Annotated in this window: 52 protein-coding genes, 1 other RNA gene and 2 pseudogenes; 20 read left to right on the forward strand and 35 right to left on the reverse strand. The window is 35.6% G+C overall.

Features of this window, described 5'->3' with window-relative positions; translation table 11 throughout:
• Positions 1-302: pseudogene (locus Q0505_RS02540) on the reverse strand (flagellin); the annotation flags it as partial.
• Between the two features lie 104 nt (positions 303-406).
• Here Q0505_RS02540 and Q0505_RS02545 point away from each other — a divergent pair.
• Positions 407-526 (forward strand): annotated as a pseudogene (locus tag Q0505_RS02545) (bifunctional phosphoribosyl-AMP cyclohydrolase/phosphoribosyl-ATP diphosphatase); the annotation flags it as partial.
• A 180-nt stretch (positions 527-706) separates the two neighbouring features.
• Here Q0505_RS02545 and Q0505_RS02550 read toward each other — a convergent pair.
• The 14 genes from Q0505_RS02550 to Q0505_RS02615 all read right to left on the reverse strand — a co-directional run bounded on the left by Q0505_RS02550 (position 707) and on the right by Q0505_RS02615 (position 14154).
• Complete coding sequence (locus Q0505_RS02550; protein ID WP_299208449.1) at positions 707-886, reverse strand: hypothetical protein; 180 nt, start codon at positions 884-886, stop codon at positions 707-709.
• A 46-nt stretch (positions 887-932) separates the two neighbouring features.
• Positions 933-2213, reverse strand: coding sequence for a S41 family peptidase (locus Q0505_RS02555; RefSeq protein WP_299208451.1), 1281 nt, complete (start codon positions 2211-2213; stop codon positions 933-935).
• Positions 2214-2304: 91 nt separating this feature from the next.
• The gene (locus tag Q0505_RS02560; RefSeq protein WP_299208453.1) at positions 2305-3099 is read right to left on the reverse strand and encodes a LytTR family DNA-binding domain-containing protein; all 795 of its coding nucleotides are present in this window, start codon (positions 3097-3099) and stop codon (positions 2305-2307) included.
• Positions 3100-3195: 96 nt separating this feature from the next.
• Positions 3196-4635 carry a hypothetical protein gene (locus Q0505_RS02565; protein WP_299208455.1) on the reverse strand — a complete coding sequence of 480 codons (1440 nt, stop codon included), beginning with the start codon at positions 4633-4635 and terminating at the stop codon, positions 3196-3198.
• Positions 4636-4709: 74 nt separating this feature from the next.
• Entirely contained in the window at positions 4710-5555 is an 846-nt protein-coding gene (locus Q0505_RS02570) for a DUF1853 family protein (protein WP_299208457.1), read from the reverse strand.
• A 26-nt stretch (positions 5556-5581) separates the two neighbouring features.
• Positions 5582-5998, reverse strand: a complete 417-nt coding sequence (locus Q0505_RS02575; protein ID WP_299208459.1) for a lysozyme inhibitor LprI family protein — start codon at positions 5996-5998, stop codon at positions 5582-5584.
• A gap of 686 nt (positions 5999-6684) precedes the next feature.
• Entirely contained in the window at positions 6685-7272 is a 588-nt protein-coding gene (locus Q0505_RS02580; RefSeq protein ID WP_299208461.1) for a 2OG-Fe(II) oxygenase, read from the reverse strand.
• Positions 7273-7543: 271 nt separating this feature from the next.
• Positions 7544-8023, reverse strand: coding sequence for a hypothetical protein (locus Q0505_RS02585; RefSeq protein ID WP_299208463.1), 480 nt, complete (start codon positions 8021-8023; stop codon positions 7544-7546).
• Between the two features lie 33 nt (positions 8024-8056).
• Positions 8057-9682, reverse strand: coding sequence for a M1 family metallopeptidase (locus tag Q0505_RS02590; protein WP_299208465.1), 1626 nt, complete (start codon positions 9680-9682; stop codon positions 8057-8059).
• An 89-nt stretch (positions 9683-9771) separates the two neighbouring features.
• A complete protein-coding gene (locus tag Q0505_RS02595) occupies positions 9772-10125 on the reverse strand; it encodes a four helix bundle protein (RefSeq protein WP_299208467.1) in 354 nt (117 codons plus the stop codon).
• Between the two features lie 78 nt (positions 10126-10203).
• A complete protein-coding gene (locus tag Q0505_RS02600) occupies positions 10204-11571 on the reverse strand; it encodes a M28 family peptidase (protein ID WP_299208469.1) in 1368 nt (455 codons plus the stop codon).
• A gap of 32 nt (positions 11572-11603) precedes the next feature.
• Entirely contained in the window at positions 11604-12380 is a 777-nt protein-coding gene (locus Q0505_RS02605; protein ID WP_299208471.1) for a sugar-binding protein, read from the reverse strand.
• Positions 12381-12418: 38 nt separating this feature from the next.
• Positions 12419-13276, reverse strand: a complete 858-nt coding sequence (locus Q0505_RS02610) for a hypothetical protein (RefSeq protein WP_299208473.1) — start codon at positions 13274-13276, stop codon at positions 12419-12421.
• Positions 13277-13392: 116 nt separating this feature from the next.
• The gene (locus Q0505_RS02615; RefSeq protein ID WP_299208475.1) at positions 13393-14154 is read right to left on the reverse strand and encodes a CDP-alcohol phosphatidyltransferase family protein; all 762 of its coding nucleotides are present in this window, start codon (positions 14152-14154) and stop codon (positions 13393-13395) included.
• A 606-nt stretch (positions 14155-14760) separates the two neighbouring features.
• Here Q0505_RS02615 and Q0505_RS02620 point away from each other — a divergent pair.
• Entirely contained in the window at positions 14761-14937 is a 177-nt protein-coding gene (locus tag Q0505_RS02620; protein ID WP_299208477.1) for a hypothetical protein, read from the forward strand.
• A 62-nt stretch (positions 14938-14999) separates the two neighbouring features.
• On the opposite strand, the gene Q0505_RS02625 is transcribed toward Q0505_RS02620, so the two are convergent.
• Positions 15000-15737: a hypothetical protein gene (locus Q0505_RS02625; protein WP_299208479.1), complete on the reverse strand. Its 738-nt coding sequence runs from the start codon at positions 15735-15737 to the stop codon at positions 15000-15002.
• 6 nt (positions 15738-15743) lie between these two features.
• Positions 15744-18536, reverse strand: a complete 2793-nt coding sequence (gene uvrA, locus Q0505_RS02630; RefSeq protein ID WP_299208481.1) for an excinuclease ABC subunit UvrA — start codon at positions 18534-18536, stop codon at positions 15744-15746.
• Between the two features lie 239 nt (positions 18537-18775).
• On the opposite strand from uvrA, the gene Q0505_RS02635 reads away from it, so the two are divergent.
• A complete protein-coding gene (locus Q0505_RS02635) occupies positions 18776-19360 on the forward strand; it encodes a sigma-70 family RNA polymerase sigma factor (protein ID WP_299208483.1) in 585 nt (194 codons plus the stop codon).
• Positions 19361-19884: 524 nt separating this feature from the next.
• Here Q0505_RS02635 and Q0505_RS02640 read toward each other — a convergent pair.
• The gene (locus Q0505_RS02640; RefSeq protein ID WP_299208485.1) at positions 19885-20112 is read right to left on the reverse strand and encodes a hypothetical protein; all 228 of its coding nucleotides are present in this window, start codon (positions 20110-20112) and stop codon (positions 19885-19887) included.
• A 588-nt stretch (positions 20113-20700) separates the two neighbouring features.
• The gene (nth, locus tag Q0505_RS02645; RefSeq protein ID WP_299208487.1) at positions 20701-21375 is read right to left on the reverse strand and encodes an endonuclease III; all 675 of its coding nucleotides are present in this window, start codon (positions 21373-21375) and stop codon (positions 20701-20703) included.
• 98 nt (positions 21376-21473) lie between these two features.
• Between nth and bcp the strand changes: the two genes are divergently transcribed.
• Entirely contained in the window at positions 21474-21923 is a 450-nt protein-coding gene (gene bcp, locus Q0505_RS02650; protein WP_299208489.1) for a thioredoxin-dependent thiol peroxidase, read from the forward strand.
• Positions 21924-22058: 135 nt separating this feature from the next.
• Here the strand turns inward: bcp and Q0505_RS02655 are convergent, their stop codons facing one another.
• Entirely contained in the window at positions 22059-23513 is a 1455-nt protein-coding gene (locus Q0505_RS02655) for a TonB-dependent receptor (RefSeq protein ID WP_299208491.1), read from the reverse strand.
• A gap of 122 nt (positions 23514-23635) precedes the next feature.
• Between Q0505_RS02655 and Q0505_RS02660 the strand changes: the two genes are divergently transcribed.
• A complete protein-coding gene (locus tag Q0505_RS02660) occupies positions 23636-24439 on the forward strand; it encodes an MBL fold metallo-hydrolase (RefSeq protein ID WP_299208493.1) in 804 nt (267 codons plus the stop codon).
• Positions 24429-24920, forward strand: a complete 492-nt coding sequence (locus Q0505_RS02665; protein ID WP_299208495.1) for a hydrolase — start codon at positions 24429-24431, stop codon at positions 24918-24920. The genes Q0505_RS02660 and Q0505_RS02665 overlap by 11 nt, the downstream gene beginning before the upstream one ends.
• Before the next feature lie 487 nt (positions 24921-25407).
• Here the strand turns inward: Q0505_RS02665 and Q0505_RS02670 are convergent, their stop codons facing one another.
• Positions 25408-26544, reverse strand: coding sequence for a TlpA disulfide reductase family protein (locus Q0505_RS02670; protein WP_299208497.1), 1137 nt, complete (start codon positions 26542-26544; stop codon positions 25408-25410).
• A 110-nt stretch (positions 26545-26654) separates the two neighbouring features.
• Between Q0505_RS02670 and Q0505_RS02675 the strand changes: the two genes are divergently transcribed.
• Positions 26655-29036 carry a GAF domain-containing protein gene (locus tag Q0505_RS02675; protein WP_299208499.1) on the forward strand — a complete coding sequence of 794 codons (2382 nt, stop codon included), beginning with the start codon at positions 26655-26657 and terminating at the stop codon, positions 29034-29036.
• A 48-nt stretch (positions 29037-29084) separates the two neighbouring features.
• Here Q0505_RS02675 and Q0505_RS02680 read toward each other — a convergent pair whose 3' ends face one another.
• A complete protein-coding gene (locus Q0505_RS02680; protein ID WP_299208501.1) occupies positions 29085-30278 on the reverse strand; it encodes a Pycsar system effector family protein in 1194 nt (397 codons plus the stop codon).
• Between the two features lie 49 nt (positions 30279-30327).
• On the opposite strand from Q0505_RS02680, the gene Q0505_RS02685 reads away from it, so the two are divergent.
• Complete coding sequence (locus Q0505_RS02685) at positions 30328-34026, forward strand: metallophosphoesterase (protein WP_299208503.1); 3699 nt, start codon at positions 30328-30330, stop codon at positions 34024-34026.
• Here the strand turns inward: Q0505_RS02685 and Q0505_RS02690 are convergent.
• Both Q0505_RS02690 and Q0505_RS02695 read right to left on the reverse strand, forming a co-directional pair.
• Positions 33998-34558 (reverse strand): hypothetical protein, encoded by a 561-nt coding sequence (locus tag Q0505_RS02690; RefSeq protein WP_299208505.1) that lies wholly within the window; start codon positions 34556-34558, stop codon positions 33998-34000. The two genes, Q0505_RS02685 and Q0505_RS02690, sit on opposite strands and share 29 nt — an antisense overlap.
• A gap of 107 nt (positions 34559-34665) precedes the next feature.
• Positions 34666-35163, reverse strand: a complete 498-nt coding sequence (locus Q0505_RS02695) for a hypothetical protein (protein ID WP_299208507.1) — start codon at positions 35161-35163, stop codon at positions 34666-34668.
• 210 nt (positions 35164-35373) lie between these two features.
• Between Q0505_RS02695 and Q0505_RS02700 the strand changes: the two genes are divergently transcribed.
• Together Q0505_RS02700 and Q0505_RS02705 are read left to right on the forward strand one after the other, a co-directional pair.
• Complete coding sequence (locus Q0505_RS02700; protein WP_299208509.1) at positions 35374-35847, forward strand: hypothetical protein; 474 nt, start codon at positions 35374-35376, stop codon at positions 35845-35847.
• A 97-nt stretch (positions 35848-35944) separates the two neighbouring features.
• Positions 35945-36244 carry a hypothetical protein gene (locus Q0505_RS02705; protein WP_299208511.1) on the forward strand — a complete coding sequence of 100 codons (300 nt, stop codon included), beginning with the start codon at positions 35945-35947 and terminating at the stop codon, positions 36242-36244.
• Between the two features lie 84 nt (positions 36245-36328).
• On the opposite strand, the gene Q0505_RS02710 is transcribed toward Q0505_RS02705, so the two are convergent.
• From Q0505_RS02710 to Q0505_RS02735, 6 genes are all read right to left on the reverse strand, one after another.
• Entirely contained in the window at positions 36329-36958 is a 630-nt protein-coding gene (locus Q0505_RS02710; protein ID WP_299208513.1) for a class I SAM-dependent methyltransferase, read from the reverse strand.
• Positions 36958-38673 (reverse strand): glycoside hydrolase family 9 protein, encoded by a 1716-nt coding sequence (locus Q0505_RS02715; protein ID WP_299208515.1) that lies wholly within the window; start codon positions 38671-38673, stop codon positions 36958-36960. The genes Q0505_RS02710 and Q0505_RS02715 overlap by 1 nt, the downstream gene beginning before the upstream one ends.
• Positions 38674-38801: 128 nt before the next feature.
• The gene (locus Q0505_RS02720; RefSeq protein WP_299208517.1) at positions 38802-40769 is read right to left on the reverse strand and encodes an endonuclease; all 1968 of its coding nucleotides are present in this window, start codon (positions 40767-40769) and stop codon (positions 38802-38804) included.
• 69 nt (positions 40770-40838) lie between these two features.
• Positions 40839-41903, reverse strand: a complete 1065-nt coding sequence (locus tag Q0505_RS02725) for an NAD(P)/FAD-dependent oxidoreductase (RefSeq protein ID WP_299208519.1) — start codon at positions 41901-41903, stop codon at positions 40839-40841.
• 9 nt (positions 41904-41912) lie between these two features.
• Positions 41913-42359, reverse strand: a complete 447-nt coding sequence (locus Q0505_RS02730) for a GNAT family N-acetyltransferase (RefSeq protein WP_299208520.1) — start codon at positions 42357-42359, stop codon at positions 41913-41915.
• A gap of 8 nt (positions 42360-42367) precedes the next feature.
• Complete coding sequence (locus tag Q0505_RS02735; RefSeq protein ID WP_299208521.1) at positions 42368-42685, reverse strand: heavy metal-binding domain-containing protein; 318 nt, start codon at positions 42683-42685, stop codon at positions 42368-42370.
• Between the two features lie 466 nt (positions 42686-43151).
• Between Q0505_RS02735 and Q0505_RS02740 the strand changes: the two genes are divergently transcribed.
• The 4 genes from Q0505_RS02740 to Q0505_RS02755 are packed head-to-tail and all read left to right on the forward strand — an operon-like array spanning position 43152 to position 45180.
• The gene (locus Q0505_RS02740; protein WP_299208548.1) at positions 43152-43661 is read left to right on the forward strand and encodes a sigma-70 family RNA polymerase sigma factor; all 510 of its coding nucleotides are present in this window, start codon (positions 43152-43154) and stop codon (positions 43659-43661) included.
• A complete protein-coding gene (locus tag Q0505_RS02745; RefSeq protein WP_299208523.1) occupies positions 43648-44085 on the forward strand; it encodes a hypothetical protein in 438 nt (145 codons plus the stop codon). Before Q0505_RS02740 ends, Q0505_RS02745 begins: the two co-directional genes overlap by 14 nt.
• A gap of 11 nt (positions 44086-44096) precedes the next feature.
• Positions 44097-44633: a DUF4252 domain-containing protein gene (locus Q0505_RS02750; protein WP_299208525.1), complete on the forward strand. Its 537-nt coding sequence runs from the start codon at positions 44097-44099 to the stop codon at positions 44631-44633.
• A 4-nt stretch (positions 44634-44637) separates the two neighbouring features.
• Positions 44638-45180 carry a DUF4252 domain-containing protein gene (locus Q0505_RS02755; RefSeq protein WP_299208527.1) on the forward strand — a complete coding sequence of 181 codons (543 nt, stop codon included), beginning with the start codon at positions 44638-44640 and terminating at the stop codon, positions 45178-45180.
• Positions 45181-45649: 469 nt separating this feature from the next.
• On the opposite strand, the gene Q0505_RS02760 is transcribed toward Q0505_RS02755, so the two are convergent.
• Positions 45650-47350, reverse strand: coding sequence for a T9SS type A sorting domain-containing protein (locus Q0505_RS02760; protein ID WP_299208529.1), 1701 nt, complete (start codon positions 47348-47350; stop codon positions 45650-45652).
• A 443-nt stretch (positions 47351-47793) separates the two neighbouring features.
• Positions 47794-49443 carry a SulP family inorganic anion transporter gene (locus tag Q0505_RS02765; RefSeq protein WP_299208531.1) on the reverse strand — a complete coding sequence of 550 codons (1650 nt, stop codon included), beginning with the start codon at positions 49441-49443 and terminating at the stop codon, positions 47794-47796.
• A gap of 553 nt (positions 49444-49996) precedes the next feature.
• Between Q0505_RS02765 and Q0505_RS02770 the strand changes: the two genes are divergently transcribed.
• The 6 genes from Q0505_RS02770 to Q0505_RS02795 all read left to right on the forward strand — a co-directional run bounded on the left by Q0505_RS02770 (position 49997) and on the right by Q0505_RS02795 (position 53459).
• Positions 49997-50629 carry a hypothetical protein gene (locus Q0505_RS02770; RefSeq protein ID WP_299208533.1) on the forward strand — a complete coding sequence of 211 codons (633 nt, stop codon included), beginning with the start codon at positions 49997-49999 and terminating at the stop codon, positions 50627-50629.
• Positions 50630-50642: 13 nt separating this feature from the next.
• Positions 50643-51971, forward strand: a complete 1329-nt coding sequence (locus tag Q0505_RS02775) for a 2TM domain-containing protein (RefSeq protein WP_299208535.1) — start codon at positions 50643-50645, stop codon at positions 51969-51971.
• 24 nt (positions 51972-51995) lie between these two features.
• Positions 51996-52286, forward strand: coding sequence for a 2TM domain-containing protein (locus Q0505_RS02780; protein ID WP_299208537.1), 291 nt, complete (start codon positions 51996-51998; stop codon positions 52284-52286).
• Positions 52287-52291: 5 nt separating this feature from the next.
• Positions 52292-52594 (forward strand): 2TM domain-containing protein, encoded by a 303-nt coding sequence (locus Q0505_RS02785; protein ID WP_299208539.1) that lies wholly within the window; start codon positions 52292-52294, stop codon positions 52592-52594.
• Positions 52595-52668: 74 nt separating this feature from the next.
• An RNA gene (gene rnpB / locus Q0505_RS02790) (RNase P RNA component class A) lies at positions 52669-52979 on the forward strand.
• Between the two features lie 225 nt (positions 52980-53204).
• Positions 53205-53459, forward strand: a complete 255-nt coding sequence (locus tag Q0505_RS02795; protein WP_299208541.1) for a hypothetical protein — start codon at positions 53205-53207, stop codon at positions 53457-53459.
• A 172-nt stretch (positions 53460-53631) separates the two neighbouring features.
• On the opposite strand, the gene rsmD is transcribed toward Q0505_RS02795, so the two are convergent.
• Genes rsmD through Q0505_RS02810 form a run of 3 tightly spaced genes read right to left on the reverse strand, consistent with a single transcriptional unit; the run spans position 53632 to position 55629 of the window.
• On the reverse strand, positions 53632-54195 hold the full coding sequence (rsmD, locus tag Q0505_RS02800; RefSeq protein ID WP_299208543.1) for a 16S rRNA (guanine(966)-N(2))-methyltransferase RsmD: 564 nt from the start codon (positions 54193-54195) through the stop codon (positions 53632-53634).
• Positions 54192-54986, reverse strand: a complete 795-nt coding sequence (locus tag Q0505_RS02805; protein ID WP_299208544.1) for a DUF3822 family protein — start codon at positions 54984-54986, stop codon at positions 54192-54194. Before Q0505_RS02805 ends, rsmD begins: the two co-directional genes overlap by 4 nt.
• Positions 54976-55629, reverse strand: a complete 654-nt coding sequence (locus tag Q0505_RS02810) for a hypothetical protein (protein ID WP_299208546.1) — start codon at positions 55627-55629, stop codon at positions 54976-54978. The genes Q0505_RS02805 and Q0505_RS02810 overlap by 11 nt, the downstream gene beginning before the upstream one ends.
• Positions 55630-55868: the final 239 nt, after the last annotated feature.

Here is a 55868-nt window from a genome sequence, read left to right on the forward strand (position 1 = left end):
TGCGTCACCTCAGCTTGTAAGGTGGCTCGATCAGATGCTGAGTTTGTCGCGTTGGCTGACTGAACGGCCAATTCACGAATCCTTTGCAGGTTGTTGGTCACTTCACCCAATGCCCCTTCAGCGGTTTGTGACAGCGAAATCGCGTCATTGGCATTTCGAACACCCTGATCGAGCCCGCGGATTTGCGCTTCAAAGCGAGCAGAAATCGCAAGACCCGCAGCGTCGTCCTTTGCGCTGTTAATTCGAAGGCCTGATGACAAGCGTTCGAGTGATGTTGCGAGATCGCTCTGCGATCCGGTCAAGTTACGTTGCGCCGTCAGAGACGCGATATTTGTATTTACTGTTAAAGCTAACCCCCAAGCATATGCGTTTTTTTCATTTTGATAATGAAAGGATTCAGTAGTAACATGATTTATTGTTTTTAAATGAAAGTGCTGATTTACTATTTCATTTTATGGTGCTACTAAGAGCTAAGGGATTTGGTCTTCGCAGTGTAGAAAAAACATTAATAGAGAGACATAAGTAAACGTTTTTGAGGAAGCGTATATGAACTTGTAGTGATTGTAATACTTTTTTGGAAAGAATGAGTACGCTCTTGCCTTCCGGCAGACAGGTTTGCGAATGCTTTAACAGGTAGACATAAATACTATAAAATCCCTCAAATACTACTATATGAGGGATTTTATGGTGAATAGACGTTAATTTTCTAGAGGCATTTGTGTTTTACTTTTAATAAATGCTTTTCAGATTCTTCTAGTTTTGCCGCTAGTGCTGCTTTTATATTGACAATAATTTTGTCATTACTATCATTATTATAACGTATTACTAATTGATTATTAGATATATATGATTTTAAAAGAAAAACCATTGCGGTTCGAGAAGTCAAACTCGAGTGCAATGGTTTCTACAAAATAGATTCTTTTTTCCAACAATTACGGAAGTTGACCTTCTATGATTTCTTGTGTCTGCGCTATCCAATCTTTAGAGAAATCTAACGATACTTGGGGTTGGATACCTACCATTTCATAGGCTATAAATTTATGGAAATTCATATCTGTCGGGTAGAAGGTAAAGTTACCTGTGGGTGAATCATATCCAGTCCCATAATTAAGCCCATACGCTATAATCCCATTGGTACGTTGCCCTAGATGAACCGTATTTTTTAGATTTCTAAGTTTTAAGGTAAACTGCTCTCCATTACTTCCTGTAAAATAGTTGGTAAGTACATAGATTTTTGCACCAGATTTCTTAAGAATCTTTACAAAAGGATCACTATATTTTGAATTTCCACCTTCGTTATTACGAAGATCTACAATGATATTAGGTGCGTTTATTTGATCTTTATACGTAGCATAAAATGTTTTAAAAGCATCTACATTACTTTGTCTATTAGAAAACGAACCAAAGTATAAATACTGCGTGTCTTCTGTAAGTTGTTTAAATTCCCAATCCCCATTTTCTGCAGGAGCTTCTACATAGTTAGGACCATCTAATGGTTTTTGTAATCCCCATAGCTTTCCATTATAAAATAACATTGATTTTTGAAACCATAGTTTACGAGAGTATGGATGGTAACGTAGTACTTGGTATTCATTCCCTTCTATGTGATTAATATTATAAGCGATTTGCCCTACTCCCCAAAAATCGGATGAGGCGTTTAAAACAACAGCTACGTATTCTCCTTTTATAGCCGTTTCATACACTCCAATCTCACCTACATATTTATCTATATAGATTCCTTCTATCGCATCAAAGGGTGCTTGTGCTAATAGGTTTCTTAATGCCGTAAGATCTTTAGAAACTGTAGGATGATTTTTAAAAATAGCCGTTTGCTTAAAGTTAGATCGATAGATGGTATCTCGGTATTGTTCATCTGTTATAGGAGCTCCATTGGAAGAGATACTTGCGTGTTTATCTTTTACAACACTAAGAAGTGTATTTAATTTAAACATACAATCTACTTTAGTGATAGGTGATTGCATTTCGCTAGACATCTCTGCGTATACTTTTTGGAATTCAGCGACTTTATCTCCTTTAATTTGTTTTTTGTAAGAGATCATATCCTCCATTTTATTTGCTAAAAAATCGAGATCTTTTTTACAATCACATCCTTCAGAGGTTTGTGCCACTTCGACTTGGCTCAGTGCAGGTTTCGCGAAAGCGAATACAGGAATACATAAAACAGTTACAATAGTAGTTAATAGCGTTTTCATAATTAAGTTTTTTACGTTTGACTTCTGGTTCAAAAGTATATATGAAAAGTCGCCTAGACTACTATATATGATGCTTTGGGGCGAAATGCGCCTATTTTGTGGTAGAATTTAACGTCGATTTTACACCTGTGGCGTAGGTCTTTGATATTGGGATGAAAATATCTTGAGATACGACAATACCCAACTTCCCATTCTCGGTTTTCCAAGATTGAAAATGATAAGGGTTCATTAAAAAAGAACGATGTGTACGGAGCAATTCTGGAAAACTCGTTTCAACGACAGAGAGTTTATTTCGTATTAATTGTTTTTTAAGCGTGCTATTATCTAAAAAAGAAACCTCCACATAATTATCTGACGATTGCACACAAATTAAATCATTAAATGACAATCGCAAACTCTCATAGTTTCCTTCTCCTTGTATTTCGATTTTTGCATCTTCCAGACGTTTGTTTTTATATTTTCCTAACGCCCACCTTCCCGCAAGTACGATAGGGAGAATAGTGGCAATAGCGGGGATGAAAATACTAATAGTATAATATCTTAATGTATATGGATTACGATCGCCAGACATAATCACATACAGATAAAACGAACGTACGACAAGAAATGTAAATAAGATAAAAACAAGTGTAAACAGCATCTCGTTTTTTAGAGACCATTCCTTATTTGACTTTTTATATAAAAATTGTTGTATAGGGAGCATACATATATAACATAGTGCTCCTAAAACGCCATATCCAGGAAGGTACATGAGCTTTTGGGTATCATTAAACTCGTTTACATCAAGAGGTTCTGTAAAGTATAGAAATACAAAAATCCAGATAGCTAGCGCAAGTGCAACTAGCAAATGGTGTTTTATCAAAGCATCAAAAGGATAAGTTTTCAAAGATGTTGTTTATAGCATCTAAATATACTATTTCTTATGTAGTAGTGAAACTCAATTTTGAGAAGTCTACAGGATTTTCTCTGAGGATTGAAACCTTTATTTTAATATAAATACGTTACCATAGGTCACATATTTCTCAGCTTGTAAGGCATCCATTAATACTCCATAATCCTCTTGTTTAAGGCAATTGACAAGTATCACCGTACTTTGCGTCTGCTGATCGTAAAAACTTGTTAAGAAGGAGGTGTCTAGTTGTATATTTTTAGGAATGTCAGCAAACTGTTTTTGTAATATAGGTAAAATAGTACGCTGATCTTTATCTACAACAATGAGTTTTGTTCTATTGCTTTCGCGAAAGCGTATAAAAGATTTTTCACTATCAATGGGACTAGAGAAATAAGCAGATCGCATTCTAAAACGTTCTCTAACCCCAGCAAAATAGACATCTATTAAAGCTTCATCTTCTGTTTGTGAAAAGATGTTGAGGTTATTCATAAGAATATCAAGATCGGTAATTGCTTTTGGAAATGCTTCTCCAAAAAGAGCAATTGCTTTGTCTATAAACGCCTGATCAATAGTTCGGTTGGAGTCCATATAGGATTTTACAAGCGGATATAATTTTTTACCATAGCCATTTACATACTCAAAGCTATACCATTCTCTTGGATCTATTTTTCCATTCAGTTGCTCATACGCCCATCCATTACCGACCGCAGTTGCCAGTCCTTCGTCAAAAAAGTCGTACGCCACCGCAGCATACGGATTGCTAGAGGTGGTAAACCAAGTATCTATATCTTTTTGGAGTGCTAAAGGTTGTGCATCAAATAAGATATGATTCATCTCATGGATGGCAATTCCTATAATGTCTTGGGCTTCTTTTTCTCTTTTGGAAAGGTAGGAACAGATCAGGTTATTTCCTTTTGGGATTGCGGTAGTCCCACCACTTTCTAAGGGAATAGGATACAACATGATTTTAAAGGGTGTCGTTTTTGACCAGCCGCTTCCTAAGAATACATCTACTTTATTGAATAATGTTTCTATTTGTGGAGCATAGGGACGTAGTGCTTCTTCCATACGTCTTCTACTTATTTCTGTAGGTTTCCAAATATGACGAGTATAATAAGGGAGTACACCTCTTAAAATGGCAATAAGTTCGGTATGATCATTAGGCGGTAAAAAACCAATCGTACGTGTGGCAAAGTCATCTATACTTGTTGCGTTTGCACTGGCAATCCATAATAAATCCATGGTACTTATAAACGGATGTCTTTTTTCAGGAAATTGCTCTCTGTGTAGACTTGCTTGCACGTCTATTTTTGAAAAACGTTCTGATAGTAATTGAAAAGTCCTATCGTTTCCAACGGCGGAATCAATGAATTGTTTGTAAGAAGGCGCTGTGCCAGGTTGATTGCTCGCAGCAGCAATAAAACTGAGGGTTCCTAAGATTTCGTTATGCGCTATTTCAATAAAGTCTTTTTGGGCAAAAAGGGATAATTGAAAGCATAAAAGCATGTATGTAAGGGAAACTGTTTTCATTGATTTGATCTTGATTGACATGGCAAAGGACGAAAAAAATAATGGAATGTGACGTGTTTAGAAGTGTTATCCTATTACCACCAAACAACAAAACACTTCTCAATAGATGCCGCTGGTTTTTTAATCCACATCATAGGTGCTTGTTTTCGGAAGTGTTTCTCCTGTATTGCAGGGATTATTTCATCATAAGAAGACCAAGTCACCTTTTCATGTGGTGTATGAATCCACTCATATTTGTAGGTAATATAATATTGGTTTGCTTTGAACGCATCGGTTTTAAAATCTTGCATACGGATCCAAAAGCCTAGGATACAATTTGTGTTTAAGGGATGTATGGATGGAATGGATGTATTGTAAGGTGTAAATAATTGTCCTATAAATAGTACTTGTTGTTCTAGTTCAGAAGCTTCTATACCTAGTGAAGCAAGCGTTTGTTGTCCTTCTTCTGTGTAAAGTAATGGGAGTTGCTTCTGTTTTGTTTTCTTTAGTTTGGCAAAAAACGCATCTTTTCGATTAGGACCAATGAGCCGATGGATAGGTTCAGAAATGGTAGGATCTATGATGTAAAATTTATAGGAAAGTTCTAGGTGAAGAAGTTTTTTGCTACTTCGGCTAGGCTCAGCACAGGTTTCGTACTCCTGCCTAGCCGGCAGGCAGGAGCGCATAATAAAGTCTAGTTCTCCTAAGGTATCATTCCCTTTTTTTATCTGAATGTTATGTGCAACTACCTCATAGACATTTGAGTGTGATATCAATTGATGAAAAATATATTCTATTTGATGCCCTAATCGTAACTTCTCAGGAATGGGCTGTGGTTCAAAATGCGTAAGATCTAATGGTGGTATTTCAAATTGCTGAAGTCCAAACTGTGTTTGTTCCCAAAGGGAAGGAGATGCTAAAAAACCGTGTATATGTTTCACAACCGTAAAGATACTGTTTGTCAATTTTAGTCTCCACTTATTTCTTCGTACAAATCTGTCAAATATAAAACACGCTCTCTTAGGTGTCTCTTTTCATAACTTAGTGCTGCGGCTCTTGCCAGAGAACCACCTTGATAGTGTTTCTGATAATACGAATAATACAACTGCACTTGTGCATTATGAAAGGCACTCCACGTTGCTTGGCTTGCTTCAAGTAATGCTACATCCAGAAGTTTAGGATTTGATTGTAATTTCTGTAAAACAGTTTCCATTTCGGCTTGCCACGCTTCGAGAGCTTGTTTTTCACAATTTATAGATCCTATTGTTGTAGGGGTCGCTTGTTCTATGCAACGGTTATTTTCAATATCTATAGAATGTTTTTGATCTTGTCCATAACTAGATATAGTTACTAAGAATACGAGGCTAAGAAATAAGTTTTTCATACGCGTTGATTTATGCCAGGTAGTATGTACAATCTAAAAATACTATAAATTAATAATATGTATCAGCTAGACTACTATTTTATGGGGAGTTTTTCTTGTGTATTTGGCTATTGCTATGTTTTAGGTTTAAAAGTAAAAAGTAGATAGTTAACTGATAACAGATAGCAGTATTCTGTAATTTTACCATTTTGGGTTAATTATTTATTTAAAAAAGGCAATACGATGTGAAGCCAATAACTAAATTGCTATAATTAACAGCTAATAGGGAATGACTTGAGAGATGCATCTAGCTTCTTTCTTGCAAGTTTGCGACAATTCTAGATCAGTGAAGCAATACCCTTATTAAAACTACGGAGGTTTTCTATATGAAGCCTCCTTTTTTATTAGTGAAACACTATTTTGTAAAGTCTTAAAGTCGCATACAAAATTGGTAGTTGAACTAATCCCGCTTTTTTCAGCAGGATCTATGGTTTAATCTCTGAAGGTTTATTTCTCCGATACCTACATCATATTTTTCTTTTTTTTAATTTGTGATTTGATACCTCGCGTGCTTGCATCGAGATAGTTCATTACCTCGACTCTTTGGGTCGATTTTTAGGATCCAGCACTTCACTTGCCTTGGGATTTAATGCCTTCTATTTATTAACCTTTTATGATCTTAAAGATGATTTTATCAGATCCACCTATTATCTATATGGAGGTCCTGAAACCCAACCTACGATGGACTGACGCACCCCTTTAGTAATTGGCGTCACTCGGTGAATAATAAAAGAAGGAAAAATGATAATTGTTCCTTTTTCTCGTGGTGCATTCACTACTTTTTGATTGATCATAAACTGTAAATCGCCTCCTTCATACTCATCTGGATCGGATAATTGTATGGTCATACTTAGCTTCCGAGCTGAAATTCCTCCTGCACCAAAATCTAAATGCCACTCAAAAAAATCTCCTTCTGAATATCTTGTCAATTGCAACTCTTGGTGAAAGCCTAATAAATCAAACCAATATCTTTCATTATTACACGTAATAGCGAGACTTGCTAATTTTTTATAAATCCAATCATTTTCTGGGGTATTATCAATAAACATCACAGAACTCTTCCGGAGCTCATCGTCAGTCACATTTTGATCAGAAACCGTGGCTTCTATGGTTTTATTATCATCCCAAAAGTTAAGGATTCTATCTATTTCGTGAGGAAGAAATAATCCCTGATAGTACACGTATTCTGCAAAGTTATGTTTAAGAGGGAGACCAAATGAATAGTTTATGGACATAGTAAAAGCTGTTTTTATAAAAATTAAAAATAAGAAACCTGTAAAAGATTTTCTAATGGTTTTGTGTTTCTTTATGCTAGTGTATTAAAAGAAAATCAAGATAGTAAAATATTCAACTTAAAACTGACGCTACTATAGTTTTTAAATGACAGTTTAGATGGGGTTATGACGCTTTCGCGAAAGCGGTAAAAAGTGTAAAGTGAAAAGTAATAGTGAAAAATGTTAATTATAGTCAAACGGATAACGGATAATGAAATAACCCATAAAACAGCTATCGAAGCCACTTTCTCATGGTTGGGAACTCATCTGAAGTACATAAAGACATCCATTCTAAAAGCGGTAATCCTGTATATCTTTTGTTATTGAATTCTTCAATAAGCCACTCGGAGTCATCTTTATATCCACCAGAATGAAAGACAATGTTTAGATCAAGATTTAAATGATGAGCTGCAGCAAAAGACCAAAGAATCGTTGCAATTTCATCTCCATCTGTTGGCCAACTAGAATCCATTTTATCAGTACCTATGAGTGGTCTTAATTTTTCTTCTGTGACCGCTATATGCCCAGCTTCGTGTAATAAGTCTCCAGGATATTTTAATTGTGATGGATTCATTAAAATGGTAGCGCCTTCAAGACTAACGCCTGGCAGAAAGGTGTTATTTGGTAATTTTTTCTCAACTACTGGGATGTGAATTGAGTGAAGAAAACAAATGATTTTCTCAAGTATATCAGTATCTTTTTCTTCTATCATAAATGATCGATAGGTTTGCTGGTCGTTCTTATGTTAAGGGTTTATCTTTCTCAATTCTATATAAAAATCATCTGCGATTTTCATGTCTTTAATTCGTGCATCTCCTTTAAAGGTTCTCCATTGTGTTGATGGATAGATCCATTCTTTCTTCCCATTGATAATCATTTGTAAAGGCATATCAAAACCAGTAACTACATTGGAGTATCTGAATGTGATTTTATTTTGCAATTTTTGATATTCTAATACAGGAATATCTGTCGTCCGTAAATATTGATCAAAGAATGCACTTAAGTCTTTACGCAGTTTTTTGCTTAGATAGGTTTCTATTTGTTTTGTAGTCACTGTTTGATGACAGAATTCAGCGTTCAATCCTCTTAAGGTATTTCGCCATAACTCATCATCCTCTACAAGTGTTCGGAGCGTATGAAGCATATTAGAGCCTTTATAATAGATATCTGATTCACTACCCGTTTCTCGTACACCATAGGTACCAATAATCGGACGATCATTACGGATGTTTTTGCGGAGACCTATCACATACTCGGCTGACGCTTCTTTTCCAAAATAATAATCCAAATAGAGGTTTTCAGAATAGGAAGTAAAGCTTTCGTGAATCCACATATCGGCAACATCCTTATTCGTGATATTATTAGCAAACCATTCATGTCCAGACTCGTGTATAATAATAAAGTCAAATTTTAAACCCCAACCTGTTTTAGAAAGATCACGACCTAAATAGCCGTTTTTATAGTTATTACCGTAGGTGACAGAACTTTGGTGTTCCATTCCCAAATACGGGACTTCTACTAGCTTGTAACCATCTTTATAAAAAGGATAGGGGCCAAACCAATGTTCAAAAGCTTTCATCATCATCGGTGCTTGTTTGAACTGTTCTCTTGCTTTTTCTTCATTGCCTTCAATGACCCAGTAATCCATATCCAAAGGACCTTTCTCTCCTTGATACACTTCTTTAAAATGGGTATAATATCCTATATTGAGATTGACTCCGTAACTGTTAATAGGATTCTTAACCGTCCAATGATAGGTTTTGGAGGTCGCTGTCGTGTCTACACTTACGAGGCGTCCATTAGAAACATCGACCAAATCCTTTGGAACAGTCACGTGCATATCTAGGCTATCTACTTCGTCATACGGATGGTCTTTGTTAGGCCACCACACACTAGCACCTATGCCTTGATTGGACGTAGCAATAAAATGACGTCCTTTTGCGTCTTTCTTCCAAGAAAATCCTCCGTCCCAAGGAGCGTTTTTTGCTTTGCGAGGTTTTCCTTCAAAACCCATAGTGAGGGTATGTGTAGTTCCTTTTTTTTGTTTTTCACGAAGTTGTACAAAATGTGCATTGCCTTCGTGACGGACTTCTAAAGCGATTCCATCTTGCGAGATCAAATTGAGTTTCATCGGTGCTTGCAAGTCAATTTGCAATTCATCCATTCCTTCTTCAAGGACAGTATATGTCATTGTATTTTTCCCTATAATAAATTGGGTATCTGGATTCACATCTACCGAAAGATCGTAATGATTCAAATCCCACCAAGCTCGTTGTGGTGTCACCGAACCTTGTAGCGTATCTTGTCTATTATATTTTTGACCAAAGACACTCAGAGAGGTATATAGTAAGACGAAAGGAAGGTATTTCATTTTGGTTTTCTTTTTTAAATATTCAAATCACAAAAAGGCAAATCACAAATCACAAAAAAGATAAATCACAAATTTTATAACTTCTTATTTCATTTTTTTCTTTTCTCAATAATTGCAGAAAATATTTTCTTTAGTTCTTCAGCTTCATTTGCTAATTCAATGATATTCTTTTTGTGATCGATATTGAAAGGTGTATTTAATAAATGAATCCATAACACCGTTTCTTTTACTTCTTTACGATAAATTTTTGCTCTGTAATCAAAATCTTTTCCACTTAAGTGCTCGTTTGCCTCAATATAATTTGCAGCTATAGATCCAGATGATCTTATCACTTGTTTTCCATCTTCATTATTTGCAATACTATATTGTAATTTATATACCAGATCTCTTACGTTTTTTGCGAATAAAAATGTTCTTTCTTCTAAATTATAAGGTTTGGACATTTTTTGAGGTTTTCATATATGATTTACAAACTTACATTCTTGAGATTTGTTTTTTTGAGATTTGAGATTTTTTAAAGACTAGTTTCTAATAATCTTATTCGGAAACGCAACAAGGCTTTCGTGTCCGTCTTTTCCTATGGCTGCGACGCCAAAAAAGAAATTATCTACCACAATACCTTCAAGTTCATATTCGGTAACATTTCCTACCAGTCGTGCGTTATCCCAAGTAGGTGAGGTAGTATCTCTCCAATAAATTTTATAGGCGACAGCACCTTCTACTGCACTCCAGGTAAATTTTGCATTTGGTTGTACGATCCCGCCAATACCCACACTTTCTGGTGCAGGTGGAGCCCATGCAATACTTGCTAAGTTGATGGCATTGACAGCTGTTAGTTTTGCAGCATAGTCAAAATTTACGTGTTCAAACGTATCTCCATAGTTGATTCCGTTTTCGGTACGAATATCTTGGTGTTGTTGGGTATAATTTTCGTGGGCTTCCATAATACGAATTCCTGCGAATCCAGCATCATTAAACGGACGATGATGTCCGCCACGTCCAAAACGATCCAGACGATAAATCATCATAGGATTCATTTCTGGCATATAGGTTTTTACCGATTTATGAATATAGCGTGCTAACTGACGTGAGATTCCATCCACTTCACCTCCGTAACGACGTCTTGCACTACGCTGGTTTTCTGTTTCGGTAGGAGGGACAGGTTCTGAAAAAATTCGGAAGCTTCGGTTATCGATCACGCCATCTACGCCCGTGATGTTTCCGATCATATCATTGTTTAAAATCCCGATGATGCCCCATTGGTTTGCTTTCGCGAAAGCGGCCAATCCCTGACCCCCAAAGAGTCCTTGCTCTTCTCCCGAAAGTCCAACATATATAATACTATTTTCAAATGTATATTTTGAAAGAACACGCGCTGCTTCTATCGTTCCCGCCATCCCACTTGCATTATCATTGGCTCCTGGTGAATCTGATGTGTAATCGGTAGGATCTGTAACACGGCTATCAATGTCACCACTCATAATAATATATCGGTTTGGATACTTGGTACCACGTTGTATGGCAACCACATTGACGACTTCTACATCTTTTACAATCCGACCATTACGCCCTTTTTCTACCAAATCTTTTTGATAAAAAACTTCCAAACAGCCATTACAGTTTTTTGAAGTCGCATCAAACTGACCTTTGATCCATCTGCGAGCAGCACCAATGCCACGTGTTTGTGACACGGTATCACTTAGGGTATGGCGTGTGCCAAATTCGGTAAGTGTTTTTACATCTTTCTTGATTCTATCGGCAGAGACGGCATCTATGATATCATAGATTCGAGTATCGGTTTGTGCTGTGAGGCTGAACGTTGCTACAAAGAAACTTATGAATAAAAAAGCGAAAAGGGTTTTTACAATGGAATAGGGTTTGTGTGGCATGATGATCTATTTTGAGATGAGTTTTTTAAAAATTATTCGTTTGTGTTTTCTGTGAGTTGGATAGTACCAAAAATACCAGCATCAATCCATCCTCTATTTTTATCGTCTCCTTCTACAGGAACTGAGCCTATAAAATTCTCACGCTGCGGACTGCTATCATTATCGCAATAGGCGAGGGCGAAGCCTATTTTTTGGTTAGGTGCGAGTATTTTAGTTTCGTTGGCTGTATGGTCTATATAGGTGTCTTCATAGATAAAGATTTCACATTCCCACACAGTGGTATTGCCCGTTGTTTTGCGAGCAGAATTAACATGGCTATTGTATAAGGTAGGGATTTCTCCTGGTGCCATATCGACCACATTCCCATCGAGAGCAACGTGATATGCAAAGGCGTTATGGGTAAACTGATGTCCACCGCCAGAATTATCTGCATCGATAAATATTTCAAGGCAGTCGTCGTCCCACCATAAAGCAAGCGGATCTTTATTTTGATCATATAAGACATCATCTTGAATCTCTGCCATCAGGTATAAGGCTTCTGGGGTCCACGTGAGTTTATAACGTCCTGAGAAGTCTTCTTTGGGATATGCTTCTCCAAGCCATCGCTGGTCTAACGGATTCCAAGAAATGTTTTCCCATGCAGGATCATTTGCAATACCATCTATGGTTGGTGTGATAATGGCTTTAGTGACCTGTCTGAGTTGGTGATCTTTTTTTGATAAGAAAACTTCTGCGACATTTTCTTGTGTGTCTTTTTTACAGCCTATCATCGTTAGGATTACAATTAGAAGTAAGGAAATGTTTTTCATTAGGGAGATGAATTTATAGAGGTGGCTTTATTATTTGACTATTTTGTATCTGAAACTAAAGCAAGAAGCGTTGAGGTAGTGTTCGTAGCAATTCTAGTGATGTTATATACATTAGGGTCCTTAAATATAGTTAACACACGCCATGTACTATCCGTTTTCGGGTTGAATGCATAAATAACATTTCCTTTGGGCATTAAGATGGTTCCGTTAATAAGCCAGCACATATCCTCAGCTTCAGGGATAGTTTGGATAATGGTTTGTGTTGCGCCCGTAATAGGGTGTAACGATTTTATTTCCCAAAGATCGTTTTCTTTACTGATATAACTGATGAGGTCGGAATTAGGGATTTTATGTAAGGAGCGACCTATCTTTTTTTGCTGTGTGTAATTGGTTCCATCATTCAGATTGGATACAACGAGGTCTAATCCGCCATCGGCAAGGACAGCCGATACTAAAATATCTCTGGCATACCAAGCATGATAGCCTATGACTAAGTCTTTAACGAGTTCTTTGTTTTTTCCAGTTTCAAAATCATATTGATATAAACGCTGTAACCCTGTGGTATCTAATCGGATGGCAGAGATGGCTTTTTGACTGGGTATTTTGGTAGGGGAGTATTCACTTCCAAAACCCGTATCATTGATCCAATGGACGTTTGCATCTCTTACATTGTAACTTGCAATATCCGTCTGATTATTGCGGGTACTCGCAAAGAGGACTTGATTATCATTATAAAAAGAGGGCTGATTATCATAGCCATCATTGTTAGAGATATTTCGCTGATTTACGAATTCGAGATTGTTGCCTTCTACCAGAACATCAAAGAGATAGACTTCTGTATTGGATTGTGCAAGAACAAAAAACGGACTCACAAGGAGTAGTATTAAAATGCGCATACATTTGATTTTGATCTAAAGATAAGGCATCATACGCTTTCGCGAAAGCGTACCAACCATATTTACCGTGTGAAATTATAAACACAAAAGCAGATTCAAAAAAATACTTTGTAGGCTTAAAGCATTCTTCTGATCCCTATAAAAACAAAAACCATGACGGTATATCCCATAAAAAAGGGAATGATATATTCTTTTAAGCCCGTAATGAGCATTCCACTTATAATTAATAACTGAAAGCCTAATCCGAAGGTAGAAATAGCGGTCATCAGCCATTTAGGGCATAAGGCACCTTTGTAGGCATTCTTATCTAATGCATAGATAGTTTTATCAAATGTACCGTATAGGAGTTTATACATTTTAAAAAGAACATCTACGTGACGTTGTTTTTCTCCCTTTAATGCTACAGGGGTTTTGTCTTCAAAAACACGGCTTGTCGTATCTCCTTGAAGTGAATTGCGAAGAATCACATAATAGTAATTGTAGAGTGTTCCTTGTAATTGTACTCCAAAAAAAGCTAAGAATGTATATAGCATATTGCTATCTGTAATCACGTGAATCGCCAAGAAAATAAGCATATTTAATATAATATCTGACACTGAGTCTAGATATCTTCCAGTGTATGAAGGTGTATTTTTTATTCTTGCCAACTCACCATCGGCAGCGTCAAGAATGGATTTTAAAATAAGAAAAAAACCAGCCCACCAATACAGCCCTTTGAGGATGAAGACAATTCCTATAACCCCTGAAATAATAAAGGCTATAGTCACGTGAATGGGTGTGAAACTTGTATTTTTTAAAGAAGAAGCTATGAATTTGGCTATAGGTCTTCCATAATCAGAAAGATCTAAAAAAGCATAGCGTTCAGGTAGTTTTGACATGTATTTTCAATTAGCGTATATACCCGAAGCTCCTTTAAATCAATAATGTCTTTTGGAAATGAATGAAAAGCAATTAAGATCTTTTTAATTTTTCACTTCAGTCTGAAAGTCAGCATCAAAAAATTTATCAACGTGTCCTCTAGCAATGAAGGTGTTATTGATAAAATTACTCAACAAGTACAATTTTTATTTTTCTTGTAAATTTACTGCTTTTAAAAGTCAAAAGGCGACTTCTATACCGTTTTATTCTGTTTGCTCACTGCATATTTCTATAGTGATTGGTAGCTTCTTATGATGCAGTTCTCTATACACTCCTTTATGTTTTTAATCTTTAATAAATAGCTCTAACACATTCTAAATGGGGAGCGTCTTAGAGTGATAAATAATTATGGGGATTATATATATTATTTGATACAAAAAACAGTCTTTCTTTATGAGAGTATCATAGACATAGCAGTCATTTGTTGATAATAAATCAATGGTTGCTAAGTGTTAGTTTTTCTTATGTATAGTACACCAAATTATCCAAAATAGGGTGTTGTTTATTTTATTGCTAAAGTGCATACGCTATCTTTTGAACTTATTAACCTCAAAATATTTTATACCATGTTAAAAAACATAACAAGTTTAGGCACAACGCTAAACAAAACAGAACAAAAAAGTATTCATGGAGGCCTCAATAATGGGAGGTGTTTTAGAAACTCTGACTGCTATTGTCCAGAACAATATATTGGACCTGGAGATACCTATTGTGGAAGTAATGGATATTGCCAATTCTGGTAGTCTTTCATCAATCAAGTGAATAGAAAAATAGGGGAATTTTTAAAGTTCGCCTATTTTTTTAGCTACATATCTCTATAACGCTTCGTAGAATCATAAGGAGCATCGGTGTCTACATATTTTTTTCTATTGTTTGGAACATAGGTTTGTAAGTTTGTCGCATCCCAATAGGGAACACCTAAGAATTCTGAGATCACAGTAGCATCTTCTTTAATAGCTTTATAGTTGGCATGATCAATCAAATTGTACCGTTGACCGTCTTCAAAAACAAAATTGAGTTCATAACTCGTATAACTACTATTTTTCGATCTTACATATTCAGGAATGATTTGCAATGCAGCAATCGTATCTAATTTGATATGCTTTTTAGTTGTTAAGCGCTGAAGACTATTGACGGGTTTTTTAAAGCTTTTATAGAAATAGCCAGATCGCTTATCTAGTACAACCGGTCGTATGTGTAGGTAAAGTAAATAGAAACCTATAAACGGGAAAATAAAAACAAATAAAAAGGCATATTTAAAATCTCCTTCTGTACTGAAGAAACCACTACTAAAAAAAATGACAATAAAAATTATAGGAAATACTGTAAAAACGAGTGCAAATAGCAATCCTGCTGTAGATCCTTTATAGTGTAATTCTGAAGAAGATACTTTTTTTAGTGTACGTGTTTTAAAGTTTGCACCACCTCTAGCTTGTGGATGCCAAGCTGTTTTGTCTGCCAAAGGATCATTAAATACAGAGGCGTCAAAAAGTTCAGGTTGTAAGCGTTCCTTTATTTTTTCTATAAAACCTTGCAAACCCATAGTGCTTTATACTTTTTCTTTTAAATAATGTCCTGTGTAGGATTTTTTATTTTTAGCCACTTCTTCAGGAGTCCCTTGTGCCATGATATTCCCTCCATTTTTACCTCCTGTTAACCCGAGATCAATCACATAATCTGCACATTTTACCAAATCCATATTGTGCTCTACGACAATAATACTATGTCCTTTTTGAATCAGCGCTTCAAAAGAAGCAATAAGTTTCTTAATATCATGAAAATGTAACCCTGTAGTAGGCTCATCAAATATAAACAGAGCTTTGTCTTTGGTTGTCCCTTTGACAAGGAAAGAAGCAAGCTTGATACGCTGTGCTTCTCCACCTGATAGGGTAGAAGAGCTTTGACCTAAGGTAACATACCCTAAACCTACATCTTGAAGTGGTTTTAACTTACGAGTAATTTTTACTTCGTTATGTTCAGAAAAGAAGGCAACAGCATCATCTATGGTCATTGTCAGGATATCATCAATATTCTTATCATTAAAGGTGACTTCGAGGACTTCTTTTTTGAACCGTTTTCCTTTACAATTTTCACATTCCAAATGCACATCTGCCATAAATTGCATTTCAATAGTCACTTCGCCTTCTCCTTTACAGGTCTCACAACGCCCTCCGTCTACATTAAAAGAAAAATGCTTCGATTTGTAACTCCGTATTTTACTCAGCTTCTGATTTTCATATAGTTTACGAATATCATCATAAGCTTTAATATAGGTCACAGGATTGGAACGCGAGGATCTTCCTATTGGGTTTTGATCTACAAACTCTACGGTTTTTACAGTATCAAAGTTTCCTTTGATCTCCGTAAATTGTCCTGCTTTTTGTCCATAACCGCCTATCTCTTTCAATAGAGCAGGATATAAAAGTTTACGCACTAGTGTACTCTTTCCACTACCAGAAACTCCAGTAACCGCAGTAAATACACCCAGAGGAAACCGAACATCAATATTTTTTAAGTTATTTTCTCTGGCGCCTATAATGTCTACATAAAAACCGGTTGTTCTCCTTGTTGTTGGGACAGCAATTTTTTTCGTTCCATTGAGGTATTGCGCGGTTAGAGAATCACTAGCAAGAATATCTTGATAACTCCCTGTAGCAACTACGTGACCACCAAAGGTTCCTGCTTCGGGACCTATATCAATAATTTCATCAGATGCTTTCATAATGTCTTCATCGTGTTCAACAACAATGACGGTATTTCCAAGATCACGAAGTGATTTAAGAACATCTATTAATTTTTCAGTATCTTTTGGGTGGAGCCCTATGCTTGGCTCGTCCAAAATATACATAGATCCCACAAGACTACTTCCCAAGGATGTCGCCAGATTAATACGTTGTGACTCTCCTCCCGAAAGGGTATTTGATTTACGATTGAGCGTTAAGTAATCTAAGCCAACTTTGGATAAGAATTCAAGTCGACTATTGATTTCTTGTAAAAGACGTTTGGCAATCGTCGTATCATATTCATTTAACTGCAACTCTTTAAAATAGTCGGCGACTTCATTGAGAGGCAACGTGACCAAATCAATGATGTTTTTATCTCCTACTTTTACGTATGTCGCTTCTGGTCTTAGGCGTTTTCCTTTGCAAGTGTTACATTTTGTTTTTCCGCGATAGCGAGAAAGCATCACTCGATTTTGAATTTTATAGGCTTTGGATTCCAGAAATTGAAAAAATTGATTGATTCCTTCAAAATGCTCATTGCCTTCCCATAATAGTTGTTTCTGCTCTTCTGTAAGTTCAAAATAGGGCTTGTGGATAGGGAAATCAAATTTATAGGCACTATTGACGAGTTGGTCTCTGTAATAACTCATGCTTTCTCCTCTCCATGGGAAAACACCGTTTTCAAACACAGACAGCCCTGTATTTGGAATCACAAGATCTTCATCTATGCCAATCACATCCCCGTACCCTTCACACGTAGGACAAGCACCATACGGGTTGTTGAAGCTAAATAAGTGTACATTAGGTTCTAAGAATGTCATCCCGTCTAGCTCAAATTTATTAGAGAAATGTCTCCGACTTTGATCGCTTAAGGATTCTATAAATAATTCTCCTTTTCCTTCAAAAAAAGCAGTTTGTACGGCATCTGCCAATCGGTTATTAAAATCTTCGTCATCAGGATTTGTGACAATCCGGTCTACGACCAGAAGCACATCAGCGGCTTTTATTTTTTTTACATCATCTATAGCATCAATCCGTTTTACATCGTCTTTAACTTTTATTCGCGCGTATCCTTGTTGTTGAAGGGCTTTGAGTTTGTCCTGTAATTTCCGTCCTTTTTCCAGATGAATAGGGGCGAGGAGTAGGAGTTTTTCCGCTTTCGCGAAAGCGTTAACAAACTTCACCACGTCTGTAACCGTGTCTTTTTTGACTTGATTACCAGAAATAGGCGAAATAGTTTTCCCAATGCGTGCATATAATAATTTGAGGTAATCATAAATCTCTGTCGAAGTTCCTACCGTAGATCTTGGATTCGTAGAGTTTACTTTTTGCTCTATGGCAATAGCAGGAGCAATCCCTTTGATGTAATCTACTTTTGGTTTGTCCAGCCGTCCTAAAAACTGTCTAGCATAGGACGAAAGACTTTCTACATAACGTCGCTGTCCCTCTGCATACAAGGTATCAAAGGCTAAACTGGATTTTCCAGAACCAGAAAGTCCCGTAATCACAACTAATTTATTACGCGGAATAATGACATCAATATTCTTAAGATTATGAAGTTTTGCTCCTTTGATAATAATATTTTCCTTCGGATTTACAAGCGAAATGTCTTCTAACATAGTATTTTTTTGCATCTGGAAACAAAGATACTACTTCTGTTTCATACCGAAAACACTAGTGTTTCTGTATTTTTTTTAAATAAATAATGACATTTTTTTGCAATTGTTGAAATAATACTATTATATTTACCACTGTTAACACAATAAAATACATTTCTGCCTATAGCATATTATTACTTTTAAAAATGATGATTGAAAGGAGACCCTCCTTTTTAAGTTATAACCTACAAAAGTGTAATATGAAAACAGTGTTAACAGACGATGCCCTACTCGTTAGTAATTATATCCAAGGCGATGAAAATTCATTATCGATATTAATCACGAGGCACAAACAGCGTATTTATAGTTTTATTTATTCTAAAGTATATGATAGAGATATCTCTGAAGATATTTTTCAGGATACCTTTATTAAAGTAATTAATACTCTTAAACGAGGGCGTTATAATGAAGAAGGTAAATTTCTCCCTTGGGTAATGCGTATTGCTCATAATCTTGTTATTGATCATTTTAGACGTAACAATCGTATGCCTAAGTTTGATAACGATGGAGAGTTCAGTATATTTTCTGTATTGAGTGATAATTGTCTCAATGCTGAAAAACAATTAATCAAAGATCAGGTGGAGTGTGACGTAAGACGCTTGATAGAAGAGCTTCCAGATGATCAAAAAGAAGTGCTTTATATGCGCGTATATCAAGAAATGAGTTTTAAAGATATTTCTGAAAAAACAGGTGTAAGTATCAACACTGCACTAGGAAGAATGCGATATGCACTTATCAATTTACGTAAGGTAATTGACAAGCATAATATTATTTTGACAAATTAATATAATAAGCGAGTAGATTTTGCGTTATTGACATAACTTATAAACCAAAATTACGTATATGTCAAAAATTTACTCAGAACCATCGCCGGGTAAACAGGCTGAAAATTTGGAACCAAAAGTAGAAACCATTTCGTTTTTACTTAATTATTCGAAGGCTTTAAGTGTTATAAACTATAAATCGATGAATTTTGAAGCAATCATCAACTAAACTTTGTAAAAAGCCCAATCTTGCGATTGGGCTTTTTCTATTTTAATGCGCTAAGTATTTATAGATTTTTTAATTTAATAGTATGTTTATCTATTAAAGACATTCAGAACGATGTCATTTCTTCTAAAAACTATGAACAGATATAAAACAAAAAATTGGTAATGTATTTTTTAAGTTTTTAAGACTATAAAAAATAATTACCAATTTTCTTATTCAATACAGTATTTGACTTTCCTTCAAATTCGAATATTTAAAAATTATATTCTATAAAATTATTTTTGAAGTAATTGTCTTAAAGATTGTTGAATTAAAAGGTCTAGAAGCATGGTCTAGTTACAGTACCTCCATTTTGGCAATATCCAACTTGACATCCAGGCTCACAACCAGGTGCCCAAAATGGTTCAAGACCATCTGAACATGATGTATTTGCTCCACATGTAGGACCTCCTGCTTCAGGCTCCTCTTCTTCACCTCCAAAGATATACTTTTGTTGTTTTGTAGTTAACTTTTGAACTCCTTCTACGTTTAAAATAGTTTTTAACATGACTTTTTGGTTTTAATGATTAAATTATAATTTGGGTTATAAATTTTATGACTTAATGATAAATTAATAAATAGCTGTAAACAAGACAATTAACAAAATTTTAATTTTTCATTTTTCATTTTGAGTTAACTAATTATAAGATTTTTCGCTTAATTCGTTTTTTGTTTTGTGGGTGAGAATACTTATAATAATCGAAGTATCTTTCTACTTTAACTCCTTACAAAGATGCAACCTAAGCTTTCCTGTGGTGTTACATAATTTTTGTTTTATGTTTCAAAATTATAATTAGAAGATACAGAGTAGTTTACGTAAAATAAAACTTTGAACGAATGATAAATACAGTAAGCAAAGTACGCAAAAGAGGAGGTTATAAAGAAAGATGTTTAAAATCAAGGAAGTAACAAAAAATAGTAAGTGATATATAAGTCATTGCTAAAATTGTTTTGATACTCTGTACCTTTTGGTTAAGGTTTTTCATTTTCAGATGGTTGCCTTATTTTTTTGAAATTTGAATTTTCCCTTTTAAAATTTGTACCTTATATACATACATCGAGATAGTTCCTTTAGTTGGTAAGATGTAAAAATAGATTACTTTTTTTTAGCTCGCTTTTCTAAAGCTTTATAATAGTCATTAATCACCGTTTTTCTTCCTATAGTTTTAGTAATTATATCTTTTTCAAGATCCCATCCACGAGCAGGCGAGTATTGACGTCCATACCAAATAATTTGTAAATGCAAATCATTCCATACGTGTTCTGGAAACAGTCGTTTGGCATCTTTTTCTGTTTGCACGACATTTTTACCGTTGGTAAATCCCCAACGATACATCAATCTATGAATATGAGTATCTACTGGAAATGCAGGTGTTCCAAACGCTTGTGAGACAACAACACTTGCTGTTTTATGTCCTACAGCAGGAAATTCTTCCAGCAATTCAATATCATTGGGAACGATACCATCATATTTATCAATTAACATGTGAGAGAGTCCGTGAATACCTTTGGATTTCATAGGGGAAAGTCCGACAGGTTTGATGATTTCTCGAATTTCTTCTACCGTTAATTTGACCATATCATAGGGATTGTCGGCTATTTCAAATAGCAATGGTGTAATCTGATTTACCCGCACATCGGTGCTTTGCGCACTTAGTAATACAGCAATCAATAAGGTGTACGGATCTTTATGATCTAATGGAACTGGAATCTGAGGATATAATTCTTTTAACGTATCTATAACGAAATCAACTTTTTCTTGCTTGGTCATTTTGTTTATCTTAGCAATGTGTTTAATTAAACAAAACACTTTTTGTGTTTTTTATGATGAACTCTATAAAATGTCAAACCATATTTAAAACGAAGATAATGAATACACTTAAAGTAGGCGATAAAGTACCTGATTTTACCACCACAGATCAAGATGGAAATACCGTTTCTCTTTCTGATTTTGCAGGAAAAAAATTAATTGTTTTCTTTTATCCAAAAGCATCTACACCCGGTTGTACTGCAGAGGCTTGTAACTTAAGAGATAACTATCAAGCACTACAAGACCAAGGCTACACACTGTTAGGCGTAAGTGCTGACTCAGAAAAACGTCAGAAAAACTTTGCGACTAAATACGAATTCCCCTTCCAATTGCTCGCCGATGAAGATCATAGCGTGATCAATGCCTTTGGCGTTTGGGGACCGAAAAAATTTATGGGTAAAGAATATGATGGAATCCACCGTAAAACGTTTAAGGTTGATGAAAAAGGTATCGTTACCGAAGTGATTGATAAAGTAAAAACAAAAGATCACGCAGCACAATTGCTGTAGCTAAAATTAGCACATAAAAAAGCTCCCATCGGGAGCTTTTTTTGTATAGTAATTTGTGTCAAAAAATATCTAATAGAAGTAAATCATATATACAACATAATTTAAATACATTTTGTAACGCCCAAATTTGTACGTTTATTTTTGTTGGTCATAAGCAATACCTTCATATCCAAATTGCTCACGAGACTTAATCATTTCCGCAATTCCTTCAGGAAGTAAATCTTCCCAACCTTCTTCACCATCGTGAATCATACGTAATACCTCTCTTGAGAAAATACCAGAAATTGTTGGATCGTAATTTTCGATATCGACTACTTTACCATTGTATTTAAAGAACTTATACAATTCTTTCATACGTGGATGTACTTTTAAGTTTTTACTTGTGGTCAATTCTCCTGTCTTAGGATCTTTCATTGGGTATAGATATACCTTAAGATCTTTAAAGAAAAGCTTTCCAAAAGCTTCTAGAATACCTCCACTTAAATGACGGTAATATCCAGCATCAAAGACATCAATAAGATTATTAACTCCCATGACGAGTCCCATACGTTCTTTGGTAAAGTTGGAGAAGTACTCTACTACTTTATAATATTCTTTAAAGTTAGAGATCATCACCGTTTGTCCTAAAGAACAAAGCAATCGTGCTCTAGCCATAAAATCTTCTTCATCTATTTCTCCTTCTGCACGTAAGTTGGAGAGGGTAATTTCAAAAATAACTTCTGTTTTCTTTTCATTTACGCGATTTGCTTCTAAGAACATGGCGAGTGACTTCTCATACATATCCATATTTACCTTAGTAACAGGTCTAAAACTACCACGTAACGCGAGTACATTCTTTTTATAGAGAATAGCAGCAGGTAAGATATTATTACCACTCGGATCAAACATCACGGCTTCTGTCATTCCGTTTTTAACAAGCTGTAAACTCATTAAACGATTATCAACTCCTTCAAATTGAGGTCCAGAAAAGTTAATGGTATCTATTTCTATTTGATCTTTATCAATATGATCATATAGATATTTCAACAAATGTTTAGGATTATCATGCTTATAAAAAGCACCGTAAATCAAGTTAACACCCAATGTTCCTAAGGTTAGTTGTTGGAGTCTAGCATCATTTTCGTGAAAACGAACGTGCAATATAATTTCATTAAACTCACCTTCTGGCGTGATCTGAAATTTAATTCCTACCCAACCGTGTCCTTTAAATTTCTTAGCAAAATCTATGGTAGCCACCGTATTTGCGTAGGTAAAGAAGATTTTGTTAGGATGTTTATACCGAGAGATACGATCTTCAATAAGTCTCATCTCGTGTGAAAGCATTTTTTTAAGACGTTTTTCAGTGACATAACGTCCATCATCTTCTACACCGTAAATGGCGTCACTAAAATCCTTATCATAAGCACTCATTGCTTTTGCAATCGTACCGCTTGCGCCACCAGCCCTAAAGAAGTGACGTACTGTTTCTTGTCCAGCACCTATCTCTGCGAAGGTTCCGTAAATATTTTCGTTAAGATTTACTCTTAATACTTTGTTCTTTATGGAGGGTACTTTTTCAAATTCCTTATCTCCAAGAATTGTAATAGCCATAGTCTATTTTTGCCTTTTAGTAGGGTTGTTCAAATATACTAAATAGCTAGGGTACCCAAAAAAATTAACTGTATTTTTGCATCATAATTTTATACATAGATTACTTGTAATAATTTACGCAATTGACAATTACATTTTTAGGTACTGGAACATCTCAAGGAATTCCCGTTATAGGAAGCAATCATCCTGTCTGTTTAAGCGACGATCCTAGAGATACGCGCCTACGGGTTTCTGTGCTCATTGAGTGGGAAGACTATCATTACGTGATAGATTGCGGTCCTGATTTTAGGATGCAGATGCTGAGTACGCTTTCGCGAAAGCGCACCCCTTCTGGAGACCTCGTTCCTTTGCATGGGATTTTATTTACCCATGAACACGCAGATCACGTGGCGGGATTGGACGATATCCGTCCATTTGTATTTGGACAAGGCGATGTTCCTATTTATGCACATACACGTGTATTGAATATTCTTAAAGAGCGATTTGACTATATTTTTGCTACCAAAAATAGATATCCTGGCGCACCAAAAGTAAGTGCCTTTGAGGTAATCAATGGGCAATCCATTTCATTAGGAGGTATTGATGTGGTCCCGATTGAAGGATATCACGGCAATTTGCAGGTTTTTGGCTATCGTTTTGATCGTATTGCATACCTGACTGATATTAAAACAATCGCTCCTGAAGAAATAGAGAAATTACAAGGGCTCGATATCCTTGTGATTAATGCGTTACGTTTTGAAGAACATCAAACGCATCTTAATGTAAGCGAAGCATTAGCACTCATTGAAAAAATTAAACCAAAACGAACCTATTTTACACATATAAGTCATCGTATGGGATTTCACGCCGAAGTAGAAGCACAGCTTCCAGACACGGTACATCTTGCCTATGATGGATTAACTTTAACGACGACCGATGAAACGTAATATTTTTTTATACCTCTTTTTATTTGCTGCTTTGTGGATTGTATATCAATATGTACACAATAAAAAGTTCTATGAAAATCAGCAGCAACGAATGACAAAACTAGAAACCAAATATCAAAAAGCGGTAGATAGTATAGATGTGCTCCAACAACGTCTCGGAGAAACCGAGTATTTTGGATTGCGGAGTAATGCCAATGCGTATGAGTACTACGAGGATAGTCCTTTAGGAATTCCGTCGATTATACAACTAGTAACAGATGGTATCATTGAAAAAAATACGTTAGAAGGCAATGTGTTTATTCCGTATCAGGGGGATGAACGTGCGTATCAAATCAATCAAATACATCTTTTAAATCACCGATGGCTCATCGCCGACTTCTCCGACGGCAACACATGGGGTGAGCTTCTTATAGAATATTTTGTTAATGAGGATAATAGCATTGACTATCGTGTGATTGATAGTTTGTTGTATCCTTTGTAGCCCGATGTGAAAGGGGTGGTTGTTTCACTTTTTTGTAATTTTTGGATTCACAAAAAAATGAAACTTTCCGTTTCTTGGTTTGTTCATAATACTTTGTTAATGAGGATAATAGCATTGACTATCGTGTGATTGATAGTTTGTTGTATCCTTTATAGCCTTGTGTAAGGGGTGGTTGTTTCATTTTTTTTGTTAGTGAAACGCCGTTTTAAAAAGTTGCGAAGTAAGAAATTTAAAATGGCTAGTTGAACTAATCCCGCTTTTCAGCGGGATCTACTAGGTTTAATAGCTATTGTTTAACTACAAAATCTTCTACCCTTAGACAACCCAGGATAAACTCTTAGAAGAAATCCCACACGATTTGCTCTGGGTGATGCGATTCCTCATTGTGCCTCGTTCGGAATGACGTATTCAATCAGATGCATAGAAACAAAAACGCCCAGGTACATCACTTGAGCGTTGTTTTTGTATTTGTCTATGAATGCAATGTCTAACTATCTCCCAACAACTCAGCAATCTTATTTTCTAAAGCTTGCCCTCTTAAGTCTTTGGCGATGATGGTGCCTGTTTCATCTAATAAAAACGTCGCAGGTATCGCTCGTACACCATACGATCTAGGGATCGGGTCGTTCCAGAATTGAAGATTGGAGACGTGATACCAATCCATTTGGTCTTTTTCAATGGCACCAAGCCAACGTTGTTTTTGTCCTGGTTGATCCAGAGATACACTGATGATATTTAATCCTTTGTCATGATATTTGTTATACACACGTACCACATTTGGGTTTTCCATACGACAGGGTTTACACCAAGATGCCCAAAAATCAATAATGGTATATTTTCCTAGCGTTTCTGATAGGGCTAGTTCTTTTCCATCGGGTGTTGGTGCACTAAACTCAGGGGCTTTATTACCTACGCTCGCAACGTTTGAAGCAGCGCGTTGTGATTTTTGTTGTGCGATATAGTTTTTGATGCTATTCCCAACAGTAGATTTCTGTATATCTGGAGCTAAGTCGTTATAATAGGCTTCCGTTTCTTCTATATCCAATACTTTAGCATTGATCAAATCAGATAGTGCCATAATAGAAACCATAGTGTTAGTATTCTCGGTCAATACTTGCTTTTTAGATTCGATGTATTGCTCATCTAATGCCTGAATTTGAGCCGTGTATTCTGTAACCATAATGCCATCAGTCTCTCTTCTTGCTTGGTTAAGATTCTTTGTGAGTTCGGCTTTTTTCTTATTGAGTTGGCGACTCTTTGTGGTGTAGGTATTAAAAAGTTCGTTCTCCTTACTTCCTGTGACTAGGGATGAAGGAATGCTATCTTTATATAAGGTAATGGTAAGTGGTGCTTGATCTTTTACAATCAAAAGTTGCTGTCTGCCTAGAGACGTAGAGAGTATTTGTAATCCTTTACCTTCTTCACGAGGTTTAGTGAATACAAAGGCTTCCGCTGTCACCACAGCCGTGTCTAAAGCAATACGTTTATTATTTTCTCCTAACTCTTCAATATAGATTTCTGTACCATCAGGAATGCCTGTTGCCGTTCCTTTTATACTATAATTTTCTTTTTTCGCGCAAGCAAAAACTAAAAATGCAAGCGCTACTATAAAAATTCTTCTCATAAAATGCGTAAATTTGAGTAACAAAAGTACTTATTATCCGTCTAATATACTATTTGAGTACTTGTTTTAAGTATTCAATAATTGTTAGCAAATCATAATATCCAACACTCATGGCTTTTTTAGAAGAAGATTTCCCGATGCAGATTCACGTTAGCTTTGAGAAGTTAATAGACTCTTATAAATCATACCTTACAGAAGGCGGTGACGCCTTGCTTAAAGAGCGCGCTGAACGTGTTCTAAAAATTGCTGAAGATTATCCAGCACTTGTAGAAGGTCTTACTAATATTAAAGGTGTAGAAGCATATCAACCACAAATTGATGCAATACTTGCTGATTTATTCTCTGATATTTTACAACAAAACGAAATTAAAATTGCCTGTCTTCCTTTTAATGAACTGATTATTAAGTCATCAAAACGCTATAAAAAGATCGTAAACGAAGCGGGAGAGGAGTATCATCTTGAGCTTCGTAATTTTGATAGGAATACCAGCTATATCATGGGATGTAGCATGATTCTTATACAGTATTACGGATATAATATAGACTTTAGAAGACCTTTCTTTTACGATATTCCTGATAAAAATGGGGTAACCAGACATTACCGTATGTTGTACAATGGCGATTATGTCAATATTGAAAAAGGATCGGATGCACCAGAAATTACAGATAAAGATGTCGAAGATCTTTTAGACAACTTTGATAATATTGCTATATGGAAAGAAAAATTTCCACCACGGAGTTGGCATTTTAAGGGGTTTATACTAGCAAATCTATATGATGCAACATCAGATGTGTCTTTGTCTGATTTTAAAACAAGTCTGCTACGATATGATAAAAGTGACACTGGTTTTATAGAAGGATTCCATAGTATTTTTCAATCTATATTTAATCTTCCAGAAATTAAAGTTGGTTTTTCAAATTATAATGATGAAGAAAAAACATTGGAACGTGTTCCTTATAATACAGTAGAGAGTTTTGTTTTGAATGCAGAGCAAAAAAGAGCGTGCCGAAGTGCCTTATGTAGTGGTTCTTTTTACACCATATTTACAAAGAAGCAATTTTTTGCGGTATCTGATGTAGCCCGTTATTTGAGTAAAGATCCAACAGAACATTTTTATAAAAATTTATTAGATCAAGATATAAAGAGTGCCATTTTTGCTCCTATTGCAGATGGAGACAACTTTTTGGGACTTTTAGAAATTGTATCTCCTAATAAACAAGATCTTAATAGTATCAATGCGAATAAGTTACTTGATGTGATGCCCTATCTTCTAGATTCTGTAAAGCGTTCTAGAGAAGAAATGGAAAATGAACTAGAGATTATCATACAAAATGAATGTACCTCTATACATTCTAGTGTATATTGGAAGTTTAGAAAAGAGGCAAAACGTGTCTTAACCGCTCAAATAGATACAGGAACGTCTGTTGCTTATAGAGATGTGGTATTCAAAGATGTGTATCCGTTATTTGGACAGGTAGATATTAAAGGCTCTTCTGAAGCTCGAAATACGGCGGTAGAGAAAGATTTGCTTTTACAGTTGAGAGAAGTTAAAAAGATTCTAAATCTGGCTAATACATCTCAGAAATTACCTGTGTATGAAGAATTTTTATTTAGAGTAGACACTTTTGTACAAGGAATTAAAAATGGTTTACAAGTGGATAGTGAACAGAGTATTCTTGATTTTTTAAATCAAGATATACATCCTTTATTTAAACATTTAAAAGACCAAGAAGAAAAACTAGCTTCTCATATAGAAAAATATAATGACTTGTTAGAAGATGATATGGGACTTCTTTATAAGTTTAGAAAATCCTATGATGAATCTGTTATGCTTATTAATAAACGTTTGGCTTCTGTTTTAGATAAAAAACAGGATGAGGCGCAACGTATGTACCCTCACTTCTTTGAACGCTTTAAAACAGATGGCGTAGAACATAATATGTATATAGGCGAGTCTATTACAAGAGAGAATAGTTTTAACAAAATATATCTTTATAATCTTCGGTTATGGCAATTACAAGTGATGTGTGAGATGGAAAACGCACATTATAAATTATCAAAAAAATTACCACACCCACTCCATGTTGCTTCTATGATCTTAGTGTTTAATAACTGTCTCTCCGTACGTTTTAGAATGGACGAAAAACGATTTGATGTAGATGGCACGTATAATGCACGCTACGAGGTTGTTAAAAAGCGTGTTGATAAAGCGTACATAAAAGGAACGGAAGAGCGTGTGACACAACCTGGTAAAATTACAATTGTATATAGTCAGAAAGAGGATGAACGTGAATATATGCGTTATATCAATTTTTTGCAGGAAAAGCAGTATATAGGTGAGACTGTAGAAATTGTAGAACTTCAGGATTTACAAGCTGTGACAGGTCTTAAAGCCATCCGAGTCGAAGTCTTATATAAATTACCTACGAGTAAAAAGGAAAATAAAGAATATTATACCTATGATGATCTTATGGAAGAGATTAGGTCATAATACAAAAAAAGCCTAGTGTGATACTAGGCTTTCTTATATATATAATACTTATGAAAGTACTGCTGGAGGATCTTGCACTTTGAAGTAAATGGCAAAAGCGATGGCAGTGACAATAATTCCTAGCATAAAAACCGTATAAGTTATTCTAAGAATCCGATATTTACGATCCAATACAATTCCTAAGAAATATAAGTCTTTAGTAAGTGCAGAATAGATATAATTTTTGTCTTGCATCATTTCATTGATGGCCCATTCAAAATCGGTAAGACTCATTTTATGAAAATTCCCAAAAAACAAAAGATTTACTTTTTTTTGCTCTACATCTTCTCTTGTAAATTTACCCATAGTTACATTAGGACGTGTTGCTAACACAGATAATATCATAGATGCAATACTAAATACAACAAAGATAACTGTAGGGACTATAAGATATGAATTGGATGGATTATCTAATTTAGGAATCAAATTTGACAGTGCTAGAGATACAATAATCGCATTTACAGATAATAAAATATTTGCCTTTGTATCAGCAATATCACTTAACTTAATATGATTACGAAGTGTAATACGAAACATTGATTGCACTCCTTTTTCAGGACTTTCATCTTTAAGTTTAATTTTTAATTTTTCTTTCTTTTTTGCCTTTTTAAGTTTCTTTTGTTCCTTAATCATTTTTAAAAGATTGGAATCTTTTTTAGGTTTCCAATTATCAATGGCATACTCGGTATAATAACGATGTGATGTTGTAAACATATCTATATTGCACTTACGCCATTCTTCCTGAGAATGCTCTGCAATGCCTTGAATACGTAGTTCTTGTCGTAAATATTCACTTGCTTCTTCAAAATAGCTTTTGGCAAAGTGAGAAGCATCAGCATCTCTTAAGATTTTATCTAACTCACTTTCTGGGTTGTTTTCCATTTTGGTTCCCATAATAGCTTGCTTAATGATATCAATACGCTCCTGTGGATGTCCTTCTTTAGATAAGAAATCTTGTGCAATTTCTGCAGATTTCTCTTCGTGACCTTCTCGAGTATCTATATACCCTGTATCGTGTAAAAAAGCAGCAATTAAAATATCTTCTTTTTCTTCTTTGGTAAGATTGCTTTTTTCTATAATTTCTTTAGTACTTTTATACACGCGTTTTGCGTGTATATAATTATGATAAATACATGTTTTTGGAAGTTCTTTATCTAAAAGATCAGCAACATAAGCATCTGTTTTTTCAAGCAAAGTAGTCATACGCAGAATTTTGTTTTTCTTTGAGCTAAAATTACATGAAAAATTACATATGAAGATAAAATATACACTTGTTTATAGTTTATTTCTGTTTTTCCTATTCGGTTGTGCTACGTACGCACCTCAATATGCAGAGGTAGAAGGGCAAAGTACGCTTTCGCGAAAGCGTATACCAGCAACTTCTTTTTACTTAATAGGGGATGCCGGTGGTGCCAAAGCCAACGGGAGTACAGATGCCTTAATAGCCCTTAAAAAAGTAATAGATACGGCAAAAACTCAGAATGACTACACTATTTTTCTGGGAGATAATATTTACCCTGAAGGTTTGCCTGTAGAAGGTGGGAAAGGAAGAGAAGCTGCAGAACACAAATTACAGGCGCAAGTAGATGCCGTTTCTGGCTTTAAAGGAGAGGTCGTTTTTATACCTGGAAATCATGATTGGTACAGTCAAGGACTTAATGGGTTAAAGCGTCAAGAAAAATTTATAGAAGATGCCTTAAATGACAAGGAAGCTTTCCAACCTGAAAATGGCTGTCCTATAGAATCTATCTCTATTTCTGATGAGATTGAACTTATTATCATAGATACACAATGGTATTTAGAAAATTGGGATAGAAATCCAACTATGAATGATGAGTGTGAGATTCGTACACGAACAGACTTTTTTCTGGAGATAGAAAGTGAATTCAAAAAGAACAATGAGAAAACCATTCTTGTGGCGATGCACCATCCTATGTATACCAATGGGATTCATGGAGGAGCTTTTGCGATAGAGAAACATTTATTTCCTTTTCAATCAAATATTCCATTACCAGGTCTTGCTTCCTTAGTAACACAAGTACGTGGTCAAGGTGGGGTTTCTATACAGGATAAAGTGAATAAGCGATATACGGCACTTATGGACAGGCTCGCCACACTTTCTTATGATACCAATAAAGTGATTTTTGTTTCTGGACATGAGCATAGCCTCCAGTATATAGAGCATGATGGTATCAAACAGATTGTAAGTGGTGCGGGTGCAAAAAAGTCGGCGGCACGTTTACGTAATGATGGGTTATTTGCCTATGGCGGACAAGGATTTGCTATACTTGATATATATGAAGATGGCGCTTCAGAAGTTCGCTATTACTCTGCTGTGAACGGTGAGCCTGCTTTGCTCTTTGAAAAAAAGGTATTTGATAAAGATATTGAATATGATGTAAGCGGTCTTCCTTCACAATTTGAACCGTATACAGAAGCTTCTATTTATTCAAAAGAAGAAGTAGATAAAAGTGATGGATTTAAAAAACTTTGGGGAAATCATTACAGATCGGTATATGGGACAAAAGTAAAAGTACCTGTATTGACTCTAGATACGCTCAAAGGTGGTATTACCATTGATAGAAAAGGAGGAGGACATCAAACACGTTCATTACGTCTGGTAGATCCCGACGGAAGAAATTTTGCCTTACGTGCAGTTAAGAAAAGTGCGGTTCAGTTCTTACAGTCCGTCGTGTTTAAAGACAATTTTATACAAGAAGAGTTTAGAGACACCTTTACAGAAGACGTGATTCTAGACTTTTATACTTCCAGTCATCCGTATGCAACCCTAGCTGTAGGTACACTAGCCGATGCTATTGATGTATATCATACCAATCCAGAATTGGTGTGGATGCCAAAACATCCCGCACTAGGAAAGTATAACGAAGACTATGGAGATGAACTCTATGTGATAGAAGAGCGTCCAGATGATGGATTTATAGACGTACCTTCTTTTGGAACCCCTGACAAGATTGAAAGTACATCAGATTTACTAGAAAACCTTCGCGATGATGAAGAATATAAGTTAGATGAGTCTTCCTATATACGAGCACGTTTGTTTGATATGCTTATCGGAGATTGGGATCGACACGCAGATCAGTGGCGCTGGGCACGTTTTGATACTAAAGATCGTAAAGTTTACAAACCTATCCCAAGAGATAGAGATCAGGTATTTTCAAATTATGATGGCACTTTACTTTCGATTGCAAAAGCTTTAATACCGCCTGCAAGACAATTCCAAACGTATGGGCCTGACTTAAAAAATATCGAATGGATGAATATAGCAGGGAGCAAACTCGACATTGCCTTGCTTCCAAATGCGACTCGCAAAGATTGGCTAGCACAAGCAGCCTTTATTCGAGAAAACCTAAGTGATGCAGCCATTGATGAGGCTTTTTTAAAATTTCCTAAAGAGGTACAGGATGAGAAGCTTGAGGATGTAAAACAATCGCTTAAACTACGTCGAGAGAATCTTCTTGATATCGCATCAGAATACTTTGACCAACTTTCAAAACTTGTAGTCATTAAAGGAACTGATAAAGACGATCATTTTGAAATCACGAGAGAAGCAAACGGCACACGTATTCAAGTTTCTCGTATTAAAGGTGGAAAAGTAATGAAGCCTTTTATAGACCGATTAGTAGATTCTAAAGAAACCAAAGAAATATGGGTGTATGGTTTAGACGACGATGACACCTTTCACGTAAGTGGAAAAGGAAAGAAACCTATTTTTATGAGAATTATAGGAGGTCAAAACAACGATGTTTATACCATAGATGACGGTCGTCGTCTTAAAGTATACGATCATAAAACAAAACCGAATACTGTTGTAAAAAAAGGTGGTGCAAATTTTAAAAGATCTAATATTTATACAAATAATACTTACGACTTTAATAAAACGATTACCAATGTGAATAGTATTCTCCCATCTATAGGTTTTAATCCTGATGATGGGATTAGTATCGGACTTCTGGACACCTATACCATAAAGGGGTTTAAAAATGATCCTTACCATAGAAAGCACGTATTTAAAGCAGGTTATTTTTTCGCTACAAGTGGATTTGATCTTAGTTATGACGGTGAGTTTGCTAACTCATTAGGGCTGTGGAATCTTAAAATAGGGGCACGCTTTACAAGTGAAAATTTCGCACTTAACTTCTTCGGTTTTGGTAATGAAAGTGTCAATATGGATGATGAGCTAGATTTTGATTTTAATCGTGTTAGAACGGGTATAAACGAAGTACATTTTGGTATTGTAAAAGACAATGATTACGGAAGTAGATTAGGACTTATTACCAAAGTAGAACGTATTGAAATAGAAAATAATGACGGACGTTTTATCACACAAGCATTTGATGATGACTCTACAATTTTTAGCTCACAGTTTTTTGCTGGAGTTGAGGGATCGTACGAATTTTTAAGTGCAAACAACCCTGCAAACCCATCCAAAGGAATGGAGTTTTTACTTAAAGTTGGATCTAAAGTAAATCTAGAAGATACAGATCGTATTTATGGCTACGTATCGCCTACGCTTGGTTTTTATAATGCGCTTTCGCGAAATAAAAAACTGGTACTCAAAACAAAGGTTCAAGGGCAGTTTAATATAGGAGATTCGTTTGAATTTTATCAAGGAGCAACCTTAGGTGCTCGTAATGGATTGCGCGGATTCAGAAATGAGCGTTTTACGGGAGAGTCAGCCATTGCAGGGAGTGCAGATCTTAGATATAGTTTTAATCGTTTTAAGACAGGATTGTTGCCTATTCAAATAGGCATTTTTGGAGGAGCCGATGTGGGTCGTGTATGGCTTGATGGAGAAGATAGTGATATCTGGCACAATTCCTTAGGAGGTGGCTTCTGGATCAATGCAGTCGATATACTTTCTGGGCAATTTGGCGCTTTTAACTCTGATGACGGACTGCGGATCAATTTTGGTTTTGGTGTACGCTTATAGTATAATTTTTACTCTCAAAAAGAGTTATAAGCTCTTTTTGAAAAGCAATTAATGGCTCAAGAACTTGTGTCCAGTTATCAAATTGTAAATGATATTCAATCTTAAGTTCATATTCATTTGTAGAATTTCTCCCACATATATAAGACTCAAAAGCGGTATCCTTAGCAATGGTGTTCAATGCTTTTAAAGAAGTGCTTCTTTCAAGAAAAGTTTGTAATTTCCTATGATGTGTTACTATTTTGAATCGATCCTTTTTGTCTGTAGAAAACAGGGTAGATAGATGACTTTTTGTATTAATAGTAAAGTCAGGAGCTTTTAATGAAAGCGGTAGTACACAAGAATAGATGCCAACATACGAAGTTCCCATTTTATTAATGATAGATATTTGATGATGCTTATATGGGATTTTCAAATGAAATACTACATTCGGGCTATATAGTCCGCCACCAATATCAAGATCACTGTCTGAAAAATAAAAAGCTCCCTGTTCTTTAGATGCGATGTTTTTAAATATGTTGACATAGAAATCCATATAATTATATGTGTGACAAAATGAAAATTAGTTACATATTTTACAGTTGATATACTTTTTGGACAATTATATGTCTTTCATAATATTGATAACTTACTTAGTACATTTTAATAGGGCGCCACACCAGAGATCAGAATTCCTTCCTGCTTAGTGCCAACATACCCATATCCTTTTTTGTAGTAGAATTTATATACCAACGTGCCTGCTTCCAATTTGATAACGATGAGATCCTCATAATTACAAAAGGGAGTTTTAAGAGTTTCTTCAAACGTCAGTAGGGTATACCTAGCTTTTTGATCTGCGGTTTTCCAAGTGTGGCCTTTTGTAAAGGATGGATCAAATCGTATGGTTTCGGTATCACAACATTCTTCAAATTGATAAATCACACCATTTTCTTCTCTCAGATACATAAAACTTACAGTTCCCTCTTCCCAAGTCTGGGCATATTCTACATATTCTTTGCCTTCTCTTGTTTTCTTTCCAATAATTTCCTCCATATAATAAGTGTCCTTCCATAAAATTTTCTTTGTTTTTATGGTGATAGGAAAGTAGCTGTCTTCTTCATATACCTCACAAAAAGTTTGTCCCTCTTTTTGTGAAAACATATAAGTAGTTATTAAAAACATGCTAAATAGAGTAAAGGCTTTCATTGGTATATAGGTTTGTTGACAAGCTAAAATACATGAAATGGTATAAATATTTTTATAGACACTTTTTTTACTTCTATTTTTCGAGAATTATAAACAGGGGTTTATACCTGCTTTTATAGATGATAGAGTCTTTAGATTGATTTTTAATCTTTAACATCCTTTATCATGAAAAATCTATTACCCTTTTTAGTTATTATATTTTTATATTCTATTAATAGCCAAGTCTATGGGCAGATTGTAACAAACACCACTCTACCTAGTGAAAGAATAGTATTGCCTAATGATTTACATGAGTTAGAAGAAGATCGCTTAGAACTTATCTCCAATATGTATGGGATGATGTATGAAATTAGTGGTCTTTTTACAGAATTAGAACGTTCAGCAAGTTTGGAAAAGCTTTTAAAAAATTATGAAGAAATACATGCATCTGGAGAAACAACAAGTTCAATTACTGCAAATTATGAAAGACAACAAAGACGTCTACAAGAAATTAAAACACAAATTATTCTTCCAGAACTTAGAAAAACAGAAAATATTGACTCCTCAGATTTAGAATCTATGAGTGTTTCAGAGGGGTTTAGACGTATTATAGAAAATAAAGTACAAAATGTTCTAAAAAAAAACAGATCAATTATCTAGTGTTGGTGCCAAAGTAACAGAACTTAATAACACTTCGTATGTAGGTCAAAACTTTAAAAAACAAATTAGTTGGTCGTTTGCCTTCTTAGTAGGTATTGTGATTGTTGGTTTCTTTATTGTTGCAAACAGAGATGATCAGATACGTAAATCTATTTTTACTGGAGATTCAGGATTACAATTTATTACAATATTTTCTATTATTATAGCTATTATTTTATTTGGAATAACGGAGGTGCTTGGAGGTAAAGAGATTTCTGCTCTTCTTGGAGGAATCTCGGGATATATTTTAGGGCGTAGCAGTCTTTCAAATCCATTTAAACCAAAAGAAGAACTAAAAACATTAGAAGTTTCAATTCCAACACCAGCTCCAAAATCAAAAGATTCTACAACTGTATAAACTCAAAAAGAAAGATGTATTGCTTAAGCATCTGCTATCTATAGATAACAGATGCTTTGAGTTATTAGAGTACATAGTGTTATATCACTTCTGAACGATCAATATCGTATGTAGTTCGATTATCTTGTCTGAACGTTTGTAGGGTACTTCGAGCTGTTCTATGATTTGAAATCCTAGTTTGGTAAGTTCTTTTTGAAGAATAGCGACATTGTGATAATAAAAATAAGTACGTTCTCCTGTAGCACTCGCTATAAAACCAGAATCTCTATCATTTCCTGATACAAAGCTGAGGTATAAAACACCCTCTGGATAGAGTAGTGTATAAGCGTTTTTTACAAGTCGTATCGTATCCATCGCAGAGAGATAGGGGAGTATAAAGCCACACAGGATTCCGTGAAATTTTTCTGAGATCGTATTCAGATATCTACCATCTAATTGTTGGAACCTTGCTTTTGGAACATTCTTTTGGGCTAATACAATCATATTAGGAGCCACGTCGGTTGCTAAGATTTGATACCGTGGTTTTTGGTCTAAGAGGTATTTGGTCATATTTCCTGGACCACAGCCAATTTCAAGAATAGACGCTTTATCATTTGCAATCAATTCGCAGAAACGATCATAGGATGCATTATAGATTTCTAAATCCATAAAGGCTTCTTCATAGCGTTTTGCGACGCTATTCCACGTGTTATGTGTTTCTTGATACTGATCCACTAGTTACTTTCTTGCTCTAAAAAACCTAAGACATAGATAGCAGCCGAGTTCCAGTTTAAACAAATCTCGTTACTGGCATAACTTGGTGTTTGATCTACCCAAGAATTCATAGGCGATGTGTTTTCTGGATACGTCACATCATTCTGATCTTGTTTTGCATAATTTGGACCACCTGAAATAAAACCAGGTACAGGCATTTCGATAGTATCTCCTGCACTTTGTCTATGATGAATAAACATAGGCGTTTGATCTCCATATCCCGTAATAAAACTATACCCTATGGCATTTTTACCAAAAACATAATCTGTGATTTCTTGTACAGCTCTTAGATATGCTGGTTTTTTAGTGATCCGATATGCCTGCGCAATGATCATAGCGGCATTCAACACATCGCTATTAGAACCCCAATTAAATACGGTAATAGGTTGAAAATAATCATTGGTATTGGTTAATGCGACTAATTGATCTGCGGCTTGAATGATATTGTTTTTTGACGAATTGACAAGGGTAGCATCTTCAGATTGATCAATGAGTGCAAAAGCAGCAATATATTTCATATAGGTATTCCAGCTTCCACCTTTATACGTGCTAAGATTAATGGGGTTTTCTTTAAGATAGCTTTCGTATTCTTGACTTCCTGTACTTAGATATAATTCGGCAGCAGCCCAATACCATTCTTGAGAAAAGTTTCCATCGCCATATTCTCCCGTGACGATATCTTCTGGATTTGAAAAGGCAATATCAGGATTCGCTTTTGACCATTCCCAAGCTTTTTTCGCGGAAGCGAGACAACGATCTGCATACGCAGGATTGATTGCTTTAAAAAGTCGATATCCTTTTGCTGTGACTGCGGCAAAATCCAAACTTGACGCTGTCCCTTTTCCTATGATAAAACGTTCTGCCTGTCCTTTTTCAGGAAGTGTCATGCCTGTAAAGCTTTTGGTGGTTAATTTAAAAAATACTCCGCCATTATCATCTTGCATGGTGAGTAACCAATCGAGTTCATATTTGAATTCGTCGAGAATATCAGGAATGGTATTTCCACTTTCTGGAATGTTCAGGCTTTGATCAGGAAGCACTGACGGATATTGCTCATAAAGCGTCATCATTTGTCCTAATGGAAAAGCACCATTGATCACATATTTCCCAAAATCTCCTGCATCATACCAACCACCTGGCGAAGCGATCGTACCTATACGTCCTGAAGACGGATGAAAGGTCACAGTCGTATCTGGATGTCCGGCATTACGAGCCCAAACGCCTGCGTATTTTTGCTCTAATGGCATACTTGCCCGTTGATAATACAATGATTTTACACTCGCTGTAAAGGCGTCAGCTAACACAGCAGTTTTAATTTCAAAAGGGTAGGAGTATCCTAAATTATCTATATAGAGATTATAATTTCCTGTGGTTGTAAATTCAGAAAAATCTGCTACGCGAACGGTTTCGCCAGCAAGATTCCACGTGAGACTATCGGAAAGGTTTCCTTCAAATACCTTTTCTTTTGTCTGTTGATCAATGAGATAGAAAGTTGTTGTGGATACAGGCTCTGTAATAATGGCTTTTTTAGATGCATTGGGATAGTATCCTATTTGATTCAATCGAATCGCATCTGCTTGTGTGGTGTTGTATTCTGGTAATGATTCTTTACAAGAAGATATAATAACACAAACGGCTAGTAGTAAAAGGAGGTGTCGCATCCCATAAAGATACATAATGATCCGTTTTAAAAAGTACTTGATACAATTTTAACCCCTATCGTTTACACTTTCGTACTTCGACTGGGCTCAGCATAAACTTCTGCGTCGATACTTTCTCCTTGAAATCGTACTAAACATCCATACTACTTCACAAGGAGTCGTAATGTCTGAGTACCTTCTCTAGTTTTAATCTGTGCGAGATACATTCCTGAGCTAAGTGCTAATGGAATTTGTGTGATTCCATTAAAAGCTGTTGTTGCCACTTCCTGTCCTAGAATCGTATAGATGGTTAAGGTTCCTGATTGATTAGGCGCTTGGATGGTTACTTGATCTTGTGCAGGGTTTGGATATAAACGAATATTTTGAGCGGCAAATGTATCTGTGCTTAATGGAAGATTATAGACTTCGCCCACGAGATCTCCCCAAATATATTCGGCAAGATCAGGAAGGTCTATAAACGGATTCCTATTAAATTGCCAGGTATGAACGATGTTATTTCTGTTGAGTTCGTAATCATCTGCTGGGTCATTGCGATACCAATCTAGTAAAATATCAAGATCGCCTAAGGCACCCACAGTATCATTGGATGGGTTTCCAGAAACAACTTCAAGACCATTGTAGCGAATGGTTAAAAAGAAAATTCCTCTTGCCACATCGCCTTGCCAGCTTCCTTGATTGTTTTCAGGACCGCTATATTCTCCATAATCTTGATTCCCTCGTGCACTATTTTCTGGACCATCAGTAGCACGTAATCCGTGAGCGTCACTATTGGCGTGACGTAAGGAATCTGCTTTTGTCTCAAAGAAAATGTCAATACCATCGGCTATTTCGTCTAAATCAATATCATTAAATCCACCACGAGATCTTGGGTAAGTGTGCTCTCTATTCCAAAGTCCAGCATTACTTCCGCCAGAGGTTTGAAAATCTAATTTAGGGCGTTGTTGCTCTGTATATAAAAGCCAGACTTGGTTGCTATTTAACGGACTTTGATCTGCCTCTTTTAAAATATCAATCACATCTGCATACGTTTGTGCTCTGACCACATCTGGATTTGCAATAATATTTTGTATGGCTTGGACAAGGGCTTCACCCGCAAGACCATCTATGGAATCATAGTATCCTTCAGGTTGTGTACTTTCCACTTGACCAAATGTTGGTTCAAGCGGAGTTCCCCATGCCGCCATGGTAAAATCATTATCAATCACACGGATTTGGTTATTATCATTCAGTCTTGAAAAGGTATCTGGAAGTTCGCCAAAGGTAATTTGTAAGACTTCGTCTCCTTCATCATCGGTATCATCTATGAGTTGAATAGTTGTCGTTGCTGTATTGGATCCATTAGGAATGGTGATCATCGTAGCTCCAGAAAAATCTGCCGTGTTAAATGTACCATTCGAAAGAGAAATCGTAAAACTCAGGTCTTCTGTAAGATCTTCTTGTGTTGTAAATGTAATGTCAAAAGAGTCACCTTCATTGTATTGATCACTAGGTGTTGTAAAGCCAATTCCGTTGATAAAAACACCAGAACCATCATTAAGAACGCCTGGTGTAGGTGTTGCTACAAAATAGGATCCATCATTATCACGCTGTATGGATTCTGTAGTCTGGTTGCCGTTTTCGCCTTCGTTGGTTTGTACAATACCACCTAATAACTCTAATAATAAAGTATCATCTGCATCATTGGTGTCGTGAGCGAGTGCATCAATAAGATTGGTTGTTGTTGCTAATGTACCATCTGGAAAATCGGATGCATTTCCTAGATAAATAGCCGCTGCATCTGCTCCGTTTTGAATGGTACTATCAAATATGATAAAATCTCCAATGGGGGACACATCGTTATTAGATATTAAGAATATTCCGTTAATATCTGTTGTAAAGCCATCGAGGTCTAAAGCAAAATAACTAGAGTCATTTCCGCTAGTGGAGCCATTGAAAAGAACCAAGACAAAGCCGTCTAAAGACATTTGAGGGGTGTCTGACTTTAATTCTATAAACTCCATGGTATCAGTACTAGGAGTGTCAGAATCTAATTCATTAATAACAATTTGAGCCTGAATAGTATATGTAAATAATACTAAACAAGCGCTTAGGATAAGTTGATAAGTGCGCATACGCAAAGGTACGTGGAATCCTGTATTTCTATATGAACAAACTGTTACGTTTTTTCAACAAACAGCGCTTTAGACAAAACTAATTTTGATGATATGTTCAAAACATTTTTGAGCGCTTTGCACCGCACCTTCCATATACCCGCCAAACTGTGAAGCAGTTTCTGAACCCGCTACATAAAATCGATCATTGTAGAAAAGTTCTTGATAAATAGCCTGTCCGTTATTTTGATGAGGAAACACAAAGTTTTCGTAAGGAGTAAAGGTAAAAGCTTCTTCTTTCCAAACGGTTTCTTTGTATGAAAGGTAATTTAGGGCTTCTTCTCCAAAAGTACGTTGAAGCTGTGCGAACACGTTTTCTTTCCGAATTTCTCTTGTTACTGTCGATAATTCGTTGTTTAAGAAACCTTTTAAGGCGTACTTACCATTTTCTAGTGTTGTGTGATCATACATTTCTGTAATTGGAAATACGTTGCTGTATAGGGTTCCTGACCAATTACGTTTTTTCCAAAAAGGAGTAGGGTAGGAAATCCCAAACTTAATAGATTCTCCCATCCAAGTATGTGTTTTCTTGGCAATACTAGTAAGCGTATCAGGTAGCTCAGGTGAAAATTGTATATCAGTTACCAATAGATTAGGAGGTAAGGTTGATACCACTTTTGAAGCCGTGTAGGTTTGATCTTTAGTAATTACCTCTATAACATTATCGTGTGCTTTTATATGTGTGACACTAGTATTGAGATATAATTCGTCTTTTTCTAAAGCTTGCGCTAGTTGTTCAATCAATGCACTGCTACCACCTTGTATTCTATAACTTGGACTCCCGTTGGAAGGCAACATCACTTCTTGTGGTGCTTGATTAGCCATCGGTTCATACCAAGCGGTACCTTCTGTATATTGTGGATATATGGGAATTTGGAGTTCTTGAAGTAGTTCAATTAAAGCGGTATGCTGTTGTCCTAACCAAGTAGCCCCCATTTCTATAGGCGTTTCTCGATCTGAAAGATGCGTATGGATACGGCCTCCTATCCGATCTCTAGCTTCTAAAACCGTCACAGGAATACCTTGTTTCTTGAGTCGATAGGCGAGTAAAAGCCCTGTTAATCCAGCACCAATAATAAGAATATTCTTCTTCATGCCTCAAAGCTATAAAAGCTTTTCAAAACACACGCTGTTTTCTACGCCTATATATTGCCCATAATTAGGAATACGTGCATACCCATTCTTTTCATATAAAGCAATGGCTTCAGGTTGTCGTACGCCAGTTTCCAATACACATCTTGTATAGCCTAATTCTTTTGCCCAAGATTCTAAATTTGTCAACACCTGTGTAGCTAGCCCTTTTCCTCTTTGAGAGTCTATGATATATATTCTTTTGACTTCTACCGTAGTTGGGTTGTATGTTTTGATAGCTCCACAACCTACAGCATTTGATTCTTGATACAAGACAACACAATGTTTTAAGGAGTCAATAGTATTAAACTGATGATAAAACGCATGTTCATCACCATCTCGTCGAGCAAGGTCATTATCTAATAGCTGTACCAACATTTTAAAATCGGTATGCGCAGCTGTCGTTCTTATAAAAGTCATGTGTCGGCTTATTGTACTCTTACGGCTGTACCAACAACAGAAATCATCGTTACTCCCGTGGTACTCATCATTTCAATATCTATAGAAACCCCTATAATGGCATTGGCTTGTTTTTCTTGTGCCTGTGCTCTTAGTTTTTCAAAAGCGTCTTCTTTTGCTTGTTCTAGTGATTTCTCATAGTTTTCATAATACTTCTTGGAATTGAACATATCTTTAAAAGAAAATCCTTTACTCGTAAAATTTGAACTATAGGTGGTGCCGACGATAATTCCTAGATAGTTAGTCACTACTTTTCCGTCTATACTGTTGGTGGTTGTTAAAATCATATTGCGTGTTTAGGCTATTAGTATCGATATTATCATGTTGTTACAGGGATTGCTTCTTTTTACGCTTTCGCGAAAGCGTATATAACCCTCATAAAAGTTTTAAATATACACTTATCTATTAAACGGATATTCTTGTATCCAATGATAGCCACGATCCATTAATGGAATAATAAGTAGCGTAGAAAGCATGTGATAAAGCGAAATAGAAAATGATTTTTAATAGACATAGGATAATTGATGGATGCTTAGTTAGCACTTAAAATACTTATTTTTAGGATGAGCTATTAAAAATTATTTTTTTTGTAATCTTTTATACAGCTATACATAGACGTTTTTGAGTCATACTTTAGAGGAGATTTTTACCTTATAAAAATAGGAATCATTTTTTTAGTATTAAAAAATAACAGTTCCTTGTAACAAAAGATATGAGTACTCGTCTCCCTAATAACTAACCGAAATGAATACAATGGATCAAAAAGCGTTCATCACTCTTGTTAACCCGTTTAAAGATAAGATCTATCGTGTGGCCAAACGATTATTGATTTCTGAAGACGAAGCACAAGATGCAACTCAAGAAGTGTTGTTGCGTTTGTGGACACGTAGATCTAAAATGAAGCAATACCGAAGTGTCGAAGCGTTTGCAATGACAATGACAAAAAATTACTGTTATGACTCATTAAAGGCCAAAAGGAATAATAACCTTAGAATAGTTCATAGCAATTATGAAGATCATTCTCGCAATACTGGTAGACAAATAGATGCTTCCAACGAAGTAGAATGGGTATATAAATTAATGAAAGACCTACCCGAACAACAGCAGTTAATACTGCAATTACGAGACATAGAACAATTTGACAATTCAGAAATTGCCGCTATGCTAGAAATGAATGAAACAGCAGTTCGTGTTGCATTATCACGGGCTAGAAAAACCATAAGAGAAGCATTAATTAAAAAACAAAACTATGGAATCCAATAAAGTTGAGCAGTTACTGGAAATCTATTTTGAGGGAGCGACGACACTCGCACAAGAAAAACAGTTACGTACGTATTTTACAAGTGATCACGTAGCACCTCATTTAGAGAGTTATGTAGTTATGTTTACTGCATTTACTCAGGCATCTCAAGAAGTATATACTACACCAATACAGTTACCAAAGCAAAAGAAACCAATGTATGGTTGGATTTCTGGAGTCGCCGCAGTAGCAGTTGTTCTTATAGGACTTGCCACTCAAATAAATTCTTCAAGTGATGTTTATCAAGGAAATGTTTCTCAAGAAGAAGGGATACTTAAAACCAAACAAGCGCTAGGGTTAATGAGCAAAATGTTTAACGAAAGCACTGCACAGCTGGGGGCAGTCAATGAATTTAATACAACAACCAGCAATTTTTTTAAACAATAAAAAATCTAAAAATGAAAAAAATAATTATTGTAGCGTTATTATTAGTATCATCTATAACGATGGTCGCGCAAAATCAGTTTGACAAGTTTGAATCTGTAAAAGGAGTTTCGTCTATGGTGATGAATCAAAAAATGTTCAAACTATTAAGTAAAGTAGATCTCAACTCTTCAGATCCAGAAATGCAATCCTATATAAAATTAGTAAACAATCTGGAGAATGTAAAAATGTTTACAACCACAAAAGAAGATGTAGCCTCACAAATGAACACGACCATGAAGAGTTATGTTTCTTCTTCTAGTCTTGAGGAATTATTAAGAGCTACAGACGATGGTAAAAATGTAAAGTTTTATTATAAGCCAGGTAGTAGTGACGATTATGTAAAAGAGTTTGTGATGTTTCTTAATGGAGAGATTGAAGGTGAAAATCGTACCGTATTCTTTCAAGTAACAGGAAACATTGATTTGAAACAAATTTCAAAATTAGCTCAAGAGTTAAACTTTAAAGGAAGTGAAGCTCTTAAGGATGTAGATAAAGCAAAAAAAGGATAAAATCATGAAAGGAATAATAAAGAGTATAGCAATCGTCTTACTTGCTACCACAAGCCTTATAAGCTGTAAAAATGGTGAGACACTACAAGAGTATTATGTAGCTAATCAAGAAAACTCAGACTTCATTTTAGTAGATGTACCTACAAGTTTAATAAGTAAGGATTCAAAAGTATTAGACGAAAAACAAAAAGAAGTTCTTAAAACGGTACGTAAGATTAATATCATGGCGTATCCTTTAAAGGATGGGACAACAGCTACATTTGAAGCAGAAATAGCTAAAGTGACTGCGATCTTAGCCAGCGATGACTATGAAGAATTAATGAAAATTACTTCAGATCAAGGAAATATGAAACTCTATTTTAGAGGAGAAGAAGATGCTATAGACGAGGTGGTTGTATTTGCATCACAAGATTCTAAAGGTTTTGTCATAGCTCGTTTATTAGGAAACGATATGAATATTGCAGATATGTCAAGCCTTGCCAAAACAATTCAAGCTGGAGATATTGATATCTCTCAATTTGATGGCGTTATGGACGTTTTTAATTAGCAATAAAGAGTACAACAAGATATTATCAATATCAACTTACATTTAAAATGTTTAAACACTAAAAACCTCGTTTGGCGACGAGGTTTTTTTTATGTTATATCGTGAAACCATACGCATTTTAGATTTTGATATCAACGAAATGTATACAGTTGATTTTTTTGGTTTGACTACGGTACTAATAAGTAGTAAAAAAACATCAACACTCTTTTAGATTTAGGATACTACCAATAAAATGACTTAAAATATATTTTTATGAATCTTATATGCTTTTTACTCCTAATAAACAATAGGCTGATGTTCTTATACAATCATTATTAAATCCGCTTTCGCGAAAGCGATTAAAAAACCAATGAAAACTTTTTCTATAATGTTTAAAAGAGAAGGTGTAGTAATAAAAATAATAAACCCTGCCAATGGCAGGGTTTAAATTGTATAATTATAAGTGTATTACAAACGAGATCAAGCTTATTTATTTCTTGATAAATTTGATCACACTACTCGCATTAGCACTTTCTAAACGTAAGAAGTAAATACCAGTAGTAAGGTTTGAAATATTTATAGTTCTGTTTGTAGCATCACTTGCATCAATGGTAGTAATGATTCTACCTACCATATCAATAATTTGAGTTCTTTCTATAGAAACACCAGATGTGTTAGAAATGTTCAACTCATTTTGAGCAGGATTAGGAAATACAGAGATATCTATACCTAATTGATTATCGTCAACATTAAGTACGACACCATTGATCGCCCATAATAATGCATTTCTTATAATTTGAGCTCCATCAGAAGTTGTGTCCCAGAAATCATCACGCGCATCGATAGATGGTGGATAGAAGTTAAGGAAAACACGTCTTGTGTTAGCAGGACCTACATTACTAGCTCTAATAAGTAATGGAGAACCATCAGTATATTCAGCAATTACAGTTGCTCCAGCAGCAATCGTTCCTCCAGTGTTATGGAAAGACGCAGTACCGCCATCAAAAGTAGTTACATCAGTAAGGATTGGGTCACCTGGCTCTAGAATAGTACCTATTCCTAAGTTTGCACCATTAGATTGTCCTGACATAGAATATAACTCATACTGAGTAAAACCTCCTGTAATAGATACATTAGGAGTAAAAGTAGCATCTACGACTGGTTTTCCAGAGTCAATATATTGCTCTAAAACATTACCTAAAGCAACAGGATCTGCAGCACCAGCATCTGTAAATAAAAATACAGCATCATACGCCATAAGTGTAGCAATTGATGGAGTTCCTCCACTGCTTAAGAATGTATCTGCACTAAGCGTACCTGTTTCTTCTATTTTTGCTTCAACATCTAAAATCCAATCTGGATTTCCAGGAGCACCAACAACAAGTACCGTTTGTCCATCACTAAAGTTAGCTGTCCAACGTAATGCATTTGCCATAATTAAGGCACCATCAGAAGTGGTATCCCAAAAATCATCACGCGCATCAATAGATGGAGGATAGAAGTTAAGAAATGTACGTCTTGTATTTGCAGGACCTACATTATCATCAACAATAATAAAAGGAGAACCATCAGTGTATTCAGCAACTACAGTCGCTCCACCAGCAATAGTTCCTCCAGTATTATGGAAAGAAGCTGTACCACCGTCAAAACTTGTTACACCATCTAGAGTAGGGTGACCTGGCTCTAAAATAGTACCTATCCCTAAGTTAGCTCCGTTAGACTGTCCTGACATAGAGTATAACTCATAGGCAGTAAATCCTCCAGTAATAGAAACATTAGGCGTAAATGTTGCATCTACAACAGCTCCACCTCCGTCAATGTATTGTCCTAAATTATTTCCAAAAGACACAGGATCTGCAGCACCAGCATCTGTAAATATCAAAACAGCATCATAAGATTGAAGTTCTGCTAATGTTGGAGTACCACCACTTGTAAGGAAAGTATCAGCCGCAACAAGACCTGTTCCGTCTAATTTTGCCTCTACATCAAGAAGCCAATCTGGATTCCCAGGAGAACCAGCAACAAGTACAGAAGGGACTGATGCTCCTCGTGTGTCTTCAACACCATAGTTGTTTTGGATACCTGTTGGAAAATCGGTTGAAGTGTTTGTAGTTCCTGTTCCTTGACCGAAACCTACAAACCCAGTTAAAAGTGCGGAGAAAACCACACTCTTGAGAGTAATTTTTTTCATTATGTTAATTGTTTTAGTGAGATAATTATATACAAATCTACATAAAAAAATCTATCACTTGCAATTTTGATATGAAATAGGGGCATTTGCCCCTATTTATAATACGTGTATGTGTAGGGTTTTATAAGGTGTTTTTGCGTGTTCAAAAATATTTTGTAGGATTTTACACTTGTCAATTTTTCTATGTCTAGTTAAAATGAGAGTTCAGGAGGACAAAATTAGAATTTTTATGAGTGAATCTTTCAGCAATCTAATTGTTAGAATTATATACTATTTTATTTTTTCTTAGTAAGAAAAATCCTTTTTTAAAATATGGCAAATACGTACTATCAATAAAAAGTTATTCATTTTTTAATCCTGAAAAACTAAGATATGATAGCATATAAAAAAGCCTCAAATAAGCATAACTTATTTGAGGCTTTTACAATTATTTTTTATCAGAATTATACTTCTGTATCCAAAAGATCTGTGACCACATGATATCTAGGATCGTCTACAGCACTTTCTATAACCTGTTCAAAATTTGGATTCGCTTTTAAAAGTAACGCTTTACATTCTGGACTCAAGTGCGTTAATTTTATTTGCTTTCCTGCATCTAGGTATTTATTTGCAATAGTATATAATGCTTCTATGCCAGAGTGATCATTTATACGAGACTCTATAAAATCAATTTCTATTCTATCAGGATCATTTTTTACATCAAACTTGGCATTAAAGTTTTGAATAGATCCAAAAAATAAGGGTCCCCAGATTTCATATACTTTGGTACCATCTTCCTTGATACTCTTACGCGCACGAATCATCGTTGCATTTCTCCAAGCAAATACCAATGCACTCATAATAACCCCAGCAATTACAGCAATCGCTAGATCTTTCCAAACTGTAATCGCAGACACGGCAATCAATACAATCGCATCTGCCAGGGGAATTTTATGAAGGATTCTAAAACTAGACCAAGCAAAAGTTCCGATCACGACCATAAACATCACACCCACAAGCGCAGCAATAGGGATTTGCTCAATAAGCGGAGCCCCAAACAGGACAAAGCATAATAAGGCTACAGCAGCTACGGCTCCAGAAAGACGTCCGCGTCCACCAGAATTTACGTTAATAATAGACTGTCCAATCATAGCACAACCTCCCATACCACCAAATAAACCATTTAGGATATTAGCACTTCCTTGCGCCACACACTCACGATTCCCGCTTCCACGTGTCTCGGTCATATCATCAATAAGATTTAATGTCATTAGCGATTCTATAAGACCCACAGCAGCTAGTATAAAAGCGGTCGAAACAATCAACCCCCAATGTCCTTCTAAGGTTTCTAATAATCCAAAAATCTGAAACTGAAATGTAGGCAATCCACCTTCTAATCCAGTACCACCACTATCTATAATAAACGATCCAACCGTACTCATATTTAGTTTTCCAAAAATCACAATTGAAGCAACCACCACAATGGCAACAAGAGCCGCAGGTACTTTTTTAGTGATTTTAGGCAAGAAATACATAATTCCCATGGTAAGTAAGATAAATCCGATCATAATCCATAACGCACTATTGGAAAAGACCGCAGTCAACCAATCTCCTGTATTATCTAAGAAAGAAATCCCCTCTGTTCCCAAACTTGGAAATAATTTTAATTGAGATAAAAAGATGACAATCGCCAGTCCATTTACAAATCCCATCATGACAGGATGTGGAATCAAACGTACAAACTTTCCTAGTTTAAATATTCCAGCTGTAATCTGTATCGCCCCCACAAAGAGTAATGTAATAAACAACCATTGTAGTCCTAGATTTTCTATAGGAGTTGCCAGCGCATTACCTACTTCATTTCCTTGTTGGATCATATACACCATGACCACTGCCATCGCACCCGTAGCTCCAGAAATCATTCCTGGGCGACCTCCAAAAAGCGCTGTGACAATCCCCATCATAAAAGCGCCATATAGACCTACTAACGGAGGAATCCCCGCCACAAAAGCAAAAGCAACCGCTTCCGGCACTAAAGCCAATGCTACGGTAAGCCCAGAGAGGATATCATCTTTAGGGTTAAAGGTAAAGTTTTTAAATAGGCGTTGTATCATGTGTAAATTTTAAGCTTGCAAAGGTATGTTATTCTATCATGAAGCCCTAAAAGAACCTTTTGTTTTTACGATAGCGTTTTCGAGAGATTTATGTTTGTATGAAAAGTCCGCTTTCGCGAAAGCATATACCAGATGAATTAAAAAGTGTTTAGAATATAAGCTTTCAAAAAGACCGCTTTGCTGATAGAATATAGAGAATAGAACATAGAGTTTCTTAAATATGGGGATTTTTAGCTTCTCGCATCCAGCATCCAGCATTAAACAAATACCAAACCACAAAAAATCAAATTTTCAAAAAGATCGCTTTGCTGATAGAATAAAGAGAATAGAGTATAGATTTTCTTAAATATGGGGATTTTTAGCTTCCCGCACCCAGCATCCAGCATCAAACAAATGCCAAACCACAAAAAGTCAAATACAAAAACTTGCTACTTATAAATTCCATCTTCCTTTCTAACTAACAATTCAGTCGTTAAAAATGACAGTTGGGTTTCTTTTGCTTTCGCGAAAGCGTGTAAAACCTCACTTTTACAGCATCAAAAAACAATCAATTATGAAAACAATGATCACTTTAGCACTTTTATGCATAGCTACTTTAGGAAATTCGCAAAGCGCTTATGAGAAAGGAATGGGCAAAGCATTTGAACTTTGGAACGAAAATAAACTAGATGAAGCAGCCAACCTTTTTGAGCGTATTGCCGCTGCCGAAGAGGAACAATGGCTTCCTGATTATTATACAGCGCAAATCTATGTGTTGAAGTGCTGGAATACCTGGGAAGATCAAACGGAAGCTACTTTAAAACCGAATCTTGACAAAGCACAAGAACATATTAATAATATGCTCACTATAGACAAGGATAATCCGTATGCAAAGCAGATGCAAGCACAGTTATACACTGTTTGGGTAGCCTATGATGGTGCTAAATATGGTATGAAATATTCTGGTAAAGTATCTGAGTTGTATGCAAAAGCACAAGCCGCCGAACGTGAGAATCCTATATTCATTTTGAATAAAGCCGAGTGGGATATGGGGGCTGCACGTTATTTTGGAAGCGACACCACACCGTATTGTAAAGAAATAAAACGTGCCATAGATCTTTTTGCTACCTTTAAACCTGAGACAGAATTCCATCCTAGTTATGGATTAGATCGTGCGCAAGAAGCGTATGCTGAATGTAATAAATAGATTAGCATTTCACATGAAAAATATACTAAGAGAGTTTGGTAAAGCATTTGTGCTAGGATTGGTTATTTTCCTTGTACATGGGCTTATCATGTACTTATTAGGAAACCCTTGGTATGGAAGTAATGTTGTTGATTTCTTCTTTCAGAATCAGCTGTTTTCTGTAGCACTTTACCTGGTAAACATGTATGTGTTTAGAGCGTTTTTAGATCGCTATGGCGCTGAATTTTGGAAAACCCGTAACATTGTTATTGGACTTTTAAGCGGTGTAATGGCAACATTTATTACCGTGTTTCTAATCCGTGTTTTCTTACAGGTAGTTCTCACAGAAGTCCCATTAGAAACGTTTTTGGAGAATGAACGACTACGAGACTATTATCTCTCGTCTATTATTGCATTGGTTTCTACAGGACTCTTTTATGCTTTTTATTATTGGAAAAATACACAGGATCGTAAAGTCAAGCAGTCTAAGATTATTGCTAAAACCGCTTCCGCGAAATTTGATGCACTTAAAAATCAACTGGACCCTCACTTTTTGTTTAATAGTCTGAATGTCCTTGCAAGCCTTATTGAAGAAAATCCAAAACAAGCGCAGAAATTTACAACATCATTATCCAAAGTATATCGCTATGTGTTAGAGCAAAAAAACAAAGAACTGGTTCCTGTAGATGAAGAACTTACGTTTGCGCGAACGTATATGAATTTAATCAAAATGCGTTTTGAGGATAGTATTATTGTAGATATTCCTGATCATACGTCCAATCCAGAATTGAAAGTGGTGCCGTTATCACTGCAATTATTATTAGAGAATGCCGTCAAGCACAATATGGTAACTCCTACTAAAAAACTTCATATTGAGATTTATGAAGATGGGAATCGACTGGTTGTCAAGAATAATATTCAAGCGAAGCAAGTGATTAAGAAGAGTAGTGGGGTAGGGTTATACAATATTAAACAGCGGTATCAATTACTGACAGATGCAGACGTACGGATTCAAAATGATGGAAAAATCTTTGAAATAGCCATTCCGATGCTTATTGAGCAAAAAGCGTTTGTACCAAAGCAAAAAGAATACTTAGAAGATAAACGGTATAAACGAGCTAAAGAGAAGGTAGAGAAGCTTAAAGGGTTTTATATCCATCTGACCATTTATTTGATTATGGTACCTGTGTTTATTTTTCTAAATGCACGCTCTGGGTCTTTTCCTTGGGCCATATTTCCTATAGGTGGATGGGGATGGGGAGTGATAGGTCATGCGGCTGAAACCTTTGGTTGGAACCCCATATTCAATAAATCTTGGGAAAACAGAAAGATTGATGAATTAATGAACGACGATGATTTTTAAGCAATCATATAAAATAATTGAACGATGACACCAGAAGAAAAACGTGATAAATACGAACGTGCAAAGCAACGGGTAGCAGATCTAAAGAAGTTTTATGGCGAACTGATGAGTTACTTTCTGTTTATGGCTATACTAGCTGGTATTAATTTCTATTTTAATAATTGGTCGTATATGTGGTTTTTATGGCCTGCCTTAGGCTGGGGGATAGGGCTCACTTTTAAAGGATATAAAGTATTCACTAAAACCGCTTTTTTTGGTAGGGATTGGGAAGATCGTAAAATCAAAGAATTTATAGATAAAGAAGAAAATAATTAACCATCATGGAAAAAGAAAACGATCTGAAATACTTGCGAGCAAAAGATGCCGTAAAACGTATACAAGGTTTTTATTGGCATTTAGCTACGTATCTTATGGTGATTCTTCTGTCTATAGTCGGACCTTTTTTTAATTTTACATTTTGCTTCTTTTGCTTTTCTGATAATCATTGGATGAATCTTCTTGGGTTTATTCCTTGGGGTATTGGACTCTTACTTCACGGGCTTGTCGCTTTTAGAAGTTTTAGGCCTTTCCATAGATGGGAAGCGCGTAAACTTAGAGAGTTTATGGATGAAGATCGTTTCTAGTTTTCCCTCATTAAATAGCTTTAAATCCATTTTAAAAATGGTGAAGTTCCCTCAATTTATATTGTACCTTTGCCTAAGCAGGTCGCCTTATCGCTTTTTTATAAGAGGAAAGTCCGGACACCATAGAGTAGCATAGCGGCTAACGGCCGTCACACTGAACTTGTTTCAGTGTAGGACAAGTGCAACAGAAAGAATGTACAGGTCATGCTGTAGTGAAACCAGGTAAACTCTATGCGGTGCAATGTCAAGTATACCCGCAGTTAAGTGCTACTCGCGCGTTGTGGGAGGGTAGGCAGATGGAGGTGTTTAGTAATAAGCATCCTAGATAAATGATAAGGGTTACATTCGTGTAATACAGAATCCGGCTTATAGACCTGCTTTTTAATAAAACTCAATTTTGAGAAGTCCGAAAGACACACTCAACATTGTAAGTTGAATTCATTCCGCTTTTTTAACTAGTTTCAAAGTTTCTAATTTTTTTTACATCATTTTCAGGTATTAAACTTCCTAAAAAGGGACATTTACCCCATAAAAAAGTTGTAGCCTCATCGTAGTTTTGCATCAGAATTGTTGGTAAGACAATTTTATCTCACTAAAACACTTATAAATTATGCCAAATTACGCACAAGGAACAACAACTTGGACACAACTGACAAGCTATCAAGCGCTTTGGGATCCAAAAATCGATTTAGGAAAGTTTTACTTTACTACATTTCAAGGCAATAGAGAGGAAACGCCATATATGAATGCAGAGAATTTTGCAAGAGTCATCGATATTTTAAGAAACGAAAAGCCAGTGTATGGTAATTCAAGTACAGGATCTGTAACAACACAAACAGAAGCTGTAGGCGAAGAAGAAAGTTAGGCATTTATAATTACACTAAACTTGATAAAAGGATGCTGTTTTTGATAACAGCATCCTTTTTAATTTTATAATAGTTCGTATGTTATGACTATATGAACTTTCTTTTTCTGTAATAACTTTATATAGTTTCGCTTTAAGCGAAAAAAGAATTCAACAGAAATCTTCTAATTTTTTACTCTTCCTCATCACTTTCTGGCCATACAAAAAAGCTAAAAGCATTGCCACCATAATGCCGGGTTTCGACATAATGGGTTACATGATCCATTTTAGTCTGTTTGCTGTGTTCTATAATAAGGGTCCCGTCAGGATCTAATAATTGATTCTCAAAAATAAGCTTCGCTATTTTTTCAAATTCTTCCAAAGGAATATCATACGGTGGATCTGCAAAAATGATATCATAGGTTCCAGATGCACGTTCTAAATATTTAAAGACATCGCTTTTGATTGTTTGGATGGTCTCAAAATCAAATTCTTCTGCTGTTTTATTGATAAATTGTACACAGTGGTAATTTGAATCTACAGCGACAATTTTCTGTGATCCTCTAGAAGCAAACTCATAACTTATGTTTCCTGTACCTGCAAAGAGGTCTAAGACGTTTAATGAACTGATATGGTATTGACTACGTATGATATTGAACAAGGCTTCTTTTGCCATATCTGTCGTAGGACGTGTAGGTAGCTTTTTAGGTGCTTTTACACGACGTCCTTTATGCTTTCCAGAAATAATTCGTGTCATATACGTGTGCTTAAAATATAATCGCTAACAGGAATTATACTTGTTAGGTTTTCTTTGATTTTCAGATGACGTATGTATTTATAAGCTATTCCATACATAGGATCATCTTTTTGTATATGCCCTGTAAGTATAACCGCTACGGTGTCTGGATTTAATTCTAATTGCTCTAGCGTAAATAGAGTATAGTACATAAAGTCTTCTTTTGAATGGAAGTCGTACGCATTGGCAAGCAGTAGTTTCTTTTTATGAGTCACTATGAGATCAAAACTATTTTTATGTACATGAATATGGACTCGAGGCGATACATCCTGTACTTCTTTTTCTAACGTATGTTTGATAAAGAGTGAGATCCCGTGGTAATAATCAAAAGCGCCAAAGGTATCAAAAAAGAAATTATTGATATTGGCATAGGGAATGTATACCGTAATGATCTCTTGTGTATCCAAACGATCATAGGCAATAAAATCTGTTGGCAGAATTTTGGTGTTAAATTTTAAATAATCCGTTAACTTTTCAGGATCAAACACAGCCTCAGGAACCAGCGTAAATAAGTGATTGATATAAATTACTTCTACTTTTTTATACGATTCCTGTAATTCAGGATAGGTAGTAAAAATGGAAGTAACTTCTCCTAATAATGTCGCAGGGTTTACTTTTTGCTCAAACGTGATGGTTTTATAGGTAATGACCTCTTTTGTAGCAACATTTTGGGTGCAAAAAGAAAGTCCATCTAAGCATACTTGGATGGACAATTTCTTTGATATGGTATGTAATTGACTATTATTCGTCATTTGCACCGTAACTCTTCGGCCAGTTTCCGTTAGTAGTTATTTTATCTAGAGATCCTACGGTAAGGGCATCTCCATTTACACCATCTACAGAAATTACTTGCTTTTCTTTAGTGACATAATCTCTAGGCTGATCATAAAGAAGTACATCTTTAAGTACTTTTATTTCAAATACAGGGAAGTCAATATTACTTTTATTGATAGTACCTGTTTTAATTTCAAATTTAGCATTTGCTCCTTCAATAGGAACATTGATCATTGTTTTATAACGATCTGAATCTCCAAATAAAGAATCCTTTACAGATCTGAAACCTAAAGTATCTATGATCGTAATCTCTTTATAAGTATCAACTTTAAAAGCTTTTGTTTGCTCTTCATCTAGTACAGTTGAATCTCTACGTTGTGTTAATGTAAACTTGGCAGTATCTATAAAACGAACTAATTTATCAAAATCTGCTTGGTAGGTACCAGTTACTTTTTTGTAAGCCATTTCAGAAACACGCAGGTCGCGTAAGTTCTCGATAGCCATTTTGTACCTTTTTTCTTTAATCTCATTAAATTTTACTTCTCCATAGATGGCATTAAAAAGTAAATATGATAATACACCTATGATTACCCAAAGTACAAGTTGCAGAACAATTTTCATTCGTAGAGGTTTTTAATATTAGTTTACGTATACTCGCAAATCTACAATTTTTTTTTATTCGTAAAAACATATTAAGATATTTTCCTTCGTTATATTTAACCCACCTAATATCTACTTATGTCTACAGACCCTTCTTCGTTTTATAAACTCATGTGTACAGACTTCCCGTATACGCCTACTATAAAGCAAGATATCCTTTTACAAAAGCTTTCAAATTTCCTTTTAGACAGTAATTATGA

The organism is uncultured Dokdonia sp. (assembly GCF_937910895.1).
Classification (GTDB): domain Bacteria; phylum Bacteroidota; class Bacteroidia; order Flavobacteriales; family Flavobacteriaceae; genus Dokdonia.

What these genes read in the sequence shown, in the direction of transcription:
- Q0505_RS02555 (WP_299208451.1), bottom strand. Translation starts at nt 2,213, where the DNA reads ATGAAAACGCTATTAACTACTATTGTAACTGTTTTATGTATTCCTGTA.
- Q0505_RS02565 (WP_299208455.1), bottom strand. Translation starts at nt 4,635, where the DNA reads ATGAAAACAGTTTCCCTTACATACATGCTTTTATGCTTTCAATTATCC.
- Q0505_RS02575 (WP_299208459.1), bottom strand. Translation starts at nt 5,998, where the DNA reads ATGAAAAACTTATTTCTTAGCCTCGTATTCTTAGTAACTATATCTAGT.
- Q0505_RS02580 (WP_299208461.1), bottom strand. Translation starts at nt 7,272, where the DNA reads ATGTCCATAAACTATTCATTTGGTCTCCCTCTTAAACATAACTTTGCA.
- Q0505_RS02585 (WP_299208463.1), bottom strand. Translation starts at nt 8,023, where the DNA reads ATGATAGAAGAAAAAGATACTGATATACTTGAGAAAATCATTTGTTTT.
- Q0505_RS02590 (WP_299208465.1), bottom strand. Translation starts at nt 9,682, where the DNA reads ATGAAATACCTTCCTTTCGTCTTACTATATACCTCTCTGAGTGTCTTT.
- Q0505_RS02595 (WP_299208467.1), bottom strand. Translation starts at nt 10,125, where the DNA reads ATGTCCAAACCTTATAATTTAGAAGAAAGAACATTTTTATTCGCAAAA.
- Q0505_RS02600 (WP_299208469.1), bottom strand. Translation starts at nt 11,571, where the DNA reads ATGCCACACAAACCCTATTCCATTGTAAAAACCCTTTTCGCTTTTTTA.
- Q0505_RS02605 (WP_299208471.1), bottom strand. Translation starts at nt 12,380, where the DNA reads ATGAAAAACATTTCCTTACTTCTAATTGTAATCCTAACGATGATAGGC.
- Q0505_RS02610 (WP_299208473.1), bottom strand. Translation starts at nt 13,276, where the DNA reads ATGCGCATTTTAATACTACTCCTTGTGAGTCCGTTTTTTGTTCTTGCA.
- Q0505_RS02615 (WP_299208475.1), bottom strand. Translation starts at nt 14,154, where the DNA reads ATGTCAAAACTACCTGAACGCTATGCTTTTTTAGATCTTTCTGATTAT.
- Q0505_RS02620 (WP_299208477.1), top strand. Translation starts at nt 14,761, where the DNA reads ATGTTAAAAAACATAACAAGTTTAGGCACAACGCTAAACAAAACAGAA.
- Q0505_RS02625 (WP_299208479.1), bottom strand. Translation starts at nt 15,737, where the DNA reads ATGGGTTTGCAAGGTTTTATAGAAAAAATAAAGGAACGCTTACAACCT.
- uvrA (WP_299208481.1), bottom strand. Translation starts at nt 18,536, where the DNA reads ATGTTAGAAGACATTTCGCTTGTAAATCCGAAGGAAAATATTATTATC.
- Q0505_RS02635 (WP_299208483.1), top strand. Translation starts at nt 18,776, where the DNA reads ATGAAAACAGTGTTAACAGACGATGCCCTACTCGTTAGTAATTATATC.
- Q0505_RS02640 (WP_299208485.1), bottom strand. Translation starts at nt 20,112, where the DNA reads ATGTTAAAAACTATTTTAAACGTAGAAGGAGTTCAAAAGTTAACTACA.
- nth (WP_299208487.1), bottom strand. Translation starts at nt 21,375, where the DNA reads ATGACCAAGCAAGAAAAAGTTGATTTCGTTATAGATACGTTAAAAGAA.
- bcp (WP_299208489.1), top strand. Translation starts at nt 21,474, where the DNA reads ATGAATACACTTAAAGTAGGCGATAAAGTACCTGATTTTACCACCACA.
- Q0505_RS02655 (WP_299208491.1), bottom strand. Translation starts at nt 23,513, where the DNA reads ATGGCTATTACAATTCTTGGAGATAAGGAATTTGAAAAAGTACCCTCC.
- Q0505_RS02665 (WP_299208495.1), top strand. Translation starts at nt 24,429, where the DNA reads ATGAAACGTAATATTTTTTTATACCTCTTTTTATTTGCTGCTTTGTGG.
- Q0505_RS02670 (WP_299208497.1), bottom strand. Translation starts at nt 26,544, where the DNA reads ATGAGAAGAATTTTTATAGTAGCGCTTGCATTTTTAGTTTTTGCTTGC.
- Q0505_RS02675 (WP_299208499.1), top strand. Translation starts at nt 26,655, where the DNA reads ATGGCTTTTTTAGAAGAAGATTTCCCGATGCAGATTCACGTTAGCTTT.
- Q0505_RS02680 (WP_299208501.1), bottom strand. Translation starts at nt 30,278, where the DNA reads ATGACTACTTTGCTTGAAAAAACAGATGCTTATGTTGCTGATCTTTTA.
- Q0505_RS02685 (WP_299208503.1), top strand. Translation starts at nt 30,328, where the DNA reads ATGAAGATAAAATATACACTTGTTTATAGTTTATTTCTGTTTTTCCTA.
- Q0505_RS02690 (WP_299208505.1), bottom strand. Translation starts at nt 34,558, where the DNA reads ATGGATTTCTATGTCAACATATTTAAAAACATCGCATCTAAAGAACAG.
- Q0505_RS02695 (WP_299208507.1), bottom strand. Translation starts at nt 35,163, where the DNA reads ATGTTTTCACAAAAAGAGGGACAAACTTTTTGTGAGGTATATGAAGAA.
- Q0505_RS02700 (WP_299208509.1), top strand. Translation starts at nt 35,374, where the DNA reads ATGAAAAATCTATTACCCTTTTTAGTTATTATATTTTTATATTCTATT.
- Q0505_RS02715 (WP_299208515.1), bottom strand. Translation starts at nt 38,673, where the DNA reads ATGTATCTTTATGGGATGCGACACCTCCTTTTACTACTAGCCGTTTGT.
- Q0505_RS02720 (WP_299208517.1), bottom strand. Translation starts at nt 40,769, where the DNA reads ATGCGCACTTATCAACTTATCCTAAGCGCTTGTTTAGTATTATTTACA.
- Q0505_RS02725 (WP_299208519.1), bottom strand. Translation starts at nt 41,903, where the DNA reads ATGAAGAAGAATATTCTTATTATTGGTGCTGGATTAACAGGGCTTTTA.
- Q0505_RS02730 (WP_299208520.1), bottom strand. Translation starts at nt 42,359, where the DNA reads ATGACTTTTATAAGAACGACAGCTGCGCATACCGATTTTAAAATGTTG.
- Q0505_RS02735 (WP_299208521.1), bottom strand. Translation starts at nt 42,685, where the DNA reads ATGATTTTAACAACCACCAACAGTATAGACGGAAAAGTAGTGACTAAC.
- Q0505_RS02740 (WP_299208548.1), top strand. Translation starts at nt 43,152, where the DNA reads ATGGATCAAAAAGCGTTCATCACTCTTGTTAACCCGTTTAAAGATAAG.
- Q0505_RS02745 (WP_299208523.1), top strand. Translation starts at nt 43,648, where the DNA reads ATGGAATCCAATAAAGTTGAGCAGTTACTGGAAATCTATTTTGAGGGA.
- Q0505_RS02750 (WP_299208525.1), top strand. Translation starts at nt 44,097, where the DNA reads ATGAAAAAAATAATTATTGTAGCGTTATTATTAGTATCATCTATAACG.
- Q0505_RS02755 (WP_299208527.1), top strand. Translation starts at nt 44,638, where the DNA reads ATGAAAGGAATAATAAAGAGTATAGCAATCGTCTTACTTGCTACCACA.
- Q0505_RS02760 (WP_299208529.1), bottom strand. Translation starts at nt 47,350, where the DNA reads ATGAAAAAAATTACTCTCAAGAGTGTGGTTTTCTCCGCACTTTTAACT.
- Q0505_RS02765 (WP_299208531.1), bottom strand. Translation starts at nt 49,443, where the DNA reads ATGATACAACGCCTATTTAAAAACTTTACCTTTAACCCTAAAGATGAT.
- Q0505_RS02770 (WP_299208533.1), top strand. Translation starts at nt 49,997, where the DNA reads ATGAAAACAATGATCACTTTAGCACTTTTATGCATAGCTACTTTAGGA.
- Q0505_RS02775 (WP_299208535.1), top strand. Translation starts at nt 50,643, where the DNA reads ATGAAAAATATACTAAGAGAGTTTGGTAAAGCATTTGTGCTAGGATTG.
- Q0505_RS02780 (WP_299208537.1), top strand. Translation starts at nt 51,996, where the DNA reads ATGACACCAGAAGAAAAACGTGATAAATACGAACGTGCAAAGCAACGG.
- Q0505_RS02785 (WP_299208539.1), top strand. Translation starts at nt 52,292, where the DNA reads ATGGAAAAAGAAAACGATCTGAAATACTTGCGAGCAAAAGATGCCGTA.
- Q0505_RS02795 (WP_299208541.1), top strand. Translation starts at nt 53,205, where the DNA reads ATGCCAAATTACGCACAAGGAACAACAACTTGGACACAACTGACAAGC.
- rsmD (WP_299208543.1), bottom strand. Translation starts at nt 54,195, where the DNA reads ATGACACGAATTATTTCTGGAAAGCATAAAGGACGTCGTGTAAAAGCA.
- Q0505_RS02805 (WP_299208544.1), bottom strand. Translation starts at nt 54,986, where the DNA reads ATGACGAATAATAGTCAATTACATACCATATCAAAGAAATTGTCCATC.
- Q0505_RS02810 (WP_299208546.1), bottom strand. Translation starts at nt 55,629, where the DNA reads ATGAAAATTGTTCTGCAACTTGTACTTTGGGTAATCATAGGTGTATTA.